This is a genomic window from Halomonas llamarensis, from assembly GCF_023555005.1.
Classification (GTDB): domain Bacteria; phylum Pseudomonadota; class Gammaproteobacteria; order Pseudomonadales; family Halomonadaceae; genus Vreelandella; species Vreelandella llamarensis.
Genome location: NZ_JAMJPJ010000001.1, coordinates 1 through 57,671, shown reverse-complemented (window position 1 = coordinate 57,671; position 57,671 = coordinate 1). Strand labels below are relative to the sequence as shown.

At 56.2% G+C, this 57,671-nt stretch carries 45 protein-coding genes (1 of these 45 running past the window's edge); 16 read left to right on the top strand and 29 right to left on the bottom strand.

Annotated features, from left to right (window positions below; translation table 11 throughout):
* From M8006_RS00225 to M8006_RS00205, 5 genes are all read left to right on the top strand, one after another.
* Positions 1 to 1,973, top strand: partial view of a TRAP transporter permease gene (locus tag M8006_RS00225; RefSeq protein WP_250078869.1) — the 3' portion only. It extends 622 nt beyond the left edge of the window; 1,973 of the gene's 2,595 nt are visible here — the last part of the coding sequence; the start codon falls outside the window, past its left edge; the stop codon is at positions 1,971 to 1,973.
* Positions 1,974 to 1,986: 13 nt separating this feature from the next.
* The gene (locus tag M8006_RS00220) at positions 1,987 to 2,415 is read left to right on the top strand and encodes a universal stress protein (protein ID WP_250078868.1); all 429 of its coding nucleotides are present in this window, start codon (positions 1,987 to 1,989) and stop codon (positions 2,413 to 2,415) included.
* 231 nt (positions 2,416 to 2,646) lie between these two features.
* Complete coding sequence (locus M8006_RS00215; protein ID WP_250078865.1) at positions 2,647 to 3,471, top strand: DUF2189 domain-containing protein; 825 nt, start codon at positions 2,647 to 2,649, stop codon at positions 3,469 to 3,471.
* 168 nt (positions 3,472 to 3,639) lie between these two features.
* Entirely contained in the window at positions 3,640 to 4,128 is a 489-nt protein-coding gene (locus tag M8006_RS00210) for a putative pterin-binding protein (protein ID WP_347709729.1), read from the top strand.
* 52 nt (positions 4,129 to 4,180) lie between these two features.
* Positions 4,181 to 6,355: an ATP-binding protein gene (locus M8006_RS00205; protein WP_347709728.1), complete on the top strand. Its 2,175-nt coding sequence runs from the start codon at positions 4,181 to 4,183 to the stop codon at positions 6,353 to 6,355.
* A 74-nt stretch (positions 6,356 to 6,429) separates the two neighbouring features.
* On the opposite strand, the gene betT is transcribed toward M8006_RS00205, so the two are convergent.
* The 15 genes from betT to M8006_RS00130 form a co-directional block, all read right to left on the bottom strand.
* Positions 6,430 to 8,469, bottom strand: coding sequence for a choline BCCT transporter BetT (gene betT / locus M8006_RS00200; RefSeq protein ID WP_250078861.1), 2,040 nt, complete (start codon positions 8,467 to 8,469; stop codon positions 6,430 to 6,432).
* A gap of 202 nt (positions 8,470 to 8,671) precedes the next feature.
* Positions 8,672 to 9,058: a type 2 periplasmic-binding domain-containing protein gene (locus M8006_RS00195; RefSeq protein WP_250078859.1), complete on the bottom strand. Its 387-nt coding sequence runs from the start codon at positions 9,056 to 9,058 to the stop codon at positions 8,672 to 8,674.
* 209 nt (positions 9,059 to 9,267) lie between these two features.
* Positions 9,268 to 9,963, bottom strand: a complete 696-nt coding sequence (locus M8006_RS00190) for a response regulator (RefSeq protein WP_250079513.1) — start codon at positions 9,961 to 9,963, stop codon at positions 9,268 to 9,270.
* A gap of 30 nt (positions 9,964 to 9,993) precedes the next feature.
* Complete coding sequence (locus M8006_RS00185; protein WP_250078857.1) at positions 9,994 to 11,382, bottom strand: ATP-binding protein; 1,389 nt, start codon at positions 11,380 to 11,382, stop codon at positions 9,994 to 9,996.
* Entirely contained in the window at positions 11,379 to 14,474 is a 3,096-nt protein-coding gene (locus M8006_RS00180) for an efflux RND transporter permease subunit (RefSeq protein ID WP_250078855.1), read from the bottom strand. Before M8006_RS00180 ends, M8006_RS00185 begins: the two co-directional genes overlap by 4 nt.
* Positions 14,471 to 15,676 (bottom strand): efflux RND transporter periplasmic adaptor subunit, encoded by a 1,206-nt coding sequence (locus M8006_RS00175; RefSeq protein WP_250078854.1) that lies wholly within the window; start codon positions 15,674 to 15,676, stop codon positions 14,471 to 14,473. Before M8006_RS00175 ends, M8006_RS00180 begins: the two co-directional genes overlap by 4 nt.
* A gap of 518 nt (positions 15,677 to 16,194) precedes the next feature.
* Positions 16,195 to 17,061 (bottom strand): ATP-binding protein, encoded by an 867-nt coding sequence (locus M8006_RS00170; RefSeq protein ID WP_250078852.1) that lies wholly within the window; start codon positions 17,059 to 17,061, stop codon positions 16,195 to 16,197.
* Positions 17,062 to 17,085: 24 nt separating this feature from the next.
* Positions 17,086 to 17,409 carry an ATP-binding protein gene (locus M8006_RS00165; RefSeq protein ID WP_250078851.1) on the bottom strand — a complete coding sequence of 108 codons (324 nt, stop codon included), beginning with the start codon at positions 17,407 to 17,409 and terminating at the stop codon, positions 17,086 to 17,088.
* A gap of 145 nt (positions 17,410 to 17,554) precedes the next feature.
* Complete coding sequence (locus M8006_RS00160) at positions 17,555 to 18,112, bottom strand: hypothetical protein (RefSeq protein WP_250078849.1); 558 nt, start codon at positions 18,110 to 18,112, stop codon at positions 17,555 to 17,557.
* Positions 18,109 to 19,107, bottom strand: coding sequence for an AAA family ATPase (locus M8006_RS00155; RefSeq protein WP_250078846.1), 999 nt, complete (start codon positions 19,105 to 19,107; stop codon positions 18,109 to 18,111). The genes M8006_RS00160 and M8006_RS00155 overlap by 4 nt, the downstream gene beginning before the upstream one ends.
* Before the next feature lie 23 nt (positions 19,108 to 19,130).
* Entirely contained in the window at positions 19,131 to 21,926 is a 2,796-nt protein-coding gene (locus M8006_RS00150) for a restriction endonuclease (RefSeq protein ID WP_250078844.1), read from the bottom strand.
* A 10-nt stretch (positions 21,927 to 21,936) separates the two neighbouring features.
* A complete protein-coding gene (locus tag M8006_RS00145; RefSeq protein WP_250078842.1) occupies positions 21,937 to 22,143 on the bottom strand; it encodes a hypothetical protein in 207 nt (68 codons plus the stop codon).
* Positions 22,094 to 23,911 carry a site-specific DNA-methyltransferase gene (locus M8006_RS00140; RefSeq protein ID WP_250078841.1) on the bottom strand — a complete coding sequence of 606 codons (1,818 nt, stop codon included), beginning with the start codon at positions 23,909 to 23,911 and terminating at the stop codon, positions 22,094 to 22,096. The genes M8006_RS00145 and M8006_RS00140 overlap by 50 nt, the downstream gene beginning before the upstream one ends.
* 218 nt (positions 23,912 to 24,129) lie before the next feature.
* Positions 24,130 to 25,068, bottom strand: coding sequence for an LAPAL motif-containing putative phage structural protein (locus M8006_RS00135; RefSeq protein ID WP_250078838.1), 939 nt, complete (start codon positions 25,066 to 25,068; stop codon positions 24,130 to 24,132).
* Positions 25,065 to 25,316 carry a hypothetical protein gene (locus M8006_RS00130; protein ID WP_250078837.1) on the bottom strand — a complete coding sequence of 84 codons (252 nt, stop codon included), beginning with the start codon at positions 25,314 to 25,316 and terminating at the stop codon, positions 25,065 to 25,067. Before M8006_RS00130 ends, M8006_RS00135 begins: the two co-directional genes overlap by 4 nt.
* Before the next feature lie 266 nt (positions 25,317 to 25,582).
* Here M8006_RS00130 and M8006_RS00125 point away from each other — a divergent pair, with 266 nt between their 5' ends.
* The gene (locus M8006_RS00125) at positions 25,583 to 27,436 is read left to right on the top strand and encodes a sensor domain-containing diguanylate cyclase (RefSeq protein ID WP_250078835.1); all 1,854 of its coding nucleotides are present in this window, start codon (positions 25,583 to 25,585) and stop codon (positions 27,434 to 27,436) included.
* A gap of 56 nt (positions 27,437 to 27,492) precedes the next feature.
* Here the strand turns inward: M8006_RS00125 and M8006_RS00120 are convergent, their stop codons facing one another.
* The 4 genes from M8006_RS00120 to M8006_RS00105 form a co-directional block, all read right to left on the bottom strand.
* Complete coding sequence (locus M8006_RS00120; RefSeq protein WP_250078832.1) at positions 27,493 to 28,026, bottom strand: winged helix DNA-binding protein; 534 nt, start codon at positions 28,024 to 28,026, stop codon at positions 27,493 to 27,495.
* A 31-nt stretch (positions 28,027 to 28,057) separates the two neighbouring features.
* On the bottom strand, positions 28,058 to 29,353 hold the full coding sequence (locus tag M8006_RS00115) for a TRAP transporter large permease (protein WP_250078830.1): 1,296 nt from the start codon (positions 29,351 to 29,353) through the stop codon (positions 28,058 to 28,060).
* Between the two features lie 16 nt (positions 29,354 to 29,369).
* Positions 29,370 to 29,921: a TRAP transporter small permease gene (locus M8006_RS00110; protein ID WP_250078828.1), complete on the bottom strand. Its 552-nt coding sequence runs from the start codon at positions 29,919 to 29,921 to the stop codon at positions 29,370 to 29,372.
* A 61-nt stretch (positions 29,922 to 29,982) separates the two neighbouring features.
* Positions 29,983 to 30,987 (bottom strand): TRAP transporter substrate-binding protein, encoded by a 1,005-nt coding sequence (locus tag M8006_RS00105; RefSeq protein ID WP_250078826.1) that lies wholly within the window; start codon positions 30,985 to 30,987, stop codon positions 29,983 to 29,985.
* 205 nt (positions 30,988 to 31,192) lie between these two features.
* On the opposite strand from M8006_RS00105, the gene M8006_RS00100 reads away from it, so the two are divergent.
* The 3 genes from M8006_RS00100 to M8006_RS00090 are packed head-to-tail and all read left to right on the top strand — an operon-like array spanning position 31,193 to position 33,686.
* On the top strand, positions 31,193 to 31,972 hold the full coding sequence (locus M8006_RS00100) for a 5-oxoprolinase subunit PxpA (RefSeq protein WP_250078824.1): 780 nt from the start codon (positions 31,193 to 31,195) through the stop codon (positions 31,970 to 31,972).
* Positions 31,973 to 32,695 (top strand): 5-oxoprolinase subunit PxpB, encoded by a 723-nt coding sequence (gene pxpB, locus M8006_RS00095; protein WP_250078822.1) that lies wholly within the window; start codon positions 31,973 to 31,975, stop codon positions 32,693 to 32,695.
* Positions 32,696 to 32,744: 49 nt separating this feature from the next.
* Positions 32,745 to 33,686 carry a 5-oxoprolinase subunit C family protein gene (locus tag M8006_RS00090; RefSeq protein ID WP_250078820.1) on the top strand — a complete coding sequence of 314 codons (942 nt, stop codon included), beginning with the start codon at positions 32,745 to 32,747 and terminating at the stop codon, positions 33,684 to 33,686.
* 70 nt (positions 33,687 to 33,756) lie between these two features.
* Here the strand turns inward: M8006_RS00090 and M8006_RS00085 are convergent, their stop codons facing one another.
* The gene (locus M8006_RS00085; protein ID WP_250078819.1) at positions 33,757 to 35,358 is read right to left on the bottom strand and encodes a GMC family oxidoreductase; all 1,602 of its coding nucleotides are present in this window, start codon (positions 35,356 to 35,358) and stop codon (positions 33,757 to 33,759) included.
* Positions 35,359 to 35,538: 180 nt separating this feature from the next.
* Here M8006_RS00085 and M8006_RS00080 point away from each other — a divergent pair, with 180 nt between their 5' ends.
* Positions 35,539 to 36,561, top strand: a complete 1,023-nt coding sequence (locus tag M8006_RS00080; protein ID WP_250078817.1) for an AraC family transcriptional regulator — start codon at positions 35,539 to 35,541, stop codon at positions 36,559 to 36,561.
* A 19-nt stretch (positions 36,562 to 36,580) separates the two neighbouring features.
* Here M8006_RS00080 and M8006_RS00075 read toward each other — a convergent pair whose 3' ends face one another.
* The 5 genes from M8006_RS00075 to M8006_RS00055 form a co-directional block, all read right to left on the bottom strand.
* Positions 36,581 to 38,233 (bottom strand): fatty acid--CoA ligase, encoded by a 1,653-nt coding sequence (locus tag M8006_RS00075; protein ID WP_250078816.1) that lies wholly within the window; start codon positions 38,231 to 38,233, stop codon positions 36,581 to 36,583.
* A gap of 28 nt (positions 38,234 to 38,261) precedes the next feature.
* Positions 38,262 to 39,449 carry a beta-ketothiolase BktB gene (bktB, locus tag M8006_RS00070; RefSeq protein ID WP_250078814.1) on the bottom strand — a complete coding sequence of 396 codons (1,188 nt, stop codon included), beginning with the start codon at positions 39,447 to 39,449 and terminating at the stop codon, positions 38,262 to 38,264.
* A 48-nt stretch (positions 39,450 to 39,497) separates the two neighbouring features.
* On the bottom strand, positions 39,498 to 40,604 hold the full coding sequence (locus M8006_RS00065; RefSeq protein ID WP_250079511.1) for an acyl-CoA dehydrogenase family protein: 1,107 nt from the start codon (positions 40,602 to 40,604) through the stop codon (positions 39,498 to 39,500).
* Positions 40,605 to 40,648: 44 nt separating this feature from the next.
* Positions 40,649 to 42,187: a fatty acyl-CoA synthetase gene (locus tag M8006_RS00060; protein ID WP_250078811.1), complete on the bottom strand. Its 1,539-nt coding sequence runs from the start codon at positions 42,185 to 42,187 to the stop codon at positions 40,649 to 40,651.
* Positions 42,188 to 42,297: 110 nt separating this feature from the next.
* A complete protein-coding gene (locus M8006_RS00055; RefSeq protein WP_250078809.1) occupies positions 42,298 to 43,518 on the bottom strand; it encodes an ABC transporter substrate-binding protein in 1,221 nt (406 codons plus the stop codon).
* 388 nt (positions 43,519 to 43,906) lie between these two features.
* On the opposite strand from M8006_RS00055, the gene pyp reads away from it, so the two are divergent.
* The 6 genes from pyp to M8006_RS00025 all read left to right on the top strand — a co-directional run bounded on the left by pyp (position 43,907) and on the right by M8006_RS00025 (position 52,205).
* Positions 43,907 to 44,284, top strand: a complete 378-nt coding sequence (gene pyp, locus M8006_RS00050) for a photoactive yellow protein (RefSeq protein ID WP_250078808.1) — start codon at positions 43,907 to 43,909, stop codon at positions 44,282 to 44,284.
* A gap of 43 nt (positions 44,285 to 44,327) precedes the next feature.
* Positions 44,328 to 45,461 (top strand): AMP-binding protein, encoded by a 1,134-nt coding sequence (locus M8006_RS00045; protein ID WP_250078805.1) that lies wholly within the window; start codon positions 44,328 to 44,330, stop codon positions 45,459 to 45,461.
* 46 nt (positions 45,462 to 45,507) lie between these two features.
* Positions 45,508 to 47,070: an HAL/PAL/TAL family ammonia-lyase gene (locus M8006_RS00040; protein ID WP_250078803.1), complete on the top strand. Its 1,563-nt coding sequence runs from the start codon at positions 45,508 to 45,510 to the stop codon at positions 47,068 to 47,070.
* A 169-nt stretch (positions 47,071 to 47,239) separates the two neighbouring features.
* Positions 47,240 to 49,225 (top strand): methyl-accepting chemotaxis protein, encoded by a 1,986-nt coding sequence (locus M8006_RS00035; protein ID WP_250078801.1) that lies wholly within the window; start codon positions 47,240 to 47,242, stop codon positions 49,223 to 49,225.
* 71 nt (positions 49,226 to 49,296) lie between these two features.
* On the top strand, positions 49,297 to 50,034 hold the full coding sequence (locus tag M8006_RS00030; RefSeq protein ID WP_250078799.1) for a substrate-binding periplasmic protein: 738 nt from the start codon (positions 49,297 to 49,299) through the stop codon (positions 50,032 to 50,034).
* A gap of 83 nt (positions 50,035 to 50,117) precedes the next feature.
* A complete protein-coding gene (locus tag M8006_RS00025) occupies positions 50,118 to 52,205 on the top strand; it encodes a bifunctional diguanylate cyclase/phosphodiesterase (RefSeq protein WP_250078798.1) in 2,088 nt (695 codons plus the stop codon).
* A gap of 81 nt (positions 52,206 to 52,286) precedes the next feature.
* Here M8006_RS00025 and M8006_RS00020 read toward each other — a convergent pair whose 3' ends face one another.
* The 4 genes from M8006_RS00020 to M8006_RS00005 form a co-directional block, all read right to left on the bottom strand.
* Complete coding sequence (locus tag M8006_RS00020) at positions 52,287 to 53,423, bottom strand: lipocalin-like domain-containing protein (RefSeq protein WP_250078796.1); 1,137 nt, start codon at positions 53,421 to 53,423, stop codon at positions 52,287 to 52,289.
* A complete protein-coding gene (locus M8006_RS00015) occupies positions 53,420 to 55,909 on the bottom strand; it encodes an FtsX-like permease family protein (RefSeq protein ID WP_250078794.1) in 2,490 nt (829 codons plus the stop codon). Before M8006_RS00015 ends, M8006_RS00020 begins: the two co-directional genes overlap by 4 nt.
* A complete protein-coding gene (locus M8006_RS00010; protein WP_250078793.1) occupies positions 55,906 to 56,571 on the bottom strand; it encodes an ABC transporter ATP-binding protein in 666 nt (221 codons plus the stop codon). Before M8006_RS00010 ends, M8006_RS00015 begins: the two co-directional genes overlap by 4 nt.
* Positions 56,572 to 56,685: 114 nt before the next feature.
* Complete coding sequence (locus M8006_RS00005) at positions 56,686 to 57,393, bottom strand: sensor histidine kinase (RefSeq protein WP_250078792.1); 708 nt, start codon at positions 57,391 to 57,393, stop codon at positions 56,686 to 56,688.
* Positions 57,394 to 57,671: the final 278 nt, after the last annotated feature.

The following is a 57,671-nucleotide window of genomic DNA, read 5'->3' as shown; positions in this document are numbered from 1 at the left end:
TCGTCTTTCTCTTTGTGCTCTTTGGTGCTCTGCTCGACAAGGCCGGGGCCGGCAACTACTTCATCAAAGTCGCCTTCTCGCTGCTGGGCCACTACAAGGGAGGCCCGGCCAAGGCCGCTGTGGTAGCCTCGGGCATGACCGGCCTGATTTCCGGCTCCTCCATTGCTAACGTGGTGACGACCGGTACCTTTACCGTGCCGATGATGAAACGGGTCGGCTTCTCCGCCGAGAAGGCGGGCGCGGTCGAGGTATCGTCTTCGGTCAACGGCCAGATTATGCCGCCGGTCATGGGGGCTGCGGCCTTTTTGATGGTCGAGTACGTAGGCATCTCCTATGTGGAGGTGATCAAGCATGCCTTTTTGCCGGCGCTGATCTCCTATATTGCGCTGATCTATATCGTCCACCTTGAAGCGCTCAAGGCGAACCTGCAGGGGCTTCAGAGCAGCAATCCGCCTAAGCCCCTGGTGCGCAAGGTGATCGGCTTCCTTGGCGGCTTATTACTGATGATGGTGACGGCGCTGGTGGTTTACTACGGCCTGGGCTGGCTAAAACCCGTACTTGGTGATGCCACGCCCTGGGTCATTGCGGTGGCGCTGACGGCGGTCTATGTCGCGCTGCTCAAGCTGGCAGCCGGTTACCCCGAGCTTGAGCTCGACGACCCGGATACCCCTATCTACACGCTTCCCGAGACCCGGCCTACGGTGCTGGTCGGCCTCCAGTATATCCTGCCGGTGATCGTGCTGATTTGGTGCTTGATGGTCGAGCGTCTCTCGCCCGGGCTTTCCGCCTTCTGGGCCACGGTGTTCATGGTCTTCATCATCCTCACCCAGCGCCCCATCACGTCGATCTTCCGTCATCGTAGCGACTTACGCGCGGATCTGCTCGAAGGCGTCATGGACCTGTGGAATGGGCTGGTCACCGGTGCCCGCAACATGATCGGCATTGGTATTGCCACAGCCACCGCCGGTATCATCGTCGGGGCCGTATCGCAGACCGGTGTCGGCCTTGTATTGGCCGAGGTGGTAGAAACCCTCTCCATGGGCAACCTGATGTTGATCTTGTTGCTCACCGCGGTGCTCAGCTTGATTCTCGGCATGGGGCTACCGACCACGGCCAACTATATCGTGGTCTCGGCACTGTTGGCACCGGTCATCGTGCAACTGGGGGCACAAAACGGCTTGCTGGTGCCGTTGATCGCGGTGCATCTGTTCGTGTTCTATTTCGGCATCATGGCGGATGTCACACCGCCGGTGGGGCTGGCGTCCTTCGCGGCAGCAGCGGTCTCGGGTGGTGATCCGATTCGCACTGGTTTTCAGGCCTTCTACTACAGCCTGCGCACCGCGGCATTGCCGTTTTTGTTTATCTTCAACACCGACCTGCTACTAATCGATGTCACCTTGCTGCAGGGTATATTGATCTTCGTGGTGTCGACCATTGCCATGCTGATCTTTGCGGCGGCGACCCAGGGCTTCATGATCACCCGTAACCGCTGGTACGAATCCATCGTGCTGCTGCTGATCGCGTTCACGTTGTTCCGCCCCGGTTTCTGGATGGACATGATCCATGATCCCTACGAGTCCGTGCCGCCGGCACAATTCGTTGAGGCCTTGGGCAATGCCGACGAAGATGCCACGCTGCGCTTGGAGATTGCGGGGGTCGATGCCTATGGCGATCCTATGACCACCTTCATGACCCTGCCGGTGCCAGAGGGTGAAGCCGGTGAGCAGCGGCTGGAGAATCTGGGCCTGGATCTCATCATCGAGGACGAGCGGACCGTGGTCGATATGGTCGCCTACGGTAGCCAGGCGGCGGATCTCGGCTTTGACTTTGATCAGGAAATCATCAAGGTGCTAGCCCCGGTTGATCGCTGGACCAAGGAGCTGATGTGGATTCCGGCTTTCTTGGTGTTCGGTCTGATTGTATTGATGCAACGCCGGCGGCGTGATCGCAGTGCCGCCGTGGCGTCGGCTTAAAGGAGAGCGCGTCATGTACCATAAGATCATGTTGCCGGTGGACCTCAATGAAGAGGCCTCCTGGAAAAAAGCGTTGCCTACGGCCATTACGCTGTGTCAAACGTTTGGCGCCTCGTTGCACGTCGTGACGGTGTTGCCGGACGTTAAGATGCCGATGGTGGGCGCTTACTTTCCCAAAAACTTCTCAAAGAAGGCCCATGAGGCAGTAAAAGAGGCACAGCATGCGTTTATCCAAGAGAACGTGCCGGATGGTATCCAGACCCAAAGCGTGATCGTGGATGGTTCACCGTGGGAGGCGATTATCAAAGCCGGCAAGCAGCTTGATATCGACCTCATCGTGATGGCTTCGCATAACAAGCGTAAGTTTGTCGATTACGTGCTTGGCCCCAATGCCGAGCACGTGGTACATCACGCTAAAATATCGGTGATGATTGTGCGTTAAGCAAAGCGACAGTAAAAAAACAGCGTAATCAACGCACTAAACCCCAGGGGCCTGCCTGGGGTTTTTTATTAGGTAGTGTTAACGCATCAACTTTTTTGTCACAAAAGCCGCCATTCGTGGAATTTTTGTACGTCAGACGATTTTCCGCCTCGTGTGCTGACATAAGTCAACTACAGTAAAAATAAGCTGAGATTAAGGCAGCATTACGACGCTGACAGAAGGAGTCATGCGATGAGCACGGCAACAACAAAAACACATGAGCATGCAGTCGGTGATTTGCCGACGGTAAAAATCAGCATCAACCAAGTGGGAATGGATCGGCCCAAAGCATGGCTAACCGCGGGTATTGAAGACTTTCGGCATGCACCGGTCGTGAGTCTTGCCTATGGGATGTTCTGGGTGGGGTTAAGTATTGCGGTGACCGCAGGCGTTCTCACGCTAGGTTATTGGCACTGGTTATTGCCGCTTATCGCCGGTTTTATGTTTATTGGCCCGCTTGTGGCAGTGGGGTCGTACGGTGTCAGCCAAGCGATTGAGCGGGGGCGCCCGCCCAATTTGGGCGATGCGTTCGGCAGTTGGAAGCCGCACGCAGGGCAGTTGGCCATGATGGGCGTGATGATGATGATCTTCTTTCTCGCTTGGATTCGGCTCGCGACACTTCTTTTTGCGTTATTTTTCGGCTTGGAGGCGCCAAGCGCCGACATGCTCTATGCATCACTGCTGACCACACCCGAAGGGCTCGGTATGCTGGCTGTGGGCACGGCAGCTGGCGCGGTATTGGCCTTTGGTGCTTTTGCGATTAGCGCTGTGGCAATTCCTACGCTGATGGATCAAGGCTTAACCTTTATGGAAGGCATTGAAGCGAGTATTCGCAGTGTGGCTCGCAACTTCCGGCCAATGCTGCTGTGGGCAATGATTCTGACCGGCTGCGTGATTATTGGCGTGTTGACCTTCTACATTGGCCTTGCACTGATCTTGCCGATGCTGGGCTATGCCAGCTGGCATGCTTATGAAGACGTGGTGCGTTGCGAACCGGTTGAAAAGCGTGAGCACTAATTCCACGAGCACAAATTCCAAACGCGTTCGCGTTTGATGTAAACAGATTTTCTCACTGACCTGAATAACGAGATGGCGTACGCTTGACGCCATCTCGTTTTTTTGTCGTCATCTCGTTGATCTGTAAGTGAGGCATTTGTGGTGAAAGCGTTATTGTTAGGAATTATCGTGTTGATATTCAGCACGGCGCAATGGGGGCTGGCGGACGAGGAAAGCGTTTCGCTGGCGTTGCCACAAGGCCCGGTGATTTTGACCATTAGCGGGGCGATCGAGCGTACCAATGTAGACGATGAAGCGCATTTTGACCGCACCATGCTCAACGCGTTGCCGCAGCACGAGGTTCGCACGGACACGCCGTGGACCGAACAGGCCCACGTTTATCGTGGTCCGCTCATGCGCGAGTTATTGGCACATGTCGGTGCACAGGGCGAGCATGTCCTGGTGGCCGCACTGAATGGCTATGATGTGAAAATCCCTTCGGATGATTTTGTCGCCTATGACGTGCTACTGGCGATAGAGAGTGACGGTGAGCCGATGCCTATACGGGAATACGGCCCGCTCTGGGTGCTTTATCCTTTTGATTACCATGAGGTGCTGCTAAGCGAGAAAATGCGTTTTCGTGCAGTATGGCAAGTCATGCGGATCAATGTTCTCTAAGGTGTTATTCCCACGCTCGGCGAAACTATTACGCTATCCACGGCGCATAACCGTGGTGACGATTGTCGCGGTGTTGCTGCTGGCTTCTGCGCTGATGGTTGCTACGTTAGCGGCTTGGCGACAAGATAACTTGACCCAAAGTTTGCGCGAAGATATTTCCTGGGTGATCTATAAGCTCGACCGCGATACCGTGCAGCTGTTGAATCAGCTACTAGCGGCAACGCCCGGCTCTCTGGAACCGGCAACGCAAGATAACCTCAACCTACATTTTGAGCTGCTTTACAGTCGCTTAAAGGTGCTGAACGAAGGTGAAATCAGCAGTTTGCTCAATCAAATGCCTTCTGCTCGCGCATTGTTAGGCCAAATTGAAGCGCAGCTTGACGTGCTCGACCCAATGGTTGAGCCGCATGCAAATATGGCACAACTCCCCGTTGCCGACATTGAAGCGGGGTTGCAGACGCTCGCCCAGCTCACCGAACGTTTGATTATCACCACCAATAAATATTTGGCCGAATCGGCAACCGAAGAGCGTGCCCACCTGAGTCAGCTCTACCCTCTTTTGCTCGCGCTTATCGTCGGGATGAGCTTGGCCGCACTGTTAATCATCCTCTTCTTGGTGCGCGAGATGCGGGAAAGTACCGCGGCCCGACGTGATCAAGAGCAGCTGAGCCGACAACTTGAAATCACTGCAAAGCAAGCGCAAGCAGCCAACGAGGCCAAGTCGGATTTTTTGGCCATGGTCAGCCACGAGATTCGCACGCCGCTCAATGGAGTGCTCGGCCTGAGTGAGATGCTGTGTCGGCCACTGTCGCGCCCGATGTTAGAAGACTACGCGCACACCATTCACGATAGTGCCACCCAGCTTTTGGAGATGATTAATGAAATTCTCGATTTTTCCAAAATTGAAGCGGGTCACTTAGCGCTTCACTCGGCTCCGACCGAACTGACGACGCTGCTTGAACGAGTGGTAGCGTTATTCGAGCCGCGGGCGACAGCCAAGGGCGTCGCGTTAAAAATACACATTGCCGCTGACGTACCGCCTTGGATCCACATTGATGCCACTCGGTTGCGGCAAATTTTGCTCAACTTGATGGCGAATGCGGTGAAGTTTACCGATCAAGGCAGCGTGACGGTCACGATTGACGCCTCTTATCAGCGCCTGCTCATCCGCGTTGCCGATAGCGGCTGTGGTATTAGCCACGCACAGCAGCAGCATTTGTTTGAGCCGTTTCAGCAAGCCGATGCCAGCGTGTCGCGACGCTACGGCGGCACGGGTCTTGGGTTGGCGATTTGTAAGCGGCTTTGCCATGCCATGCAGGGGCAGCTTGGCGTTGAGAGCGAACTAGGCAAAGGCAGTACCTTTTGGTGTGAGCTGCCGCTAGAGCCTGCGGCCCCAGTGGATGCGGCTATGCCGACCGCGCCAAGAAATGACGTTGGCGGGCTGCTGGTACTGCTGGTGGAGGATAACGCGGTTAATCGTAAGGTCGCCGTCGGTATGCTGGAGCACTTAGGCGCGCAAGTTCGCTGTGCCGAAAACGCCAAGCAGGCGTTAGATCAGCTTGAACATGGCAGCGTCGCGGCGATTTTGATGGACGTTCAGCTACCCGATCAAGACGGTTTAGCGCTCACCCAGGCGTTGCGCCAGCGCGGCGGTTGGCTAGCCGAGGTACCGATTGTGGCGATGACCGCAGGCGGCATCGACGGTGATCGCCAGCGCTGCCTAGCAGCAGGCATGGACGACTACCTCGCTAAGCCGCTATTGCTTGATGCGCTAAACCAAATGCTCAAGCGCCAGCTAGGCGTTAACGAAGGCACAAACGCGGTTAAAGGGGCGGGCACCTGCGCAGGCTGCCCGCCGACGAGTGAAAAAAATGCATCAACGGCCGCTGCCCCACTGGTCGATCCCCGTGTCCTGCAACAACTAGAGGCCACGCTAGGCCACGATAGCGTTGAACAACTGATCGCCCTGTTTCGACAGCAGGTTAAGACGTACCTGCAAAAGCTCAACACCTCGCTTGAGGAGCCTGCGCGGGTGGTACATTTAGCCCATCAACTTCGCGGGGAAGCGGCGAGCATTGGGGCGCAAGCCCTGGCCGATGCCGCCCTAAACATGGAGCGCCAAGCTGTGGCGCACGCACCGCTTGCCTCTGCCTGGCAAGCGCTCACCCGGGTTGCCACCCAAACCCTTGACGCACTCAATACCCTAACGCCTACTGATGGCGGTTGATGTTGCCAACAGCACTGTTGCTGGTTTTTAACGCTGGCTTTTTATTTCGTATTTCAGCCAGCGCCTCGCCAGCCTTAAGCCTGCTGAGAGTCCTCGGGCGGCTCGCCGATAGTCCCCGGCATCGCATGCTGATGGCCGGCCAACGTTAAGAAGTGCAGGTGGCGCTCGTATTCACATACCAAGTCGCCAATGACCTGCCCGCGCGTGTAACCGTTAAGGTCTTTGTCTTGTCCGCCTTCGGCAAGGAAGACATCCAGCCGCACATAGAAGTCGTCATCCGCCGGGATGAAGTTCGGCGTGCGCATGCGGTGCGGGCGCACTTGGTAGACAAAGCTGGTGGTATCGCCAAAATCGACTTGTAGCATTAGGTTGGGCAATGACTCGCCTTCTATATGCTCTTCGGTCACGTTGGCGGTTTGTCCACGGCTCTCAAGCTCTTGGGCGAACTGCGTCATCGCCGGGCGAATAGAGTGCTCGATTGTCGCCGCGGCACCGGCGCGATTTGAGGTATCCAACGCGCGATCCAAACGCTCCTTCCAGTCGCCACCGGGAGCACCGCCCGCAATCATACGGCGTGCATCGGCTTTGCTGCCTTCGAGCTTAAGCGCTTTGACCATGCCCACCATGATGGCAAAGATCACCACAGAGAATGGCAGGGCGGTAATCACTACGGCACTTTGTAGCGCGGCAAGCCCGCCAGCCATCAATAGGGCAATAGTGATCAAGCCAATGATGGCCGACCAGAAAATACGCAACTTCACCGGAGCATCGTGGTTCACGTCGCGAATAATCGACGTAAAGTTGGCCAGTACCAGCGCGCCTGAGTCAGCGGAGGTGATAAAGAACACAATGCCCAGGACCGTGACCACGGCGGCGGTAATAGAGACAAACGGGTAGTACTCCAGCAGCGTGTACAGCGTGGTTTGTGGCGTGTTTAGCGCCTGTTCGCCCAGTTCGGCAACGCCTTGATTGGCGACGAGATCGATACCACTGTTACCGAATATCGACATCCACACCATCATAAACGCTAACGGAATGAACAAGGCACCGGTGACAAACTGGCGGATGGTGCGGCCGCGGGAAATACGCGCTAGGAACAGACCGACGAACGGCGTCCAAGCGATCCACCAACCCCAGAAGAAGATCGTCCACCACATCTTCCATTCTTGGGCGCCTTCACCGTCAAAGGAATAGGTGTTGAAGCTGGCAGCCACGAACCCGGACAGATAATCACCGGCGTTATTGACCACTTTATCCAGCAACATCAAGGTGTCACCCGAAAAGAGCACAAACAGCATCAGCGCTAGCGCCAGCAACATGTTGAACTCAGACAGGCGGCGAATGCCTTTTTCAACGCCGGTCACTACGGAAATCGTCGCCAATACCACGACCAGTACAATTAAAATCACCTGCACGGTGAGGCTTTCCGGCACATCGAACATATAGTTCAGGCCGTAATTGAGCTGCATCACGCCGATACCCAGGCTTGTGGCGATGCCGAATACGGTCGATATCACGGCAGTGATGTCCACGGCGTTACCGATAGGGCCGTGGATACGCTTGCCCAGAAGCGGATAAAGCGCGCTGCGAATCGCCAGCGGCAGGCGGTGGCGATAACTAAAGTAGGCCAGCGCCATTCCCATCAACACGTAGAGCCCCCAGCCGGAAAGTCCCCAGTGCAGATACGTTTGAACAACGGCATTGCGCATCGCTGCTTGGCTTTCCGGCGTTAGGTCGGGCGGTGCCAAGTAATGGGCCACCGGCTCGGCGACGCTGAAAAACAGCAGGTCGATGCCGATGCCGGCAGCAAACAGCATGGCTGACCACGATAAGAGGGAAAACTCTGGTCGTGAATGGTCAGGCCCCAGCCGAACGCTGCCGTAGCGCGACATGCCGATCAACACCACAAATACCAAGTAAGCCACAATCGCCAGCATGTAATACCAGCCGAAGGTTTTACTCACCCAGGCGAGGCCGGCGTCAAAAAAGGCACCGGCTTGCTCGGTAAACAGCATCGTAAGTACCAGAAAAACCAAAATCCCCGCGACACTGCCGTGGAAAACCACGGGGTTTAATCGGTCGCGTGAAAGGGACGTTGACGTGTCGTTCGCCATAAAGGCGGCCTCCTATAGCCGTACGAGTGCATGTATCTATTTTAAATGAACGTTCAAGTAAAATACGCGGTTTACGCTTAAGCTTCAAGGGAGATACAAAGACAAACGATCAATGGAAAACGAAAAAATAATGGGAATAAACGCAAAAACGCCCGGAAAACCGGGCGTTGGGTGAAAACTATCAAGCGTGACGCAAGCGGTATTATTCGGCGGCTTCAGGCGCCATGCCGCGATCACCACGCTTATTGCGGTAGTCCTTTTGCATGTCGCGCATCGCCGCTTTCAGCGCGGCGCGCTCTTCTTCGGTGAGAATTTCCTGCATACGGCCGTAATGTTCTTCGCGCAGTTCGCGCATGGCGTTGTAGTGAGATTCCCGGGCCTCGTTGAGCTGGGTTTGTTTCTCCTCACTGATACCCGCCTTCTGATAAACCGCCTGAAGGCGCTGCTCCATTCGCTCTTGCATGTGTTCCGGCATATTGTCGCGCTCGCTGGTTTTACCGCCGTGATGGTCGGCGTTTGCCGTGGCGGCGAAAGGGATGAGGACGACGGCAAGCAGCATGGGGGCGAAAAATGAACGTGTAAGCTTCATGGTGAACTCCTTATATATTGACGCTGAACGTTATGTTGACATTGACAGTATTGCTGGCTGGCGTGCAAACCGTTTGCAGAGAGTGTGCAAAAAAACGTGACGTTATGCTCTTGCGCGGTCGTGGGCGCTTTGCCAGCTTTTTACTTTACGGCGAAGCGATTGAGGCCGGTATTGCCTTTCTTAATCGGCAAATCGGGCATTACTGATGATTAGCCTTCGGGCTGGTACTTATAACCCACGCCGTACACCGAACGAATAATGTCTTGCTCGGGCAGTACGTCAGCGATTTTCTTGCGTAGTTTCTTAACGTGGCTGTCGACGGTGCGCTCGGAGACGATACGGTTATCGCGGTACATGTGATCCATCAGCTGTTCGCGGCTAAAGATACGCCCCGGTGCGTGCATCATTACCCGCAGCAGTTGAAATTCCACTGCGGTCAGGCCGATATCCTGGCCGTTAGCGAGCGCTTGCCAACCGTCGTCGTTCAAGGTGACTGGTGACGGCGGTGGGCCTTGCGTGGCGGCATCCGTTGCCTGGCTGCGGCGCAGCACCGCCTTGACGCGGGCGACCACTTCCCGTGGGCTGAAAGGCTTGCAAATGTAGTCATCGGCGCCGAGTTCGAGCCCGAGCAGGCGGTCGACTTCTTCCACCTTGGCGGTCACCATGATGATGGCAATATGTGGGCAGTGCTGACGAATCTCGCGGCACAGCGTCAAGCCATCGACGCCGGGCAGCATCAAATCAAGCAGAATCAACGCGGGCGCGTGCTGTTCAAGCCACGGCATCACCGCTTTGCCGTCTTCCAGCGTGGTGACGGCAAAGCCGTTGGTTTGCAGATAATCCGCCATCAAGCGGGCAATCTTGGGCTCGTCTTCCACAATCAATAAAGAAGTGTCGTTGGGCATACGGGGTTTGTCTCTCACGGTGTTGGTCTTTTACATCGATAAAAGCGGGAAGCGCAGCGTCCAACGTAGCCCGCCAAGCGTTGAGTCGCTGGCTTCAAGCGTGCCGCCATGGGCGTGAATCAGGGCGCTGGCAATCGATAGCCCGAGGCCACTGCCACCGCTGGCGCGGTTGCGCGAACCTTCCACCCGGTAGAGACGCTCGGTGAGTCGGGTAAGTTCGCTTTTCGGCACGCCAGGGGCGCTATCTTCCCAGGTCAGCACCGCTTGTTGCCCGTGGCGTTTAAGCGTGACGCGAAGGCTGCCGGGGCTATCGGTATAGGCGCCGCTATTATCCAGCAGGTTGCTCCAAAGCTGGCGCAGGCGCTGGGCATCGCCGTGAATCATTACGCCGTCATCAATCTCAATGTTTAAGGTAAGTCCGCTGCTATTAAGCCAGTGCTCGGCATCGGCGAGGCGGTTTTGTAGGCTGACGCTCACGTCAAGCGGGGCCAGGTGAATATCTAGCGCCCCGGCGTCGCTTTGCGAGAGCAGGCGCAAGTCGGCCACCAGCCGTTCTAGCTGTTCGACTTCTTGCGCCAGCGAGGTCAAATTTTCCTGATTGAGCGGGCGAATGCCATCTTGCATGGCTTCGATCTCGCCGCGCAGCACGGCAAGCGGCGTGCGCAGCTCGTGAGCAGTATCCGATACCCAGCGTGCGCGTGCGTCGCGGCTGGCTTCCAGCGTCGCGGCGAGGACGTTGAAATCGCGCGCCAGGCGCGACAGTTCATCACGGCCGCGTTCGGGCAAACGAGTACGGTAATCGCCACGGGTTAAGCGCAGCGTGGCGCCAGCCAACGCCCGTGCGCGCCGCCCCAGCCACCAGGAAAGCCCGCCGGCGAGCAGCAGCGAGGCAATGCCCAGCGAAACGACGATGATCAGTAGGTTGCGCTGCTGGCGCTCCAAAAAGCGGCTTTCCATGCGCTCCATCATCTGCTGTGGCGGGCGAAACCCCAACGTGCCGATCACGTGCTCGTCGGCTTTTAGTGCCAGCCAGTGCCAATCGCCAGCGCGCTGTTTGTGCTGGGGGATGACAAAGCGGTCGTCGCGGGCGCGCAAGGCAAAATCCCGCGCTTCCCCCAGTGGTGACGGGCGCTCGCGGTGGGATCGGCCCAACGCGTGGCGCACCACGGCGGGCCAGCGCTCGGGCTCGCGCGCTAACCACTCCCAGCTTTGATGGTATTGCCAACGGTTGACCAAGCCGTCTGCCAGCACAAGGGCGCGTCGCTCCTGGGCTTGGTTGAGGTAATCAAAAAAGCCACGGTCGATGCTATAAGAAACGGCCATGAACACGCCGGCTGAAATGGCCACGTTGACGCTTAAAATGATCGCAAAAAGCTTAAGCCCAAGCCGCGACGGCCTCCACGTGAATGTCTTGCTCATGGGGTGACCTTGGGCGCTTGGTGGGCGGGCTGGAAGCGCTCACGCAGGTTTTCAAGGCCGAGGTAGAGGCACGGCACCAACACCAGCAGAATCAACGTCGCGAACAGCATGCCAAAGCCGAGCGAGATCGCCATTGGGATCATAAAACGCGCTTGGCGGGAGGTTTCCAACATCATCGGCGCAAGCCCCAGAAAGGTCGTTAAGGTTGTCATCATAATCGGCCGCAGGCGGCGGGTCGCCGCGGTCACGATGGCCTCGCGGGCGGCCATGCCCTCGCGGCGTTTGCGGTTAGCGTAGTCGATCAGCACCAGGGCATCGTTAATCACCACGCCCGAGAGTGCCAGCATCCCTAAAAGGCTGATGATTGAGAGCCCAAAGCCCAAGATCACATGGCCGCCAATGGCACCGACAATGCCGAACGGAATCGCGGCGAGCACCAAAAGTGGCTGGGTGTAGCTGCGAAACGGAATCGCCAGCAGGGCGTAGAGCGCACCGAGCAATAACCACATGGCCGTGCGCAATGCGGCGAGGTTATCGGCGGTGTCCTGCTGGCGCCCGCCCAGGCTGACCTCCAGCCCGGAAAATTCGGCTTGCAAACGTGGGAAAACGTCTTCCTCTAAGGTGGCGAGCACTTGGTTAATCGCGATGTCGCCCTGGGTATCGGCGGTGACGGTGATAATCCGCCGCCCATCAATGCGTTGTAAGCTGCTTGAGGCCTGGCTTAGCTGGATATCCGCCACCCGCGAGAGCGGCACGCTCAACCCATCGGGGGTGCGCACCGGCAGGCGGTAGAGTTCATTGAGGCTATCGCGCGCGTCCATCGGCAGGCGAACTTCCACGCTGATTTCATTTCGACCGACGAACTGCTCGACGGCAGTGGCGCCTTGCAGCGGCCCGCGCAGGGCGGACGCCAAGTCGCCGCCGGTGAGGCCCAGCGCGCGCCCTTCGGTGGAAAGGCGCATTTCCAGCTGTGGCTTGCCATCACCCAGGCCGCTGTCGATATCGATTAAGCCGTAGTCGCCAAGCTTAACGGCCAGGCGCTCGGCGGCGCTTTCCAGTACCGGGGTGCTCGGGTGCGAGAGACGCAGGCTGAGTGCTGCACCGCTACCGGGGCCACCAGCGTCAGACGCAAAGCGCACCGACTCTGCGCCGACCAGATCACCGCTCAACTCGCGCCACGGGCGGGCGATTTTTGAAGGGGGCCAGTCATTCAAGCTGTCACGGGCGATGTCCAGGCGCACGTGTAGGCTTTCGCCGTCGAGCTGGGTGCGCGTGCTGGTGAAGGCAAGCCCGGCTTCGCGCTCGGCTAGCGTCTTGGCGGCGTCAAGGAGCTGCTGGCTCAATTCGCGGCTTAGGCTGATGTGGCTGCCGATGGGCACCGTAATGCTGGCCTGCACCCGGTCCGATTCTACCCGCGGCATGAGCGAAAACCCCAGCCGACCGCTCATCGCCCAGGCCAGCGTGACCACCAGCACGGCAATGCCCACCGCCACGGTGAGTAGGCGCTGGTTGAGCGCGCGCTGCAAAAATGGCTCAAACTGGTGGTAAGTGGCATGGTGTAGCCCCGCTTGCATGCGTTGGCGCACGGCTTCAAGCGGGCGCTGCCAAGCGGGTGTTTGGCGTGGTTTATGGGCGTGGGCTAAGTGGGCGGGGAGGATAAACAGCGCTTCAAGCCAAGAGAGCAAAAACACCGTGACCACCACCACCGGCACGGTGGCAAAAATCAGCCCCAAAAAACCGGGGAGAAACAGCAGCGGCAAAAACGCGACGATATTGGAAAGAATCGCAAACGTCAGTGGCGTGGCGATTTCCCGCGCGCCGCGTACCGCCGCATCACGGAGTGAATAGCCCTGCTCGCGGTAGCTGTAGATGTTTTCCCCCACCATGATGGCGTCATCCACCACGATGCCGAGCGCAATAATAAAGGCAAACATCGATATCATGTTGATCGATACGCCAAGCCAGGGCAGAAACAGCATGGCGCCCAAGAAAGCGGTGGGGATCCCAAGCGTTACCCAAAACGCTAGGCGCGCTTCTAAAAACAGCGCCATCAACACCAAAACAAGCGCCAAGCCCATCCACGCGTTTTTTAACAGCAGATCCACCCGGCCTTGATATACCTCGGAGGTGTCGCGGGAAATATCCAGGCTTACGCCCTCGGGTAACCCCGCGCGCAGGCGTTCAAGCTCGCCTTGAACGGCCTCGGAGATCCCGGTGGGCGTTTGGTTGCCGATTTGATACACACCCACCGAAAGCGCGGGCTCGCCGTTATAGAAAATTTCGCGGTCGGTTTCAGCAAACCCCGCGCTGACTTTCGCGATATCGCCAAGGCGTACCGGTGCGCCCTGGACGCTGGTGATGATGGGCAAGTCAGCAAAGGCCTCGACACTTTCGCGGCGGCCCTGGTAGCGAATCAGCCACTCGCCTTCCGGGGTTGTCAGTTGGCCACTGGCCAAATCCAGCGCCTCGGCGCCGATGCGCTCAGCCAGTGCTTGATGATCCAACCCGAAGCGTTCGATGGCTTCGTTGTCTAAGTGCACTTGAATCTCGCGGGCGCGATTGCCGGAGAGCTCGGCGCGGGCAATGCCGCTAGTTGCCTGTAATTCGGCGCGTACGTTTTCGGCCGCGTCGTGGAGGGTCTCTAGCCCTACTTCGCCGTATACTTGCAGGTTTAGCACGCTGCGCGAACGGCCCGAGAGGGTAAAGCGCGGCGGGTCGGCGGCGCTGGGCAAGAGGGTGATGGCGTTTACCGCCTGCTGAATATCCTGATAAACACGCATTACGTCGACACCATCGGTGAGCTCGGCGCGCACTTGGCCGCGGCTCTCGTTGGCGGTGGCGGTGAACTCATCGATGCCTTCTACATCGGCAAGCGCGGCCTCCACGGGGAGCAGCACACTCTGCTCGATATCCTCCGGTGTGGCGCCGGGGTAGCTGATACTGACGGTGACGATTTCCATCTCAAAATCGGGGAAAAGCTCTTTTTTGATCGCAAGCGACGTCATTAGGCCGCCAGCAATCAGCAGTATCATCAGTAAGTTGGGTGCGACACCGTGGTCGACCATCCACGCCAGCGGGACACGGCGAATCATTGCGCGGCCTCCCGCACGCGTACGCGCTGGCCTTCACGCGGCTGAGCCAGGCCCGCGACCACCACGCGCGCCTCCGCGTCAATGCCAGCGCGCACCAGCGCCTGATCTTCACCGCGGTAGGCAAGGGTGACCGTGGCTTGGCGCAGTTGGTCGTTGTCATCGACCGTCCATACCCCATCACCCGGCTTAAGCGCCGACGACGGCAGGGCGATCAGCGCTTCTCGCGGTTTGGGGTGAAGCGTCGTGCGGACGATATCGCCTAAACGCAGCGCTGGGCCGCTGCTTTCAAGTGCTATGTTTTCAACTGCTATGTTTTCAAGTGCTAGCGGGTCCTCCACGGCGATTAAAACCTGCGTCTGCAGGCCGTTTTCTTCCAGGTTAGGCAGAATCGATATCAGCTCGCCCTGGCGCTGCTCACCTGCTGGCCAGCCACGGCTGGTTAAAGTGGCGCGATCCCCCACCGAAAGCCACGTTAACCATTCCCCAGGCAGGGAAGCGCGCACCCAAAACTGCTCAACGCCAACCAAGCGAACCACGTCGGTGCCCTGGCTTAACAAGCTGCCAGCGCCGACCAGGCGCTCTTGCACCATGGCGCGCCAAGGCGCGGTGAGTGTGGCACGCTCAAGGTTCAGCGCGGCTTGATCGCGGGCGACGCGGGCTTGGGTAACGCCAGCCTGGGCTTGGCGTAGCTGCGGCTCGCGCAGCACCAGCGCCCGGCGTTCAGGCGAGAGCTCGCGGCCAAACGACTGATATTCGCTGCGCGCGCGCTGTTGCTCGCCCTGCTCAAGCGCCAGTTGTGCTTGGGCATTGGCAAGCTCAGCGTCGGCATCGGCTAGCGCCAAGCGTAAATCAGCCTGGTCGATGGTGGCCAGTGTCGCGCCTTGTTCCACCACGCCGCCAGGTACCACGCCCTGGCCGAAACGGGTTAGCTCGCCAGCGACGCGGCTGGCAATATTGGCTTGCTGCTCTGGCTCGACGCGGCCAAAAGCCTCTAGCGTTGGCGCTTGCTTGACGCGTTGGGTATGAATCACATCCACCAGCGGCGGGGTGGGCTCCGGCGGTGGGCGAGGCTCGATACGCGGCGGCTGATTCAATAGCCACGATGCTATCGCGAGCCCGCCGACAAGTACCAACAGCGCCATCAACACGCCGAGGTGAAAGCGGCCCGTTTGGCGAGAAAAGCGAAAGCGAGAGTCAAGCATTTGCGTGGCAGCGTCCCTGTGACTTAAAAAATAACGCAAGAGAATAACGTTACTCTGTACATCAAATATGGATCATATGAAATCGGCGGTAACATCAAAGGCCGGCGAGGTGTGAATGCGTCGTAAATCGTAGCATCGCAGGTGCAAGTGAAGCGATTAGGCACACAATGTGGAAAGTCTGTGCAACCGTCTGTGCAACAAGCGGTGCATCCTGACGCGGAAGGCGTCGGCGGGCGTTTAGCGCCCGCCGCGATAGGTGAGTGAAACGCTTAGAATTTACCGGCGGTGAAGCCGTCACCACCCAACAGGTGAGCCCCACCGGCCACGGTGATGCTTTTTTCGTGTAGTCACATATCGGGCTGCTCCCTGCGTTTGACGTTTTGGGAATAATGAAAAAAGGATAGCGTCGAGTGTGTTCTTTATCCACATGGCCTAGGAAATGTTGATCAGATGTCAGACGAATGGCACAACTGCCGCTGACTGTTTTCAGCGAGTAGTGTCATTTCAGCCCTCATTTATCAGTTTCCGTCAGGTGCATAAATCACAAGGCGTAATTCACTGCCATCGACAAGACTGTATTCTGGCGCGCGGCCGGAAAGTTGCTCACTGTTGTGAAGAATAATGGACACCCCTTCGCCGCGCTTATCCATCATGGTGGAGCGCCCAACGCCAAGCCCTTCTGTATCTGGAACCCGGCATTTCGCCAACAGGCTGGTAATGGCTTCATTGCGGGCCGCTTGCCGGTACGGCAGGCTATCCACCGTCATGGTATTGGGAATCGCTCCTGGTGAATAAAGCTCCAGGCGATCAGCGAAGATGCGTAAGCGAATCTTGGCATCCTGCATGGCATAGTCGCGATGGGCGACGGCATTGACGATGGCCTCAAACACAGCCGTCATATCAAACTGGAGAGTGTCTTCTCGCCCCATCTTCTTGGAAGCCGCCACCCGCATGTTTTTGCTGACAAAATGGCAGGCGTAAAGCACTTGCTGATCCAGCGGCCCGGTAATATCTGCCGCATCTAGCTGGTAAGCCTGCTCACCCGCTGGCCGAATATCCGTGCCCCGGTAGGCGACCGCCTGAATAAACGCATTGGGCAGCCATTGGCGTGGGTCGTCTGAAGCTAGCAGCACGCCTGCCACCGATGGGCGCAGCACCTCTTCATTCAGGTTGGCCATGCCAAGTTTTCGCAGTAAGCCATCGCGGCTGTCACGCGTGCGCTGGGTCGCAAAGCGCAGCCAAAGGGCTTCATTTAAGTCACCTAACACCGCATTGGGCACAGGCTGCTCATCAAATCGAATAATGCGAGCCTGGCGGCGCTGCTGGAACAGGCGAGCCAGAAAATCAGGGCTCATTTCGCGCTTTTCGTCGCCTACCCGGTGCATATAGCCACCAGGGCTGCGGTGCACTCAAAGGCTGCGGCTGACCTCCACTTTCACAACGGCCACTTCCTCGCCGGTACTGGTGGGCAGCAACAGCCGCTCAATAATAGGCGTTAGCGCAGGGGTAACTAAATCCAGGCAGGCCTGACGGACAAAATCGGTCACCAGATCCAGCTTATCGCGGGGAATGCCCAGGATATCTCGGGTTTCATCATCGACACCCAGCACCAAAACACCGCCTTTGGCATTGGCAAAGGCGGCAAGCTCATTGGCGAGTGATTCAAGGCTCGGCGCCTTCACCCGCCCTTTCGCTATCCGGACATCTTTTAAAACACAATGCTGAAGATTCATAGATAGCGCTTTTCCACTGTGCCGCTCGCAGGGCCTATATTTGTCTTACATTCAATTCAGTTCGAAACGCAATTCACTCCGATTTGAGAGCGTCAGATAAAATGTACGCATATTACTCAGTTTCGGCAATTTCAAGGCCTGGCATTTATTTAACCTCAGGCTGGCTGATCCGCTGGATAGGGCAATGCGTCAGCAGGCGATTCCACTGGCCTATATTCAGCGCCAGCACATCAAAAGACTTCTCCCAGCTTCGGCCACGCGGGCCAGCCACCCACTCTGTGCGCCATAATTTATCTCGCAGCCCTGCAAGTTGAGCCGGGTCTAATTCACTCAACCCAATCAGGGTGATATAACGCATCGGTTTGTCTACGATGCCTTTCTCCAGCCCAAGAAAGATCAGGCTGTCACGAAGCTTAGGGAAAAGGTGCTCTTCAATAAGACCATCGCTTTGCATTTCCTCCAGGAAACGTCGCCGCTGCCTCTCACGATGCTGTTGCGGGATTGCGCCGTTTTCTGGATCTTTGACCTCCAATAGCCATAGCTGGGTTTCCCATTCCACCACAAAGTCCACGCCACCTTTTAACAAGTGGGTTAGCCCTGCTTCTGCGACATGGTCATCCAGCTTGATGACCTGGCGAGCCTGGGAAAAATCAAAGTATAAATCTGCTTCACACCACTGTGGCTGCACTTCCCAAGGCGTCATGAGAACCCACCTAACGAGTGGCGAATTTCCAGGTCGTAAAGCCGCTGGAATTCATCGGCAATCTTATTTGGCCGTATATCGCGGTAGTGGTTGAAGCTATGCTCAATAACGCCGTCTTCCTGGGTCAACTCAAGCGAAAAATACCGGGTTGGCGTTTCGCCCCGTGCATAATCCAGCTCACGCAGAAAGGCGTAGTCGTGGGTCGCCACAAATACCTGCACCCCACGCTCGGCCAGCATGAGTAGCACCTTGGCAACTTCTGGCATAAGCGAAGGGTTAAGGTTCGCCTCTGGCTCATCCCAGAACAGTGTATTGTTGGCGAACAACGACCCGTTGTGAATCAACTGCCAAATTAGCGCCAGCTTTCGGTGCCCTTCTGCTACCAGCGACATTTCCAGTTTCTTGCTGCCCGCACTAAGGTGAAACTCATCGCCTTCCAGTGACACCTTGCCACCCACCGTCTTGCGGATAAGCTCTAAAAGCGGCTTTTCATCCTTCAAGGGCATTCCCTTACGGGCCGGTAGGTACGCCTGCTTAATAATGTCGTAATAGATTTCCTCAAACGCCAGCTCATACTTGTCATACAGTGAGATAAACCCAGGCGCGAAAGACAGCACTTCCTTCACCGGAATAAACACCGGCGAGCGTTCAACCTTCCAGGCGCCCTGCAAATCAAAGGTATGGTGTTTGGTCGTATCAAACGTCAATGCCAGTGCCTGGCCATCCTGAGTCGTCAGTTTGACGTGTGCGGTATTACTACCCTTCTTACGGTTCACCAAACGTGAAACTTTATCGCCACTGGGTCGGAACACTGCCGCCAACTTCTTTTTCAGTTCAGCTGCATCATGGCCCTGCATCTGCAAGGCGTACATCAGTTTCATGATATGCGTTTTACCGGTGCCATTAGCGCCGATCATGACATTCACGCCCGGCGACCACTCAAAGGTAGTGGCCTTAAAGGCGGTAAAATTTTCCAACGTCAAGCTTTTGAACATGTCACGCGTCCTTCCACTATTCGTTACTGAGCCAATAAGCCCTGCAAACTGCTGACTTCCTTAAACGTCACATCATCGGCCAGTGCAAAGTGCTTATGGCCGCAGGCAATCTTAAGGTTTTCGTTGCGGCGTCGATTGGCTTTGACCGTACTGGCTTTGGTTTCAGCGACAAAGTACACGCGTTCTTCATTTTCAAACACCACTGCCCAATCCGGGTTGTAGGTGCCTAACGGGGTGGCAATTTTGAACTTGCCCGGCAGCTTGAAGAAGAACCTGACACGCGGGTCGAGTGCGCATTCGTGAGCAAATCTGTTTTCTGGCTCGCTGTCGCTCATCACACAGGTGAATGCTGCCCCATCAGGATTTTTATCACCATCCAGCGGCTGGGCTTCCAGCAGGGTTTTGTCTACCGGGGTTGTCATGTTGTCGCTGGTTTGCGGGTAGATGCTGCTCCGGTAGGTTTCTAGCGGTTCATCGAACAGCGTCATCTCGTAGCGTTGGCCATTGATTTCATGGTACTCAATGCCCTGCACCAACAGTTCTTGCAGCACGGTTTTAATCGCGGCAATAGCAGTATCCAAAAACGCCTGAGGGTTGATCAGCAGTTCATCCAGTCGATTGGATTGGTCCAGAATGGTAAACAGGGTGGCGCGCGTCAGGTGTACGCGGTTTTGAATATAGGCGTAAACATCCGGCACCGGCACGTTCTGGTAGCTGGCGTTGCTTTCATCAATGGCGGTTTCCACGCCCTGAATACCCTCTTGATCCATGTGCAGCCTGGCTTTACGGGAGCGCACCTTGGGGGCTTGCACCCTGGGGTACTGGTGAGTATCCGTTAAGGCTTTTACACATTTTTCAATCAGCTCAGGCGTATCCAGCGTGACGCTGTAGCGAGTCTGGTAATTGATGCGCTGCCAGATCGCCTTGAACAGCGCTTCGTCTGCATCGCTCAGCGCCTTGCGCTGCACCCGCGCTTTGTCGCGAGCGTTTTTTACCCGGCCTTTAAAGCTGACATCGGTTTCGTCTTCAATTTCCTGTTGCAGGGTGCGGGCAAATACATCGTAGCTTTCGTTGGGGATCACCGTGAGCACGTTGATGCTTTTATCGTGTATCCGCTCACCTTGCTGATTCACCGGCAGGCGCAGGCCACGGCCAATTTCCTGGCGCTTTTTCATCTGGCTCTGGGTTTCATTCAGGGTGCAGATCTGGAACACATTGGGGTTGTCCCAGCCTTCACGCAGGGCCGAATGGCTAAAGATAAACTGCAGCGGCTCTGCCATATCCAGCAGCCGCTCTTTATCCTGCATGATCAGGGTGTAGGTGTCGTCATCCTTTTTGGAACCGCGTTCGGTACTGTCTACCCATATTTTTTTAGCGGCGGCCCCTTTGCCTTTTTTATCCCCGGAGAAGTAGCCGTTATGCACCTCATTGGCGGTATGAGGAATCAAGCCCTGGTAGTGCGCCTTGGCGGCATACTTTTCAAAGGCTTCTTCAAACCACTGGGCAAACTTGCCGGGTACGTCGTTGCCCCCATCATCGTAGGCACGGTAATTGGCCACCTTGTCAATAAAGAACAGGCTGAGCACTTTAATGCCGCTTTCCTTGACCTTTTTCAGCTTGGCAAAGTGCGCGGCCACGGTGCGTTCAATCTGAAAACGCATGACATCGTCACTTAGGCCGCCCCGCTGTTCGTTGAGCTTGAGCACGCGCCCACCAGAAAACTCGATTTCCCCTTCATCCGCGCGTATCTCATTAAGAATAAACCCATCAGCATATATCTCTCGCTGTTTGGACTTGGCATATAAATCATCTCCAAGCTTTAGCGTGAGTGATTTACGCCCAACGTCATTTGTTTCGTTAACGTCAATTGTCACCTTGACAGTAACACCTTTAGGCTTGGCATCAATACGGTCAAGCTGCACAAAGGCGTGGTTATAGCAGACATCTGCTTCTACCCCATCGACTTCAATCTGCTTGACCAGCCCCAGGTCATAGGCCTGCACCGGGTCGAGTTTATACAGCAGGTTATAGGGGGTTTTATGGGTAGCGGAATAGCGCAGAGTACATAACGGGTTGAGGTCGCGCAGGGCTTTGCGGCGGATATCGGTTTCAAAGTTCTGCGGCTCATCGACAATCACAATCGGCTTGACCGTTTTGATATATTCAATCGGCGCGAAGGCTCTTTCACCCGGTTGGTTGATCTTGTTGTTGTCCTTGGTGAAGCTGTCGATATTGATGACCAGCACGCTCAGCGCGTCGCTTTGGGCAAAGTGGCGCAGGTCGTTCAAGCGACCGCTGTCGTAGAGCATCGGCAGGCAGGGCACATTGGCGTAATCAGCGGCAAAGTGGCTGCGGGTGACTTCCAGATTTTTCATGGTGCCTTCACGGATCGCCACGCTGGGCACTACCACCACAAACTTTTTGAAGCCGTATACCTTGTTCAGTTCGAACATGGTGCGGATAAAGGTATAGGTCTTGCCCGTGCCGGTTTCCATCTCGATGGTCAGGTGCGGGCAGAAGGTATCCACCACGTCGCCGCTTTGGGTTTCAGACGCCCAACGGTCGGCCTGCAGCGTGGCAACGGCGTCAATGCCGTTGCTGGCCTGCACCTTGTGAATATTTTCCAGCACCTGCTGTTCGGTCAGTACCAGCGAATTGCCAATGCTGCCATCACCGGCGTAGTTCACGCTGGCAGCAGAGCTGACCAGTTCAAATTCCCCCGTGGCCAGCGGCTGGCCGTCAAATACCTGCACCACCGACTGCACCGCGCGTTCCTGATACGCCTGATGGGTAAACTGCAGCGTCATTGCCTGTTGCATAGCGAGCTCCTTAAATTACCAGCAGGTTGATATCCTGCGCGGCCAGTTCAAGCTGCAGGTTACTCAGCTGTTCATCGCCTTGGGTTCCGGCAAAGCAGGAATTAAGCATAATCACCTGGGCGGGGTTGGCGTTAAGAATCTCATCGCGCAGGGCCGCCACATAGGGTTCAAAGCACAGCCACAGGTAGCGGTCGTCTTCGCGTAGCACGCGGTGCACGGTCACGCCGCTGGCGCAGTTTGCGCGGCTTACTGACCGCATGAACGCCCAACGCCCCCAGGCCATTTTTGAGCAGTAGCTCGGTGAGCATGGCGGTCTGTTCATCCGCGTGTTTTTCGGTATTTTGCAGGGCATCCAGCTGTTGGCGAATCGCGCCGGGGTCGTTGAGTTCGCTGTTCCATACCTTGAAGTTGCTGGGGGCCAGGGTGAAATTCGCGCAGGCCAGCTCGGCGGTTTTCTCCGGGTGATCGGCTTTAAGTTTGGCGATGACCTTTTCGATACGGGCACGGGTAATATCGGCAATGGTGCGGTAACCGGCTTTATAGGCTTCGCTATTGTCTTCGAGCTTTTCCGGCAGCTGGACGCTAATCGACTGGCGGCTACCGCCGTCTTCGGCATTAAGCTCCATCACGGCATGAGCGGTTGTTCCTGAGCCAGCGAAGAAATCCATAACAATTTCATCAGCGCTCGTACACGTTTTCATTAAGTCAAAAATCAAAGAAGGTGATTTTGGAGATTGAAAAACTTCTTTTCCTTTTGCCTTCAGCAAAAGATTAAAATATTTTTGACCTTTTTCTGTGAAGTATTTTTTATCAGAAAGAATTGTCTTCAGCATTCTTTCCGCACCATTAGCATAGCTTTTCCTGAAAATTTTCCAGTTACCTGAAACAATTTTACCGACTAGCTTTTCAATTTCATCGTTTGCTTTATCAGGCCCCCATGTCCAGCAACCTTCAAATCCATCGTCCCATATTGGCAGAACCTCAGTAACGCTCCCCTTTGAGTCGAGTGAGACTTTCCCATGCTTATCAACATATATCGGAAAGTACATATTTTTCCTATTATGCTTACCAAACTCTCTATGAGTATTGCGTAACTCAAGTAGTCGATACTTACCGCCTTCATCTTCTTCTGGATACTCTGCTTCTATCTGATCCTTTTCTTTTTTTACAGACATGCTACCTTTAGGCAAAGGTGACTTTGAATAAACAAAAGAATACTCGTGGTTTGTTGCAAAATGTTTATCTTGTGATCTACCTTTCGGATTGCAAAGTATAGACAATTGCGCAACAAAGTTCTCTTCTCCAAACACCTCATCACAAAGCAGCTTTAAATTCGCCGCTTCGTTATCATCAATACTGATAAAGATCACGCCATCTTCACGCAGCAGGTTACGTGCTAGATAAAGGCGGGGGTACATCATGGAGAGCCAGGCGCTGTGGTACTGGCCACTTTCCTTGCTGTTTTTCTTCCACAGGCTCTGCTTGTTTAAAAAGCCCGCTTCATTCTTTTCGCCGGTGCGCTTCTGGTACTCGTCGAGGGTTTCCGAGTAGTCATCCGGGTAGACAAAGCTGTCGTTGCCGGTGTTGTAGGGCGGGTCGATATAGATCATCTTGACCTTGCCGTAATAGCTTTTCTGCAACACACGTAGCACTTCGAGGTTTTCCCCTTCGATCAGCATGTGATGAGCGCTTTCCGGGTTGTCGGCATCCGGCTTTAGGGTGTGGCTGGTCTTCTTCTGAATTTCACGCCGGGCGTCTTTTTTGCCGGCCCAGCTCAGTTCGTAGTGTTCGGCCGGGGCCAGACGTTCCTCCCCCAAGAGTGCTTTTAAACGCTCCACGTCAATCTGGTTATCGCTGAGCACTTCCGGCGCGGTTTGGCGCAGCAGGTCCAGCAGTTGCTGTTGGCGCTGCTCGCGGGCATCCGGGCTGTGGCCAAGGGCTTGAACATCAGCGCTTTTATGGGTGGCGTCGTTGTTGGGGGTCATTCTGGTATTTCTCCGGTTCGGTTCCGTGTTGAATCGTGTTGTGGGGTGGTGATTACTACACCACCTGCCAGCGCAGGGTGAATAGCGTTTCGGTGTCGGTGGTTTGCTCACAGAGAACGAAAACAGCGACTCTGGGTTAGTTGTACAAGATGTTTGTCGTCACCCCCGTAAACGAGGGCTTCAAGGCAGGGCGCGAATTTTAAGCGCTTTAGACGTTCTTAATCTTTAAATTGCATGCCGATCTGTACCTGCGAAGAGGCGCTTCTATGCTCCAATACTTCAATGATCTCGTAATCAGACCTTAATCCTTGCTGGGTAATACGCTGGATTCGACGGACTTTGGCGCGAATAATATCTTCTTTAGCAAATTGCTCCTGGTTGAGCTGCACTCTTTTCAAAAACGCTTGGTCCAGTACATTGGCAAAATAAGCGTTGCCGCCGCCACCTTCAGAAAAACGCCACTTATTTCCATCCTGAAAAGCAACAGTCACCACTTGCAGGTTGGCTTCATAGGTATCTTCACCGAGTAGTTCGTCTTCAGGAGGGGGAGCCACAAAGTAACTGGCTTCATTTCGCTCAATGTGCAGCGCAGGCTTACTACCCTTGCGCGGCAATACGCTGACTGAATCAATGCCCTCTTGATCGAGAGGGTCTTTGATCATGCCTTCTAATGCTTTGCGAATTTTATAATCCTTGACGAGCTGAATGACGCGTTCTTCTGTGTCGATATAGTCATCACTTATGTACAGGCGAACATTGCCATCACCCAAGGGTTCAATTTTGGTAATTGCACGTCCTTTCATCCAGCGTACAACAGCAACCACGCTTTTCGCTGCATCCTTGGCGCTTAAACCCAACAACGTAACAATGGTGGCAATCGTCTGCACCGGATTGTCGCTCACGATATCCTGCATTCGTTGCCAAAGCGTTTGGGCTGTATCCAGGTCTATACCGAAAGACCCTGTTTTAAAGGAAGCCTGCACGTTCACCGATACTTTGGCCTGATCGCCATTCAGTATCTCGTTTGCCCTTTCTACCAAATCACCTACTGACATCAGCGCAGGCGCAAGCGCCCGCACGTCCATGCGGTGCTCTTCAAGCGCAGGCCCGTCGTAAACCAAGTGAAAGCGCATCATGTTATCTGCAACCTCTGTCATCCCCGGCATCCCTGTTCGTTAGTATCATTTTTATCTATATGGTCACTATAACCATCTAATCCTCTACCGTTAAGCTTGCAATAAGAAAATCTAACGCGCCTTGCGGTCATCGCGTTTGTGTTGTTTAAGCTGGACTTTGGGTTTTTCAAGGCTTCTTCGGCGGCCAGAAGTTTGTCGTCGACCCATTTTCCCAGCTTGCCACGCTTTTCTGTAAGCAGCCGCTGGTTGTCTTCCAGCAGCTTCGCCACCGTGTCCTCAAAGAGCTTGTCGACTTAGGCGGTCTCGGTGACATCGCACGCCTTGAACAAGCAGTGTTTGACACTTGCTAAGCCAATACCGCTGGTACCACCGGCCACGGTGATGCTTTTTTCGTGTAGTCGCATATCGAGTTCTCCTCAATGCTGTTTTATATTTCAACGGCGTGGCAAAAACTTGCGATAGACCCTGAAATACCGTCCAAACACCGTTACCATGGTTTATATTCTTATATCGCGTTTGACGCCCTTTGCCTCTCATGCACCTATTGCTACAGAAACGTCGTATTATCACGACCGCCATTACCGCTGTTGTTGCCACCGGTATTACGATAGCGGCGTTAGTTGCAATACCGCTGATTAATCAGTTGCATACGCAAGCCGAGCAGATGGCCAGCCGTGTTGTCGATACCAAAACGGCGAATATTCAGGCGATTTTTGACCAGCATCAAAAACTGGCCGCCCAAACCGCTAGCCGTACCGAGATTGCCCGCCAGCTGGCTGCGTACGTCAATGGCGAACAATCTTTGAGTGTGCTTCAGCCTTATTTAAAGCCACGCTTAGAGGATGCCGTCCTCAGCATAGACAATCTTGCCGTCCTTGTGCGTTACGACATTTCTGGCAATGAAGTGGTGCGGGTGGGGCCAATGGCAAACGAGCTTCCCAGCGCGATACCGTTGTTAAAAACCGTCGATATTAAAACGTACACACAGACAGCTGGCGAGGAGAGTCGCCCGTTACTGCATGCCTTTAGCCCGGTCTATGTGGAGGGCGAACGCGTGGGTTACGACCTGCTGCTGTTTTCGTTGGCGCCTTTGCAGCGGGTGTTTCAAAGTGTCGAGGGCGCTTCCATTTGCTTGTTAAACAGTGACGGAACGCAGCGAGTCGCGTTGAATGCCGAGACCAATGCGTTAGAGATCATGCCGCCCAACCGCTGTTTGGCCTCGCAGGAAAGCCGCGAACGGTTAGCGCAAGAGGGTTTTTTTCGCGCGGTGGATAAAGAGGGCTATCGCGTTTTGGCCTTCTTGCGCTCGCTGGATGGGTATGGATGGGACGTGCGTGTGCGCTCAAAAATTACCCAAGTGTTTGGCAACGTGATACAAGAAATTATTGTCACGATCCTGGTGATTATTCTTTTATCGGCGTTGGCAGGGGTTGTGGTATGGCGCGCGTTGAAGCCCATCGTGCATGCCATGGTCGAACAAGCGGAACAGATTGCCCGCTCCACGGAAGAGCTACGGCTGGTGTATCAGGTGTTTGAGCACACTCACGAGGCCATCGTGATCACCGACGCGACATTTCGTATTATTCGAGCCAATCCCGCGTTTATCGACATAACGGGGGCTGACGAGGGTGTGCTTGACCAGCAACGTATCAAGGCCTTTTTTGCTACCCCCGATGAGGATGACCCGCTCCCCGAAAGCCTGCATCAGCGGCTGCTCGCTGAAAATGCCTGGCAAGGAGAGGTATGGCTCAAAGGTGCTGACGGGAGTGCATCCCCCAACTTGCTCACCATTTCCCCTGTATTAAACCGGCGACGTCAGGTCTTGCAGTTCATCATGACCTTTAATGACATTACCGAACGAGTAGAGGTTGAAAAACAGATGCGCCGCTTAGCCCACTTTGATGAGTTAACCGGGCTACCCAATCGCACGGCGTTGGAAAACCATTTGCAGCAATCCATTCAAAAAGCTCGTGAAGAAGGCGGTTTTTTTGCGCTGATGTTTCTTGATTTGGATAAATTCAAACCGGTTAACGACACGTACGGCCATCATGTGGGCGATGAGCTGTTGCGCCATGTGGCCAAACAGCTCAAACACTGCCTTCGCAGTAACGATGTAGTGGGCCGTATTGGTGGCGATGAATTTGTCGTCATTACCGCGCCGCTTCAAAACGAAGACGATGCCAAACCGGTAGCGGAAAAAATCGTCGAGGTGCTCAACGACGCCTTTCAGATTGAAGGCCATTACATCGACATTGGCGTGTCTGTGGGTATTGCGCTCTACCCAACAAGCGGACAAACGGCGGAAGTATTGTTAGAACAAGCGGATAGCGCGATGTACTCGGTCAAAACCAGCGGGCGCAATAACGTGGCAGTGGCGTCGCCTACGTAGACCGGCACACGCTTGGTGCTGTCGAAGCCAAGGCCTGACGGTCACGCTCAATGTCTTTATAAAGATGCCGCGGCGCGGGCGGCTTGGTCGTAAAGCCCCGACATGGCGCGCAGTAGCCCCGCCAACCGTCGTATTTCATCACGTTCCACGCCCATCGACGCGAGCGAATCCACCAAACAGGTTTCGCGAATTTCCGCGTACTGGCGACACGCATCGCGCCCGGTGTCGGTGGTGCGAAAGAACGTCTCTTTGCCCTGTTTTTCCCCGCTGACTAGCCCTAGCCGCGCCAGTTTTTTGAGGGCGTATGTGACCGTGTGGGTGTCCTCCACGTTGAGCACCAAACAAATATCGGCTTGGCGCTTGGCGCGTTCGCGGTGGTTTACGCTGTGCAGCACCAAAACATCTAGCGCGCCGAGTTCGGGATAGCCGGTGGCGGTCATGCAGCGCACCATCCAGCGGTCGAAAGCGTGGCCAGCGATAATGAGCCCGAATTCAAGTTCCGAAAGCTCCAGGCTGCTGCGCGATAAATGCTCCGACGATACGATAGGCTCATAAGTCGGGCGTGTGGGCGCGGTCGGTTCATGTTCCATAGTGTTGCGCTCTCCTTGAGTGGTAGCCGTATCAATTGCTCATCGCCTGAGGTAACCAAGTGACAATACCGGGAAATAGGCTGATCAGCACCACGCCCAGCATCATCAAAAAGAAGAACGGCATGGCCGCCCAGGCGATGGAGAGAATGTTGCGCCCCGTCATGCCTTGCAGCACGAACAAGTTGAAGCCTACCGGCGGTGTGATCTGAGACATCTCCACCACAATCACGAGATAAATCCCGAACCATATTAAGTCAATATTGGCCGCTTCCACCATGGGCAACATGATAGAGGTGGTGAGTACGACGACCGAAATACCATCCAAGAAACAGCCCAGCAAAATGAATAACACCGTGAGGGCCGCCAACAACATCCAGGGCGATAGGTTCATTGTGCCAATCCAGGCCGCTAGGTCGCTAGGTAAGCCGGTGAAACCCATGGCCACCGTGAGAAACGACGCGCCGGCGAGGATAAAGGCAATCATGGTGGACGTGCGTACGGCCCCCATCAACGCATCGCGGAACATACTAACGCCCATGTTGCCCTGAACCCGCGCCAGTACGAGCGATAGCACGACACCCACCGCGGCAGCTTCGGTGGGAGAGGCCAAGCCCGTGTAGATGGAGCCAATCACGCCGACAATGAGGGCCAGCATGGGTATCAAACGGCGTGTATGGTGTAACTTTTCTCTCAACGGCATGCCGCTTTCAGCCGGTGGTACACGGTCAGGATGACGCCAGGACCATATCATCAAGTACAGCGCAAACAGGGAAATCAGCATGAGGCCGGGGAAGATACCCGCCATGAAGAGCCGGGCAATCGATTGGTCCGTGGCCACGCCGAAGACAATCAAAATAATAGAAGGTGGAATCAAAAGGCCGAGCGTGGCGGAACCGGCCAGGGTGCCGATCACCAAGCTCTCGTCATAACCGCGCCGTGTCAATTCGGGGAGGGTCATTTTGCCCATGGTAGCGCAGGTGGCAGCAGAAGAGCCGGACACGGCGGCAAACAGCCCGCAGCCAACGACGTTGGTGTGCAAAAGCCGGCCCGGAATGCGCTGCATCCAGGGAGAAAGCCCTGTGAACATGTCATCGGCAAGGCGTGAGCGGAACAGAATTTCTCCCATCCAGATAAACATCGGCAACGCGGTCAGCTCCCAACTGTAACTTGAGCCCCAGATATTCGAGCCCATAACGCTGCCCACCGGCACCGAGGTGAATTGCGAAAGCCCAAGCCAGCCCAGCCCCAGCAGTGAAAAGGCGACCCAGACGCCACCGCCGAGCAGCACTAAAAGAACGCCAAAGAGCACGATCATCATTAATAGCATAGGTAATCTCCGAGGCTTACTCGTGCCCACCGTCGTCAATGGTAAATTTATGCGGGTTTTTGATCGCGGCCATCAGGGTCTGAAATGCGCTCTCAAATAGTGCCAGGCAGAAAAGCGCGACCCCTAATAGCATGGCGGATTGCGGAATCCATAGCGGAATGCGTAAAAGCCCGTAAGAGGTTTCATTAAATGCAATGCTGTCGTCGAGTAGCCAAAAGAGATTCCAAGCTAGGTAAACGCAAAGTACCAAAGCGACGGTGAGGCAGAATACTTCGACCCAAACGCGCGCTGCGGCGGGAAGGCGGCCAATCACTAGAGTGACACGGATATGGCCGCCGTGGATAAAAGTATACGCCAGCCCCAGAAAGCTCGCTCCAACGAGTAAAAAACCGGAAATCTCCGACAGCCCTGGTATAGACAAACCAATACGGTCGCCACCGATAGCCGTGGCCACGCGATCAATGATGCGGCCGAGAATTTGGGTCGTAATCAGTAAACAAATGAAGCTCAGGCAAGCGGCGGCCATATAACCGCCGAGATTGTAAAGTGGGCGAAGTCGATACGTCATGATGGGATCCGCATAGGGTCTTGAAGCACCCCAGCCTCAAAGGCCGGGGTGGCTTGAAAGGTTACTCACGGGTAGTTTCGTAAGCGTCTAGAATGGCTTCACCCTGCTCGCCAGCGCGCTCTACCCATTCACTTGTCATCGTTTTACCGACTTTACGAAGTGTCTCGGACAGCGCTGCACTGGGTTCGCTGACCTCGATGCCGTTTTCTTTGAGTACCGCAATGGCGTCCTCGGTTTCCTGGCGGCTCATTTCCCAGCCGCGCTGTTCGGCTTCTTCGGCGGCCTCGAGCACGGCCTCTTGGGTGGCTTCATCGAGGCGGGAGAAGGCTTTCTCGCTCACAATCACCATGTTTTTCGGCAGCCACAGCTGGGCATGGTTGAAGTGGCTAAGGTAATCCCACGCTTTAGTATCGGCGCCAGTGGCGGGCGATGTGATCATGGCGTCAACGCGGCCGGTGCTAAAGGCGGTGGGGATGTCGGGAACTTCCACCTGGGTAGGAACAGCCCCCGTCAATTGCGCAATACGTTCGCTTGAGGTGTTGTAAGCCCGCATGCTTAAGTTTTTCAGGTCGCCACCCGACGCTAGCGCTTCGTTGGTGTAAATCCCCTGCGGTGGCCAAGGCACTGAGAAAAGCAAGCGCAACCCCTGGCCTTGTAACTCTTCGGCGATGATGTCGCGCGAGGCTTCCCAAAGCGACCGTGCATCATCATACCCTGTCGCCAAATAAGGTACGGAATCCACTTCGTAAATGGGGTTTTCGTTGGCCAAGCGCGACATGATCAGCTCGCCCATTGGGACGATCCCCCGGCGTACCGAGTTCTTGATTTCCGCGTGACCGATAAGCGAGCCGTTAGAGTGGACGGTGATATCCAGCTCGCCATCGGTGGCCTCGCGGATATCGTCGGTAAACTCGCGAATATTGACCGTATGGAACGTGCGGTCGCCGTAAGGCGTTGGCATATCCCATTCAGTGGCCGCTTGAGCGCTGATGCTCACGGCGGTGAGTCCCAAAACGAGGCTTGCTGCCGTAGCGAAATAGGGAAGGCGGTATGGGTGAAACGTCATAAGTCGATCCTCATACAAATAAATTGTTATTAGCCTGGCAACGTCATCAATGTCACCGGCTAGGCCTAAGTGAGTGTAGACAGTCATTGTGAGCGAGGTTAGGCGGTGTTTAATCGGTTAGTCAACGATATATAGACTAATGGATGATGTTTTGACGATAAAACGTTGATAAATTGTTGGTATAAATGATGCTAAGGAGGTTTATATGCCGTCACGCTCGTTACGGCTCAATGCCGATATGGGGGAGAGTTTCGGCCCTTGGGTGATGGGGATGGATCACGAAGTGATGCCACATATCGACCTGGCTAACGTGGCTTGCGGGTTTCACGCCTCCGACCCCGATGTGATGCGTATGACGGTGCGCCTGGCGCGCAAGCACGGCGTCACGGTGGGAGCGCACCCGGCTTACCCGGATATGGTCGGGTTTGGCCGCCGTTCGCTTTCGTGCTCGGCGGAGGAAATCGAAAACCTGGTGCTTTATCAATTGGGAGCGCTTGCCGGCGTGTGCCGCGCGGAGGGGGTAACGGTAGGCTACGTCAAACCTCACGGCGCGCTCTACAACGACATGGCCCGCGACCCGAGCATCATGACCGCCGTCATACGGGCGATTCTGGCTTTTGATGCGTCGCTTCCTTTAATGACCATGGCGACCCGCGACACACAATCCGTTCGCGCGCTTGCCGCCGAACACGGCGTCACGCTGTGGTTCGAGGCATTTGCCGATCGCGCTTACGACGAAGAGGGGCGCTTGGTATCGCGCAGCGAAAGGGGCGCGGTGCATCACGACCCGGACGTCATTGTCGATCAGGCGGTACGCATTGCTCGTGGGCAGCCGCTAACCGCTCGCGATGGCAGCGAGCTGATACTCAAAGCGGATACGCTGTGTGTGCATGGTGATAACCCAGAGTCTATCGCGGCCGTAAAGGCCATTCGCCAAGCGCTCAACGACCCTGCTCGCCAGGAGGCAGAGATAGGAGGCAGATAAGTGAGTGCAAACGGTCAACGCTTACCCCGACTTGAGGCAGCTGGCTTGGATGGCTGGCTGGTGAGGCTCTTCGAGCGTATTGATGAAGATAACCTCGCCTGGATCAGCGCGCTGGCGCGCGAGTGCGAGGAGGCTTTCGGTGCTGCCCTGATTGATCTGGTGCCTTCCTACACCACGCTGCTCGTGGTGTTCGACCCCATGCAGCTAACCCCGGCAGCTGCGCGGCGGTACTTATCGCAACGGCTAGGTCAGCTGCAATCCGATAAAGCGGCGCTGGCGGGCAAGGTGCACGAGCTACCGACCTGGTACGACCCAAGCGTCGGCCCCGATCTAGAACGTGTTGCTAAGCACGCGGGCTTAAGCGTTGAGCAAGTCATTGATTGCCACGCCAGTGCAACGTATCGCGTGTTTGCGCTGGGCTTTGCGCCGGGGTTTGCGTTTATGGGGCTGTTGGATGAAAGGCTGGAGGTGCCACGGCTCGACACCCCGCGTCAGCGCGTGCCGGTAAACAGCGTGGCGATTACCGGGCGCCAGACGGCGGCGTACCCGACGGCCACACCGGGCGGTTGGAATATCCTCGGGCGCACAGCGGCAAAGCTCTTCGACCGCGAGCGGGAGGGTTTCAGCCTGTTAAACGTCGGTGATTGCGTGCGCTTTGTGCCGGTGGGTCGAGATACCTTCGTCAGCAAGGGCGGCGATACCACCCCCGTCGACGAGACCTAACGACCCGAGAAGTCGATGAGTGAGGCAAGTCAATGAGTGAGAGAGGCCTATGACAGAGACAAACCACGTGGGGTTTCGTGTCGAGCGTGCCGGGCCACTGGCGCTTTTGCAGGATGCCGGGCGTTTCGGGGTGCGCCGCTTGGGTGTGACGCAAGGCGGCCCGGCAGATTTACATGGCTGGGCGTGGGCCAATCGCCTCGCGGGAAACCCCTGGGCTGCGGCCGCGCTTGAAGTTACCTTCGGTGGGCTAACGCTTGCGGCTGAGTGTGATGTGACCATCGCGGTGGCCGGGGCTGATCTGGGGGCGACACTCGATAACAAGCCACTGCCGCTTTGGCAGCGGGTCAACGTGGGTGAAGGGCAAATACTACGTTTCGGGTCACCGGTGAATGGCCTTCGTGCTTACTTAGCAGTCGCCGGGGGCTTTTACGCCGAGCCGGTATTGGGAAGTGTGAGCTGCGTTTCACGCGAGGGGCTCGGCGGCTTTGACGGCCACGGCAGCAAGCTCGCCGAGGGCGACCGTTTAACGGTGAGCGAAAAGGCCGGTCAACCGGTCGCGTATACCCAGCTGCCTGAAAAGGAGCGCATCGACTACCGCGAACCGGCGACGCTTGCGCTGTTGCCCGGCGCCCAGGTGAGTGATTTTACCGGGGCGAGCCTTTATGCCGCCTTCAACCAGGCGTGGCGGGTAGATGACCGCGCCGACCGCATGGGCGTGCGTCTCACCGGCCCACCCCTTGCGTGCCGCGTGACGTCGATGATTTCCGAAGGCATTGGCCTCGGCGCCGTTCAAGTGCCGCCGGATGGCCAGCCGATTGCGCTACTTAACGACCGCCAAACCATCGGTGGCTACCCACGCCTAGGTGCGCTAACACCGCTTTCCGCCGCACGCTTGGCGCAATGCTTGCCCGGTCAGGCGGTTCACCTCCGTGCGACTTCAACGGAAAGCGCGCTGATGGCGTACCGGCGTTTTAGGCATACGTTTTTTTAACGACGCGCTGAATCAAGCCTTGGCCGATGATTGCCGCGGGCATCGCGGTCGTAGCGTTATTTTGGCAGCGCTAAAAGCCCTTTTGGAGAATCAAATCGGCGGCGCGGCTGGCGATGGCGGTGACCGGCATGGTGGTGTTGCCGCTAATCAGCGTCGGCATAATCGACGCATCCACCACGCGCACATTGTCCAAGCCGTGGAGCCGCAGCTCAGGGTCCACCACCGCCATCGCGTCGCTGCCCATGCGGCACGTGCCCACAGGGTGATAGATACTTTCGGCGCGTTGACGAATGTCGCGCTTCATGGCGCTTTTGTCCGTGACGCCAGGGCCGGGTTGCCATTCCTTTTTGCCCAGCTTGCAAAGCGAGGGCTGGTGCATGATCTCCCGCGCGGCCTCCAGCGCCCGCAGCATCCCCGCCATGTCTTGAGGCTCGCTCAGGTAGCGTGGGTCAATCCGTGGGCGATCACTGGGTTTAGCCGAGTGCAAGCCAATATGGCCGCGGCTAGCCGGGCGTAGCAGGCAAGCGCGCAGGGTGTAGCCGAAATAGCGCATCGTGGGGCCAAGCTTGCGGCCGTGTTTGACCTCCACGGCGGGAAGAAAATGCAGCTGAACGTCGGGGCGAGCACTGCTAGAGTCGGTGGCGACAAAGCCACCGGCCTCGGCCAGGTTGGAGGTAAGCTCACCTTGGTGCTGATTCAAATATTCTTTCAAGGCGCTATAGCCTCTGGGCCAGTAGCGCGGGTGCAGCGAAATACCGTGGTGGCGCTGCTCGTGCCAGATGACGCTGATATCGAGATGGTCCTGCAAGTTGGCGCCCACGCCGGGCAGGGCAAGTTTTACGGGAATGCTGTGCTGTGTGAGCTCCTGTTCGGGGCCAATCCCCGAGAGCATGAGAAGCTGCGGGGTATGAATCGCCCCGGCGCAGAGTAGGGCCTCCACCGCCACCGGCACGCGGTGATGTTTGCCACGGCTTATATAGTGCACGGCGGTGCAGCGCTGGTTTTTCATTTCCAGGCGCTGCACTTGAGCGCTGGTCAGCACGTGGAGGTTGGGGCGCTCAAGCGCCGGGTGCAGAAACGCACGGGCATTACTGCAGCGCTGCCCGTCGCGCTGCATCACATGGTAAAACCCCGCGCCTGCCTGTTGTGCGCCGTTGAAATCGCTATTGGCCGGCAAGCCCGCTTCTTGCGCCGCCTCAACAAACGCATGGCTGAGAGGGTTGGTGCTACGCAGCTTGCTGATGGTGATCGGGCCGCTTTCACCGTGCAGGGGTGAAGGGCCTAGCGGATGATCTTCAATCGCCCGAAAATGGGGCAAAAGTGATGGAAAGTCCCAGCCGGAAAGCGATTTGTCTTCGGCCGCCCAGCCGTCATAGTCTTGCGGTTGGCCTCGCGTGCAGCACATGGCGTTGATGGCGCTGCTGCCGCCCAGGGTCTTGCCTCTGGGCCAAAAAAGACGCCGCTCATTGAGCTCCGTTTGCGGTGTGGTATGCAGCGCCCAGTTCAAGCGGCGGCTGTGCATGAGCGGCAGAACGCCCGCCGGGGCGTGAATGAGCGGGTTGGTATCCGCCGGGCCGGCTTCGAGAAGGCAAACTTGGCAATCAGGGTGGCGACTAAGACGCTCGGCGAGTACGCACGCGCCAGCGCCTCCCCCGATAATGACATAATCCATTGTTTTGATTCCCTTGTTGTTTTTCTGTATGCGACGAGTTGGTTATTGCGCTTCGTTGACCATAGCTGGTATTAAAACGCGAGCCAAACAGCGTTTATGAAAAAGACCGTTTGGTTAATGGCAAATCGTTAATGGCAAAACGGGAAGACTAGGGGGCGCATTCTGACAGCGACTATTTCGATGCACTTTGTCAGGTCACTGTTTGATGGCTTGCCGCAGGAGGCCACGTGGCAAAAGCGCTGGCTCAAACGTGCGGGTATCTCGCCTTTTCTGCTGGGTTCATCGCACGGCCGAGTGACGGTTGAGCAATTTGCCACGCTGTATCGGCTGTTGGTCAACGAGTATGACGACGAAACGCCGGGTTTTTTTGCCCGCCCGCTGCGCGGTGGCACGCTCAAGTTGCTGTGTTTGAGCGTGCTGGAAGCGCCGACGCTCAAAGTGGCGCTATATCGCTATACGCTGTTTTTCCATATTTTGCTCGACGACTTTGCCTACGACTACCGTGTGGAAGGGGATTTGGCGCGTATCGCCCTGATCGAAAAGCAACCGCTAAACGGTAACCGTGTGCTGATTCATGAGCTGATGCTCAAGCTTTTTCACGGCATTGCCTCGTGGCTGATTGCGCGCAAAATCCCCCCGGCGATGATGGAGTGCGCCTACACGCAGCCACCGCATAGCGCGGATTATTTGTACTTCTATCCGGGGAAAGTCGCGTTCGATTGCCCGCAGACGGTGTTCTATTTCGACCGCGCGCTGCTCGAAGAGCCCATCCGCCAAACCAAACGCCACCTAGGAGAGTTTTTAAAGCGGGCGCCGGCCGATTGGTTTTACGTCTCTTTTGAAGACCGTTTGTTCTCGCACCGGGTGCGCGAGTACTTAGCTAAAGAGTATCTGATGAAAGAATATTTGGTGCCCCAGCCGAGCGCAACGGCAAACGTGAAAGAGGTGTCGGAGGCGCTGAATATGTCGGTGCGTACCCTCTCGCGACGCTTGACCGTCGAAGGCACGCACTTTCAGGCGGTCAAGGACGAGCTGCGCCGGGATATGGCCGTTGAGGCACTAACCCGCAGCAACGAGCCATTGGTGAGCATCGCCGAAGGGCTGGGCTTTGAAGACCAGGCTTGTTTTAGCCGCGCGTTTCGCGCCTGGACCGGCAACTCGCCCGCCGCGTATCGGCGGGCCACTGTGATGCCGACTTCCTGATAATCACGCGATCTAACCGTCACACGTCCTGGCGGATACGTTTTTTGTCGAGCTTGCCGACACTGGTTTTCGGTATCTCATCGACGATGCGAATAAAGGAAGGCAGCGCCCAGCGGTTGATCTTGCCTTGCTCGATAAACTGCGTGAGAAACGCCTGGATCTCATTGCTTTCGGGCGGTGCATTGAGATCGCTGGGCACCACAAGCGCGGCGGGCCGCTCGCCCCATTTATCGTCAGCGACACCGATCACCGCGACCTCGGCCACGCCAGGGCACTGAGCAATCAGATTTTCAAGCTCAAGCGACGAGACCCATTCACCGCCGGTTTTGATCACGTCTTTGATACGGTCGCGGATCTGCAGAAAGCCGCGCGTATCTAGCGTTGCCACATCGCCGGTGTGCAGCCAACCGCCTTGCCATAGCGCTTCGCTGCGCTCGGTCTCTTTGTAGTAGGCCTGGGTCAGCCAGGGTGCGCGCACGCGGACCTCGCCGACGCTTTCGCCATCGTGGGGCAGCGGTTCGCCCGCTTCGTTAACCACCTGCATATGCACCAGCGGAATGGGCACGCCCGCCTTGCAGCGCCACGGCAGCTGGGTGTCGAAATCAGCGTCGTTGATATCCTGGGGCAGAATATCGGCGGTGAGAAGTGGGCAGGTTTCCGACATGCCGTAAGCGCTGCGGGTATCGATACCCAGCTCCCACGCGCGGCGCGACAATGCCTGCGTGAGCGGGCTGCCGCCGACCAGGACTTTCCAGCCGCTAAGATCCACCTTGCCTGAGTCGATGGCCTCGGCGCCGACCACCATGCCGAGCAGCGTCGGCACACAGTGCGAGAAATCGACCTTTTCCGTGACCAGTAGCGTGATCAGCATGTCAGGCTCGTAGCGCCCAGGGTAGACCTGAGTGGCACCGAGCAATGTCGCGGTATAGGGCACGCCCCACGCATGAACGTGAAACATCGGCGTGATCGGCATGTAGACCTTGTCGCGGTTAAGTAGCTCAACCCCCGGCGCTTGCAGTGTGCTGGCCTCCGTCAGGGTGTGCAGCACCAACTGGCGGTGGGTGAAGTAAACACCCTTGGGGTTGCCGGTGGTGCCGGTAGTGTAAAAAAGCGTGGCCACCGCGTTTTCATCGAAGGTGGGGAAGTCGTAGTGGCTGGGTTGCTCGGCCAGTCGCGCTTCGTATTCACCCACGAGGGGCAGCGTCGTGTTGAGCTCGCCCGGCTCATCTTGGCAGAGCAGGTAGCCGCGAACCAGCGGGAGGCGCTTGTGAAGGGGCTCTAACAGCGGCACGAAATCCGGATGGATGAGCACGAAAGCGTCTTCGGCGTGCTCCATGGTGTAGTGGAGCTGCTCGGGCGAGAGGCGCACGTTCACCGTATGCAGCACCGCGCCGATCATCGGTACGGCAAAAAAGGCTTCCAGGTAGCGGTGGCTATCCCAATCGAGCACCGCGACCACATCGCCCGCTTTCACACCTTGTGCGGTCAACAGGTGGGCCAGTTGGTGAACTCGCTCTTGAAAACGGGCGTAGCTGTGGCGGCTTAGATCGCGGTAGACGATCTGGTTATCTCCCGCCATGCGCACGCCGCTTTCTAATAGCTCACTGATTAAAAGCGGCGGGTTTGTTGCTGAAGCTGTGGGCGGCAAAATTTTGGGCGTGACGGTCGTCATTGTTGTGTGTCCTCGTTTTGCGTATGAATTAGCTGCGCTCGATCAGCAGGGCAATGCCTTGGCCGCCGCCGATGCATAGGGTAATTAACCCGTAGCGCCCGCCGGTGCGCTCAAGCTCGGCCAGCGCCTTGAGCGTCAGGATAGCACCGGTCGCACCTACCGGATGCCCAAGCCCTACAGCGCCGCCGTTGGGGTTGAGTCGCTCGGCGGGGAAATTGAGCTCGTCAGCCACCGCGATGGCTTGGGCGGCAAAGGCCTCATTGGATTCAATGACGTCGATATCGTCGATAGAAAGCCCGGCCTGCGAGAGACAGCGGGTGACCGCAGGAATCGGCCCCAGCCCCATCAAATGCGGCTCGACCCCGGCGGAAGTGCCGACCAAAAGCCGCGCCCGGAGTGTTAAACCGCGCCGGTTGGCCTCGTCGGCATCGGCGAGCACCAAACTTGCGGCGCCATCGTTTAAGCCCGAGGCGTTACCGGCGGTGACGATGCCGTCTTTCTGGAAGGCCGGTTTGAGCCGCGCCAGGTCGTCTAGTGAAACGCCATCGCGCACGTGCTCGTCCTGATCAAACACGCGCTCCTTTTTGCCCTCGCGCACCGTGACCGGCACGATCTGCTCGGCAAAGCGCCCCTCGGCAATGGCGCGCGCCGCTTTGTGGTGGCTCTCCATGGCAAAACGATCCACCGCCTCGCGGCTTATGCCGTAGCGGCTGGCGATATTCTCGGCGGTGCAGCCCATGTGGCCGCTACCAAAAGGGTCGCTTAAGATGCCAAGGGTTAAATCGGTGACGGTTGCGTGGCCCATGCGCAGCCCGGCGCGCGCCTGCGGCGGCAACAAATAGGCGCCGCGGCTCATGGATTCCGCGCCGCCCGCCAGGGCAAAGCGGCTATCGCCCAGGGTGATTTGTTGGGCCGCGGAGAGCAGCGCCTGCACCCCGGAACCGCACAGGCGGTTGACGTTTAGCGCACCCGCGCCGTCGGGCACGCCTGCCTCACGAGCGATATGGCGGGCGAGGTAGGCATCCTGCGGGCCGGTGGTGATGATATGGCCGTAGACCGCGTGGTCGATGGCGTCGGCCTCAACGCCTGAGCGGCTTAGGGCTTCTTGGGCGGTAAGGGTGCCAAGCTCAAACGGCGCAAGCCCCGAGAGGCTGCCGCCGAAGCTGCCAATGGCCGTGCGGGCGCCGCCCAGGATGACAACGGAATCAAGACGCATGCGAGTAATCCTTCTGTAGCGAAATAGGGGCTAAATTTGAGTCAGAGATTAGGCTTTGCCCAGTAGCGAGCGGGCCACCACTTCTTTCATGATTTCCGAGGTGCCGGCGTAGATCGTCTGTACGCGAGCATCGAGATAGAAGCGTGAAATGGGGTACTCGCGGGTATAGCCGTAGCCGCCAAATAGCTGCAAACAAGTATTGGCCGTCGCGCACTGCATCTCGGTTAAGCGCAGCTTGAGCACCGCCGCCTCGGTGGGGCCCATGTTGCCGTGACGATACTGCGCCATGCACTTTTCTAAATAGGCGCGGCCCATCTCGATATCCGCCTGCACGTCGGCCAGAGTGAAGCGGGTGTTTTGAAAATCGCCTATCCGCTGGCCGAAAGCGCGACGTTCTTTGACATATTCCAAGGTCAGCGCGAGCGAGCCCTCCATGGCGCCGAGGGCCTGCGCCCCGACACCCAGGCGCTCGCGGGGCAGTTCCTGCATCAGGTAGGCAAAGCCTGCCCCTTCTTCGCCAAGCAGCGCTTCGTCGGGTAGCTCGATGCCATCGAAGAAAAGCTCGGCGGTATCGCTGGCGTGCTGGCCGATTTTCTTGATCGGCTGGCCGCGGGAAAAGCCCGGTAAGGATGTATCCACCAAAAACAGCGAGACGCCTTTAGCCCCGGCGCTGGGGTCGGTTTTGGCGCAGACGATCACCATATCCGCCACTTGGCCGTTGGTAATGAAAATCTTGCTGCCGTCTAGCTGCCAGCCGCGCTCGGTGCGCTGAGCGCGGGTTTTCATGGCGGCCATGTCACTACCGGCGCCGGGCTCGGTCATGGCGATGGCGCCGATCACGTCACCTTTGGCCATGGCCGGTAGCCAGCGCGCTTGCTGCGCGGGCGTGGCGATATGCAGCAGGTAGGGCATGACGATATTGGCGTGGATGTTGTAGGCGCTGGCCAGCCCGCCAAAGCCGCGCCGCGAGATTTCTTCGATGGCAAGCTGAGTGATAGTGAAATCAGCCCCGGCGCCGCCCAGGGTATCCGGCATATCGATACCCAATAGCCCCGCTTCGCCCATGCGTTGCCACAGCGTGCGCGGCATCTCGCCGGCTTCTTCCCAGGTGTCGTAATGGGGCGCGACTTCCTGCTCCAGAAAGCGGCAGATCATGTCGTGAAACAGCGGGGTCAGTTCATCTTCGGGCGTATTGAGGTTCACGCGTCAAGCTCCTTGCGCAGGTGGCGTTTGAGAATTTTGCCGGCGGTACTCTTGGGTAAGGCGTCGGCAAAGTGCACCTGCTTGGGCACCTTGTAGTGCGCCATGATGTTTTTGGCGTGCTCGGTAAGCGCGGCTTCGCTCACTTCTTCCCCTTCTTTGAGCACCACCACGGCGGTGATCGCCTCGATCCATTTGTCATCGGGCAAGCCGATCACGGCGACCTCGGCGACGGCGGGATGCTGAAACAGCGCTTCTTCCACTTCGCGGCTAGCCACCACGATGCCGCCGGTATTGATCACGTCCTTGATGCGGTCAACCACGTAGAGATACCCCGCTTCGTCGACGTAGCCGACATCGCCGGAGTGAAACCAGCCGCCGATAAACGCCTCTGCGGTCATCTCGGGCTTGTCCCAGTAGCCGGTGAGCAGCTGCGGCGAGCGGTGGACGATCTCGCCGTGCTCGCCTGCGGGGACGTCGTTCATCTCGGCGTCGACGATGCGCGTCTCGACGGTAAGAATCGGACGGCCCGCCGAGGCTGGGCGGTCGTCGTGCTCCTCGGGTCTTAACACCGTGGCAAGCGGGGCAATCTCGCTTTGGCCATAACAGTTGTAGAGCCCCACGCCGGGGATGCGCTGGCGTAGCTCTTCGAGCACCGGCACCGGCATGATTGAGGCGCCGTAGTAGGCCTTTTTCAAGCGGCTTAAATCGTGGCGGTCAAAATCCGGGTGGCGCAGCAGGCTGATCCACACCGTGGGCGGGGCGAAAAACGAAACAATGCCGTGGCGCTCGATCTGCGCCAAACAGTCATCCGGCGTGGGCGCTTCGCGCAGGTGTACCGGCGCCCCGAGCAGCAGCGCCGGCATTAAAAAGACATGCATCTGCGCCGAGTGGTAGAGCGGCAGGGCGGCGAGCATGGGTTCGTCGTTTTTGATATCGAGCGCCACCATGCACGCCATGTACTCGGCGAGCAGCGCCTGGTGGGTCATCATCGCCGCCTTAGGGGCAGCGGTGGTGCCGGAGGTATACAGTAGTTGCGCCAGGTCCTGGCCTTCGAGTGCTATCGCGGGCTCATCGTCGTCGCCTTCCGCCAGGGCTATCTTAAGCACATCGAAGTCTTCGCTCTCTTGGGCGTGCAGCGTGCCGGAAAGGGTGAGGTTCACCGAGCGGCAGGCGGCATCAACGTTATCGGCCAAGCTGTTATCACTTAACAACCCGCTGGCGCCGGATTGCTCAAGAATATAGCTGAGTTCTTCGCTGCTCAGGGCGAAGTTGATCGGTACATGAACCAAACCGGCGCGAGTAGCGGCCAGCCAGGCGATCACGTAGGCATCGGAGTTTTTGCCGTAGACCGCCAGGCGGTCTCCCGGTTTGAGGCCTTGGGCCAAAAGGCGGTTGGCGACTCGGTTGACGGCACGGTTCAGCTCGGCGTACTGCCACTGGCGGTCATTGAACGCCAGCGCCAACCGGCTGGCGTTTTTGCTGGCGCTGCGGGCAAGGGCGGCGCCGATGGTGTTTTGCTGGATACGGCTCTGCATGGTGATGCAATCTCCTGTAATAGTTTCTTGTAATAGTGTCCTGTCATAGTGTTGTGGTCATAACGCTAGAGCGTTAGAACGCTGGAACGTGAGAACATTAGGGAGACGGGTTAGCTGTTATTCACCAGATGGCAGTCGCTTTCGCTGAGTGGGCGGAAGGCCTCTTCGGCGGGAATGGTGCGCACCAAACGGAACAGGTCGTCTTCGTCACTCGACTCGTCAGGCGATTTCACTTCGACCAGGTGCATGTCGTGAACCATGCGGCCGTCTTCACGGATATAACCACCGGTGGCGAAAATATCGTCAATCGGCGTGGCTGCCATTTGCTCGCGCACCGCCTGAGCCTCATCGGTGCCGATGTCCTCAACCGCTTGCAAGTAATGCAGGGTGCTGGAGTAAAGACCCGCGTGAACCTGGGTGGGCATGCTGCCGGTACGCGCTTTGAAGCGCTCGGCCCAGGCGCGCGCTTCGTCGTTCAGGCCGTAATACCAAGCGGTGGTGAACTGTAGCCCTTGAGCGGCTTCAAGCCCCAAGCTGCGTACGTCGGTGCTAAACAGCACCATGCCCGCCAAAATTTGGCCCGCCTGGGTGATGCCGAACTCGCCCGCGGTGCGAATCGCGTTAGTGGTATCAGAACCGGCGTTGTTAAGCGCAATCACATCCGCGCCGGAGGCTTGCGCCTGCAGCATAAACGAGGAGAAATCATTGCTGGGAAAGGGATGACGGATGCTGCCAACGATATTGCCGCCGTTTTCTTCCACCACGCGGGTGACATCGCGCTCAAGCGCATGACCAAAGGAGTAATCGGCACTGAGCAGGAACCAGTCAGTATTGCCTTCTTGGGTAATAGCACTAGCGGTACCGTTAGACATTGCCCAGGTATCGTAGACCCAGTGGATATGGTTGGGGGAGCAGCTTTCATTCGTCACCCCGGAGGAGACGGCACCATTGACCAACCCCAGGCGGTTTTCTTTTTCTAATAGCCTAACAGCAGCCAGGGTGACCGATGAGGCGACAAGCCCTGTCACCATGTCCACGTTTTGTTCGTCAATCCAGCCGCGTACCACGCTGGAGCCAACGTCGGGGCTGTTGCGGTCATCGGCGCTGAATAGCGCTATTTCAGCCCCGGCGACGCTACCGCCCATGTCCTCAATGGCCATCTCGATGGCGTCTTGGCCCAGCGGGCCGATGGGGTCGCGGTAGGCACCGCTCATATCGGCTAAATAGCCGATGCGGATTTCGTTGTCGGTCATCTCGTTGGCGCCAGCTTGGCTAGCCAGCATGACGGACGCAGCGAGGGTGCTGAGCGCGAGACATTGCGTTAGTTTCATTGTGAAGCCTTTACTGTTGTTATTGTAGAAAGCCGATAGGGTCTTCAGCTGTGGTATCAAGCCGCTGTCGTTGACGGGCCTTCTCACCATGCTAGAAACAAACGCGCCCGTTGAGTTAACCGATCCGGTCAATTTTTTTGCAATTCATGCCAATTGATGGCGGTTAGCGGCCCACATCAACAAGGTTATTGCGCAGAAAACCGCATTTCAGGACATCGTGCTCAACACCACGGCAAAGCCGCCCGGGAGCCCTTATCCGTAAAGCGCGTTTTGTTACGCAATAGTTGTACGGTAATTGTATTGTGCATTCATGAAGACACTGCTATGGTTATTCCCACAACGAAAACTGCAACGTTGTCATTAATTGGAATTAAGTAAGGAGTCAGTCATGGAAATGGTAAAATTCGGTAGCTCAGATATCGAAAATAGCTTAGCGAGCATGGATGATAAAAAGCTGGATGAGTTAGCCTTCGGTGCTATCCAACTTGATAAAGACGGTAAGATTATGCAGTACAACGCCGCAGAAGGCGGTATTACCGGTCGTGATCCGAAAAGTGTGATCGGAAAGAACTTCTTCAAGGATGTTGCGCCTTGTACTCAAGGTAAAGAGTTTGAGGGTCGTTTTAAAGACGGCGTGAAAAGCGGTAATCTCAATACCATGTTTGAGTATGTGTTTGACTACCAAATGCAGCCGACTAAAGTGAAAATTCACATGAAAAAAGCCATTTCTGGCGATACGTATTGGATTTTTGTTAAACGGGTATAAGCAGTTAGTCGAGTGATACAATAGTTATAAAGGAACGTAACCTGTGCCAACATGGATGACCCCGAAGCGAATCCTTCCGTTATTGCGCTCGCTATTACAGATTGAACTCAGTGCTTACCGGGGCATACCGCCTTCTTCTTTGCCCGACGCTCCGGCGATTGATTCGTTGGAGCGTCTTTATTTGGCATCCAGTGTGGCGGAGTTTTTCTGCCTGCACGAAACCGGGGCTGAAGACCGCTTACTGATGAAAGAGGGCGTGGAGGCGTGGTCAGAGCTGGTTGCACAAGCGGTGGCCTATACTTCTGGCTTGGCGTTTCGCACTTCAGGAACTACTGGCGATCCCAAAGTTTGCCACCACCGCTGGGCGGATATTGAGGCCGAAGCGCAAGCGCTGCATCAGCGTATTGGTGAGCGCATCACGCCTAAGCGCGTTGTGGCGTGGCTCCCCCTGCATCATCTTTACGGTTTTATGCTGGGCGTCGCTTATCCTGCCTTCAATGATTTGGAGGTGGTGGTGGCTGGCAAGACGCTACCCACGCTGTTTGAAGGCGATGTGGTGGTCACGGTACCGCCACGTTGGGCATATCTTGCCAAAGCGCGTTCCGACTGGCCTCCCAGCGTGCTGGGGGTGAGTTCAACCGCGCCGCTACCAAGCGATGTCGGCAAATCCCTCGCGCGCCAGAAGATGGCGGCGGTGATGGAAATTTACGGCAGTTCAGAAACCGGCGGCGTGGCCACGCGGTTTTGCCATGACGCGCCTTTTGCGCTGCTTCCTCACTGGCAAAAAGCGACGGCCGATACGCTATCAGCAGCTGATGAACGCCATCATGTGGTGAGTTTGCCTGATCGCGTCACGTGGAAAGACGCGCGTCACTTTACTTTGATGGGGCGACACGATGATGTGGTGTCGATTGGCGGCGTTAATGTCAGCCCCGCTGCGGTTGCCCGTGAGCTGGAAGCTCTGCCTGACGTTCGCCAGTGCGCGGTCAGGCCGACCCAGGCCGGTAACGGTCAGGTTCGTCTCAAAGCCTTCGTGGTGCCCACCGACCCTGCACGCGATATAGCCGAGGATATTGACGCCGCGCTCAACGAGTGGCCTTCCGCCAAGCGTCCGATCTCTATTACCTACGGTGATGCGCTCCCCAGCAACGCCATGGGCAAGTTAACCGATTGGTAGCTCTACTCGCGCTGCGCCCGTAAAAGCACGACAACCAGGACATTGCATGCTGACCTCCCTCACGCTTGAGCAGCTTGAAGCCGTGGCGCTAGCGCGCGACACCGTCATCCTCTCGCCCGCAGAGCGCCAGCAGGTGGAAAAAGCCCATGCGTTTCTGCTCGAACGCATTTCGTCTCGCCAACGGATTTATGGCGTTACCACCGGTTACGGCCCGTTGGCCAGTACCTATGTGGCTCCTGAGCAATCAACATTGTTGCAACAGAATCTGGTGTACCACCTCTGCAGTGGCGTGGGTGAAGCATTAGCGCCCGATCAAACGCGCGCATTGATGACGGCCCGCTTGATCAGTCTTTGCCAGGGCCATTCGGGCGTGAGCCCGGCGCTGGTCGAACGCGTGCTGTTGTGGTTGGAGCAGGGCGTCACGCCGGAAATCCCCGCGCGTGGCACCGTCGGCGCCAGCGGCGACTTAACGCCGCTGGCCCACCTTGCCAGAGCGCTTAGCGGGGAGGGGCGTGTTAGCGTGAACGGCGGCCCTTGGGTGGCGAGTGCAGAGGCGCACGAGCAGTTGGGTATTGCACCGCTGATACTCGCGAACAAAGATGCTATTGCCTTGGTTAATGGCACGTCCGTGACGGCTGGCATTGCTGCCCTCAATGCGGTGAGGTCTCAGCGGGCGGTTAAGCTCAGTACGCTATTCGTATTGCTCTACGCTGAATTGTTAGAAGGACACCGCGAGGCGTTTCATCCGCAGATTGGGGCCGTACGCCCGCATCCTGGCCAGCAACAGCTCCATCACTGGCTGTGGGAGCTATCGGCCGAAAGTCGGGCGCTTAAACCGCTGGACGTGGCAACGCTACCCGGCTCACTAGAAAGTGTCTCGCGCGATCAGGCGCTACCGCAAGATGCTTACACGCTGCGTTGTGCCCCACAAGCGCTGGGCGCGGTATGGGATGTCTGCACACAGCACGCCAAAACGGTCGAAACCGAGCTTGCCTCGGTCAGCGATAACCCACTGCTGTTCCCCGATGGCGGTGAGATTTTGCATGGCGGTAACTTTTTTGGGCAGCATCTCGCCTTTGCCAGCGATCACTTGAATAACGCCGTGGTGCAAATGGCGCTCTACAGTGAAAGACGCATCGCCCGTATCACCGACCCGGCGCGCAATAACGGCTTGCCTGCCTTTATGCAGCCACGCGATACCGGGCTACATAGCGGCTTTATGGGCGCCCAAGTTAGCGCGACGTCGCTGGTGGCGGAGCTTCGCAGCCACGCTATGCCCGCGTCCATTCAATCGATACCCACCAACGCGGATAACCAAGACATCGTGCCGCTCGGCACCATCGCCGCAAGGCGCGTTAGCACCAGCATCACGCAGCTCTATCAGGTATTGGCGATTGAAGCATTAGTGTTGGCACAAGGCGTGGATATCACCGGCCGTGAATCGTTAAGCCCCGCCACAAACGCGCTGTATCACTGGGTACGCCAACACGCTACCACACTGGATGGCGACCGGCCCCTGGCTGAAGATATTGACACCGTAACCCGAGCGCTACTTGACCCTGACCAGGTCGCGTCACTGCTAACACCGCTGGAAAGCACGCGACTGTGATGGAGAATCGCTTGAATCAATAGCCTATAAACGTGGCATGGTAACCTAGGTGAAATAGTTTCTTGGTATCGTTTGCCAAGCGTTTAAAGAATTTTTATTGAATGGTTGTTTGATAAAAAATAACATGTACGCTTAATAACACAACCAACGTGACTATAAAAGTGCTGACATGCTGAAATCTCTTAAACACCGTATCACCGCCATATCCGTCGGTATTACCATGATAGCGCTGGCCGCCAGTGGTATATCCAGCTATTGGCTCATTAAATCGAGTGATCAAGCCGACAACCTGCGACAGCTAGCCGCTACCGCTACCGCGAATGCTGACAGTATTAACGAGTGGCTTGGTGCTCGCCTTAGTATGAGCGTTTCCGCCTCAGAGGCCATTGCTGAAGGGGCTGATGATATGAACGCCCTACAGCAATGGGCACAAGCCGGTGGTTTTAAAACCACGTATGTAGCAAGCGGTAGACGCGCCGTATTCTCTGATGGCTGGGAACCGCCGAGTGACTATGACCCACGTGAAAGGCCTTGGTACCTGAAAGCCGAAGCAGCGCAAGGGTCAGCCGTTACCCTGCCGTATGTTGACGCGCAAACAGGCGAGCTTGTTATCACCCTCGCACACGCAGAGTATCAAGGCTCGCGCTTGCAGCATGTGGTGGGTGGGGATATCACCATCAACGATATTATTCGCATCACACGTAGCATATCGCCAACAGAAAACAGCTTTGCGTTCTTGGCCACATCGGATGGCACGATTATCGCGCATCCAGATGAAACGCTTACACTAGAATCCGTAGGTGAACTAAGCGACACCTTTACCCCAGCGCTTTTGTCCTCATTGAATGCTGAGCGCGAACGCGCCGCAACGGACAGTGAAGCGCTATCCGTCGCAATAGACGGCGAGGAATACTGGCTTGACGGCGCAGCCATTCAAAATACGGACTGGAAGCTGGTTGTCGCGTTAAATGAAAAAGATGCGATGCAAGCCGTTATTGCGGTACGTAACAACACCATCATTTTCTTGGTGGTTGTCGGCATTATCTCAACGCTGCTGATGGGCTACATTCTACGTATTGCCTTCCGCAAGCTGGAGACGATTCGCGTGGCAATGGACGATATCGCAACGGGTGATGCGGACCTGACGCAACGGTTACCGAGCGATGGGGAAGACGAGGTTTCCCATATTGCGAAATCATTTAATGCGTTTATTGAGCGTATTGAAGGCGTCATGATCACAATCCGGCGCAGTAGCGAAGCCGTGAATCATGCCTCTACCGAAATTGCCAGCGGGGGCATTGATCTTTCCCGGCGTACTGAAAACGCGGCGTCAAGCATCCAGCAAACGTCAGCTTCTATGGAAGAAATCACCAGCACGGTTGAGCATTCTACTGAGTCAGCCCAAAAAGCGGATCAGCTATCTAAGCATGCCGCTGATAAGGCGCGTGAAGGCGGACAAGCCGTGGAAGACGTTGCCAGCACAATGGGTGAGATTAGTGAAGCAACCAACCGGATTACCGATATCGTGAAAATGATGGACGGCATTGCTTTCCAGACCAATATCCTCGCGCTAAACGCATCGGTTGAAGCGGCAAGAGCCGGCGAGCATGGCAGAGGGTTTGCGGTGGTCGCACAAGAAGTCCGCAAACTGGCCAACCATAGCGCAGATGCGTCTCGTGACATTCGCACCTTGATCGACAATGCCAGCGAAAAAGTCCGGGGCGGTAGCTCTCACGCCAATAATGCGGGCGGCCTGATGAAAGAGGTGGTCGAAGCGGTAGAAAATGTTGCCACCATGCTTAGTGAAGTCGCTGATGCAGCGTCAGAGCAAAAAGATGGCATCGGCCAAGTGAACATAGCGGTCAGTGAAATGGATCGTATGACACAGGAAAATTCCTCACTGGTGGAAGAGTCCACTACCGCGGCAGAGCAGCTTAAAATGCAAGCTGAATACCTGACTGATGCCATTGCGGCGTTTAAAGTCTCGGGTCAAGAGGCCGCCCCGGCGAGTGCTTCACTTTCGCATCACGCAGGGCACAACCAGAAAAACACAGGACGTAATCAGAAAAGCCTTGGGGCAGAAACGCACCAATCGCAGCGCCCAGCGCCACCAAAGTCAAACACTCACGATGCCGATGACTGGGAAGAGTTTTAAGCCATAATGGCACTGAATAACCCGCCGCATCGCGGCGGGTTATTGCGATCCGTTGATAAGGTTACATCGGCATGCGATACCTACTTTTGGCACTCGTGGTACTTTTCCAATCCCCTTTCGCCATGTCTCAAGAAAGAGAGACAATTTTTATTTGTACCGACACTAGCAGTTGGCCACCCTACTTTTATCCGATGGGTAACACATGGCAAGGGCTTGACCTAAAGCTAATTGATAATATTTTTGTTTCGGCGAATGTAACTTATCAAATGAACCCTCTTCCATGGAAACGATGCCTTGAGAGTGTTAAAAAGGGTGAGGATTACCAAGTAGCATTGAGTGCTACCTATAATAGTCTTAGGGATAAACACTATCATATCAGTAATAAATACTATTCGTTAACGCCCGCTTATGTTAAAAAAAGCGCAATGTTCGCCAAAGAAGAGGTGGAAAATATTGCCTCTTTATTTGAGAAAGACAGGAAAGTATGTGGTATAGCAGGGTTTAATTATTCACATTTTTTTTCGGAGAGTGATCAGCGCTTGTTTAAAGAGCTGGCACAAAATGCTAAAACTTTTCAGCAGTTATTAAATCAAGTCAATTATGGTCGCTGCGATATTGGGTTGACGCGTCATGAGACGATGCTAAGCCTAAAGTCACTAGAGCTTGTTGACTGGGACTCAGAGTTGGAGCTGGAACGATTGCCAGGCGGAGAGCCTGAAAATTATTTTATGTTGATATCTAAAAATATTGCAGACTCTCGGTGGTTGTTAGAAGTCGTTAATAAAGGCATCGAAGACTTTGTTAAATAATTTTGCCTATCGATGAAGTTTTATACCCGCACTACTGGTTATCTCGGTAATATTCACTCACTCGTAAATGAATTTATGACGCTATGAAAGACAAGAAGGGTATATGCAAGTACGGCTTGAGGCCGGGTTTAAGAAAAAAAACATTAACGGCAAAGCTGACACTATATGTGACAACCTCTACCCTAGTCGTAGGGCTTTTGTTAGGTATTTTTTTAGGTCAAAAAAACTTTAACAATACAATAAATAATGCCTATGCGCTCGCAAATGAGCGCATAGAAATGATAAAGGAGCCCGCTTCGCTTGCGCTTTATCATCTTGACCAAGCAACAGTTGAAGCGTTGGTTAAATCACTTTCTAGCGACCCTAGTTATAATAGTATTAGAATATTTTCGGATGGTGACCGACTTTTCGCTAGCGTGACGAATGCAGAAAGCACTGATGATTTAAGTGATAAAATAATAAGATACTTTTTTAGTGATGTTAAAAAAAGAAAAATATACCCTCTGTATCGTGATGTTCCACATCCGGATAAAAATGAAATATACGTGGGGCGAATTGATTATAATATAGATGTTAATCACTTGGTGAGTCAATCGCTCGCTAATTTTGTTGATATATTTTTGATTACGATTTATCAATCTTTGATTTTGAGCTTTATCATAGCGTCAATTATGTATTGGTTGGTAGGTAGGCCGCTGTCCGAATTCGCAAAATACATAAAAAGACGTGCCAAAGGGAGAGGTGGGGACGAAGAGTTCAGGATAAAAACGCATGGGTCTGAGTTAAAAGCACTGGTCGAAAACTATAAGTTTTATACACAAGAAAATGAAGAATATCTTTTTGAATTAACTGAGAAAAATCGCTACTTAGATCAGCTCTCTCGCCGAGATACACTGACAGGAGGCTATAACCGTCGCGAGCTTATTAGCCAGCTTGAAAAATATTTAAATAAAGAAAATAAATGGTGTGGAAACGTTTTAGTTGTTAGCTGGGATATCGACCAGTTTTCTCGTATCAATAGTCAATACGGACAAGATGTAGGTGACCAAGTCTTAGTGGCTGTATATCGACATCTAAAAGAATACTTTAATGATGGTGAAAGTATGTTTCGCCTTCAACCTGATGTCTTTGCGCTGTATTTTTTTGAAAAAGATAATAACGATATTATACAGCGCATTGAGAAAAAATTGAGTTTTGATGTAGAGGTTGATGGTGCATCGTTAAGCACTTGTATCCGCATTAATTTGACAGCAGGTGTGGCCCAGGCACCCGATGATGCCTTGGAGCCAGAGGCACTGTTATATGCGACTAGTATCGGGCTTTTTAATGCCAAGCAGGCAGGGCATAATTGTGTTCGCCGTTATTCTCCTGAAACGGAAGAATCGAGAAAATCAAACTTTTCTGCATTAAACGCGCTTAGAGAACAGTTAGAAGCGCCATCTTTTTTCCTGATGTATCAACCAAAAGTGTATTTTAGTAATGGAGAGGTGGCTGGATGTGAAGCGCTTTTTCGTACGGATAGAAAAAGAAATTGTGCACCTTTCGAACTATTAAACTGCGCAGAAGACACCGGGCTAATCGTGTCTCTTGGTATGTCGATAATTGCGTTGGCGATTAAAGATTTTTCCCCTTTGTTGGTCAATTTTCAAGATCGCTTCAGGCTGAGTGTGAATGTTTCTCCTCAACAGCTAATAGAACCTGATTTCAGCTCTCAATTAAAGAAATTGTTAAACGATTTTTCTTTTCCAGGGTGTAACTTAGATCTTGAAGTGACTGAAGCGACACAATTAATATCAAATTCAAATTTCCATAAAAACCAAAAAGAATTAAGTGATTTTGGTGTGAGTTTTTCTTTGGATGATTTTGGCACTGGCTATGCATCTATTGAATATCTCTTGTTTATAGGGTTTGACTTTTTGAAAGTGGATCGCCAGTTTGTTAAAAATATACCTGATGACTATAATAGTTTGCGTATATGTAAGCTTATATTAAAATTGGCGAAAGAAGTAGGTTCACAGGCAGTGGTAGAGGGTATTGAAAACGAAGTGCATGCGCTTTTAATGCAGCAAGAAGGGGCCGAGTTTGGCCAGGGCTACCATTATTCAAAACCCTTGGAGTTAGAAGATTTTATTCGTTATTGTAAAGAAAACGGCAGTTACCTTGATGCATAGGGACTGGCTATCGGCACCGGTGTTAACGTTTCGTGCGACATAACGTGTCTTCTGCTAAGTCAACATAAGATCACTAAACGCTCAATACCCGGTCATTTCCAGATAACCGACGCCGATGTTTTCCTGCGTTGCCGCCTGGCGAACCACGACATCGCCTTCCCAGTAAGGCACCGAGGTGGGCATCCAGCGGTTAGGGTGGCGCGCCTCAACGGTAAGCTGCAAATTCACGTCGGGCAGCGTAAGCGACCAGCGTGTGGGAATATCTCTGCCTGCCACGCTGTGTGTCGCCAATGGCGTCAAGGTGACGCTACCAGGCCCAATAAGCTCGGTCTGGCCGTCGGCGGCGAGCAAATGCGCGAATAGGTAGTCGCCTCCTGCCGGGCCGCCACCTCTTAACCGGTAGGCCATCAGCTTGCGCCCATCCTCCAGATGCAGCGAAAACCAGTCCCAGCCGGTTTGTTGCTGGGAGAGCAGTTGGCTGCTCCATTCGCGATCTAGCCAGCCTTTGCCGCTAACCTCGCGAGTTTCGCCGTTCAGCGTGACGCGGCCGGTGATGCTTAAAAACGGCTGGCTATAGTAGCGCGATCCCTGGCCTTCGACGGTTTTCGCATTAAAGCCGTTCTCTCCGTGCCAGACCAGTGGGCCTTGAGCGCTGAGGGTAAGCGTGTAACCGAACCGGTCTGCGCCCTCACCGCTGTAGGCCTGTAGGGTAAAATCCTCGAAGTTGGCCTCTGACGGGCTTTCGAGCGACCAGTCATCAATCCAGGCCTGAAACGGGGCTGCCTTGACGCCTGCTTGCCCATTGGCGTGTTCACTGTGGCTACGCGCAAAGCGCTCGGCGGCAGCATGCGTCTCGCCCTGGGAAATCCCCAGGTGCGCCATCCAGACCTGGTCGGCCGCCCATGGCGATGGCGCCGGGCGCTCGTCAGGAGGAGTCAGCGCCTGGCGAAACAGCGTCCATTGCAGGCCGAGCGGCTCGCCCTGGTCGTCTTCAAGGTTGGCGGTCAGGTACCACCATTCGATGCGGTAATCGGGGTGCGGGCCGTGATCCTCCGGGAAGCGAAGCGGCGTGGAGGCATCCGCCTGAGCAAATGCCGCCGCGTCTTCACCCAGCCCCGCAAAGCCCTGGGGCACCGCATCGGATGAGGGCTCCTGGCAGCCGATGAGCATGAGACAAGCCATCGCCACGAGCGCAGCCGATAACCGGGAATGATTCATGTAGCCCCCTGGTTGAGCATCGCCTGGGGCGAAGTGCGCCACAGCTGAAGTGATGGCAGGGCAGCGGCGGCCAGCGCCACGCCCAGCGCGGTGGCCAGCGTGATGAGCATGTCCCACGGGAAAAGGTAGAGCGGTAGCCGCCAGCCAAATGCCGCAACGTTGATGATCGCCACGAGCGTCCAGGTGATGGCAATGCCCAGCGGAATCGCCACCACCCCGGTAAACAGGGCCAGCCCGCCGAGTTGAAAAAGCGGCAGTAAAGTCAGCGTCTTGCGCGGCACGCCGAGTGCCCATAGCGAAGCCAGCTGGCGCTGTCGTTCGCGCGCCTGGGCCAGCAACGTGGCGAGCAGCGCTAATGCCGCGACGCCCAGGGTGAGGCCGTTCAATGCGCGGGTGATGGTAAAGGTGCGCTCGAAAATTTGCGTCGCCAGCTGTTTGATTTCCTGTTGATCGACCATCGCCTCCGGGGCGACATCGAAGCGATCCGCCAGGGCCTGACGCAATGCCTGGCGGTCGGCGTTTTCATCAACTACCAGCCCTATTGAGGCAATCTCGCCGCCGAAGCGCTGAATAAGCACCTTAGTAGGTACCAGGATCTGCTGGCGCGGATTGCCGTAGTCGGGGTAAACCGCTGTAATCTCGAAAGGTCTCGTCCCTTGCGGGGTATCCAGCGTGACCTCGTCACCCGGTGCGAGCTGTTTTGCCACGGCCATCTGCTCGTTGATAAACACGCTGTTCGCCGATAGCGATGCCCAGGCAGCGGGGCGTCCCGCCGCTGTCTCAAGTAGCGGCCAGCCGTTGGTGATCGTGGGATTAGGGGTGATCCCGAACAGCGCAATGCGCTCGCGGGCACCCTGTTGTTGTGCATCATCCATCGCCAGTAGGTCGACGCTGCCGCGGGCAGTCGGCAGTGTTTCGGCAACATCGGGCCGCGCATCGAGCCAATCCAGCATGGGGGCCAACGTCGACGGCGACGCATTGATATATAACGGGGCGGCCAACCGCTGATCCAGCCAGTCCAGAAAGGTAAGGCGAAAACCGCCGACCATGCTGCTGACACCCAGGTTGGTGGCAAGCGCAATCAGCAACGCCATCATGGCCAGTGATAAGCGCGGTAGCTGTAGCTGGATATCCGCCACGGCCCAGTGGGCAAGTGGGTGACGGCGAAGCCACCGCTGCAGCAGGTGTAGCACGCCGTTAATCAGCGGCGGCAGGCATAGCGCGCTGGCTAACAGTAGCGCGGCGACAAACCCAAAGCTAGCCAGAACCCCTTGACCGGGCGGCAGGCGACCAAGCCACAGCGCTAACCCCATGGCGAGAACGGCCACCGCGGCGGCGCCAAGTGTCATACGTTTTAGCTGGCGCTGGTAGGCTAGCCGCCACGCCTGGGACTGGCCGAGTGCCAACACGTTCAGGCGGGCGGCCCGCCATAGCACGCCGCTACCCGCGAGCAGCAAGCCGCCGAAGGTAATCGCTAGGCTGCCCACCCAGTAGTGCCAAGGCAGCACCAGGCTCTGATTGACGTCGGCTTGATAAAGTGACGACAGCGTTGTGGCCACATCGGGCAGTAGCTGGCCCGCCAGCCAAATGCCGCTGGCCAGCCCAAGCGCTGAACCCAGCACGCCGAATACCAGCAGCTCAAGCAGTATGGCCGTGACGAGCGTGACGGCGGGTACGCCCAAGGCGCGCAGCGTTCTGAGTGTGGTGAGGCGCTGTTCCATGGCAAGCCCCAGCGCGGCCTGGACGATAAACAGGCCGACGACCAACGACAGCAGTGCCAGGGCGGTGAGGTTAAGGTGAAAGCTTTCGGTAAGTTGCTCAGGCGATGCCAACGTGGCGGCTCGGCTGAGCCGGTACCCGTCGGGGGGCTGAGACAGCGCGCCAGGGGCGGTGACCAGTTGGCTTAGCGTGTTATCGCGATCTAGCAACGCGGCCGCAGCGGCGATATCCATCACCAAGGTGTCCGGCGGCAGCGCCGGGCGTAGCGCTAATGGCGGCAGCCGCTGGTTCTTGTTGACGGCGGGCGTCGCCCCTGGTGCTTGTTGGCGTGAAAGGCCCCATACATCAAGGGTTTCCGGGGCGAGCTGGGTTTGCCAAGGCGGGGTTAAAAACGCCGTCAACGCGTCGCCGCTCCCGCCTAGGGTGTTGTCGCTTGGCAAGGTTAGCGGGTCAATACCGACGATAGTCAGGCGTTCCCCATCGATTTGCAGGGTGCCTTCCAGCATCGGCGAAATCGGTAAGCCCGCCCGGCGCAGCGTCAGGTAGTCCTCGCGGGTGAGGGGCTGGCCATCGCGCCGTGTCAGCTCATCAACGTTGGCACTGAACAGCGCATTGGCACGGGCATAGCTGTCTTTTGCCGTGGCGTTCACGGCTTGCACGCTGCTCCACAAGGCGCTGGCGACCCAAAGCCCCAGTAACAACATGGCTAACTGCCCCGGATGGCGGCGGTAGTGGGCGAGTAATGTCGCCAGCACGCGCAGGATCATGACGCGTTATCTCCCAGGCGCCCCAGGTGGAGGTGTACCAGGCGGTCAAGTGGAGCCGCCACACGGGCGCTGTGCGTCACCATCAATAACGCACAGCGCGTCTCTTTTACCAGGTCGAGCAAAAGCGCGAGGACGGTATCGGCGCTGTGCTCGTCAAGGTTGCCGGTGGGTTCGTCCGCTAGCAGTAGGCGGGGGCGGACGGCCAGCGCTCGGCCAATGGCCAGGCGCTGTTGTTGGCCACCGGAAAGCTGCTCGGGGAAATAGGCCTCGCGGCCGGAAAGCCCCAGGCGCGCCATCAGGTGGGCAGTCCACTCCGCGTCCTCGCAGTCTGCCAGGCGTGCTTGGAGTCGCAGGTTATCAATGACGTTCAGGCTGGGTACCAGATGAAACTGCTGAAACACCAGCCCAAGATGTTGGCGACGTAGCCTGGCGCGGGCGGGTTCATCCAAGGTAGAGAGAGCACGCCCGTCAATGCTGATTTCACCTTCGCTTGGCAGGTCGAGGCCGGCCGCTAAATGCAGCAGCGTGGATTTGCCACTGCCCGACTCGCCCATCAAGGCAAGGCTTTTCCCTTGTTGGAGCGTTAGGTCGATACCGTTGAGAACCGGCAGCTCTCCCTGCGGCGTGCTAAAGGTTTTATGGACGTGCTGCAGGGCTAGCATGGGGGCGCCTCTTGGACGATGAAGGAAAGTGAAACTGCCTTGGTGGTGATCGGCCGACAGAGAGAAAGCGGCTTCGGCCTGTTAATACCCAGCGCACAATGGATGCCTGCCGCACTACGCTTGCGTTAGCGGCAGGGTAAAGGTGAAGCAGCTGCCGTCACCTTCGCCGGTGGAGGAGACGCTAATGGCGCCATCGTGGTGTTCAACGATACGTTTGCAGATAGCGAGCCCGATGCCGGTGCCTTCAAAGCGGCTGCGCGGCTGCAAGCGCGTAAACACACCAAAGAGCCGATCGTGTTGTTCCGGTGCGATCCCGATGCCGTTGTCTTTTACGTCTACCTGCCATTCGGACGTTTGCTGGTGACCGGTGATGGTGACGTCTGGGGTTGTGCCTTTTTCTACGTACTTCAGCGCGTTATCCAGCAGGTTCTGCAGTAGCCGCGTGAGCTCGTCGCGGCTGGCGTACACCTTTGGCCAATCGCCTTCGATGTGAACGTGGCCGCCGCTTTCTGTCAGCATGGGTTTAAGAAAACCCATCACGTCGTCTAGCACGGCACGGCTGTCGACCCATTCCATTGGGGACGTTTTACGCCCCACGCGTGAGTAGTCGAGAGTCCCCAGAATCATGTTGTCCATTCGCTCGGCGCCGTCACGCGCGAAGTGGATCATTTCTTGAGCGTCGTCGCTTAAGTCATTGCCAAGCTCGCGGGTTAAAAGCTGCAGATAGCTGTTGACCATTCGTAGCGGCTGACGCAAATCATGCGAGACCGCATAGGCGAACTGTTCAAGCTCTTGATTGGAACGGGTTAGCTCTTGTTGCACATCTTTGAGCGACTGAATATCCAGATGGGTACCGATCAGGCGCAGTGGCGCCCCGGCGTTATCGCGTTCGAATACTTGGCCGCGCCCCTGTATCCAGAGGTAGCCACTGGCCGTTTGGTAGCGAAACTCAATGATGAATTCGTTCCCTTCACAATGGTTCGGACAGTTTTAAAGAAAGCCTGATGCTCAGATAATGGGGTCTCTGACAACATCACCACCCGAGCACAGGCTTTCATGGAAATAGTCAATACGGTCTTGCAGCAGATGTCCAGCCTCAA

Coding starts and splice junctions, on each gene's coding strand:
- M8006_RS00220 (WP_250078868.1), top strand. CDS start 1,987: ATGTACCATAAGATCATGTTGCCGGTGGACCTCAATGAAGAGGCCTCC.
- M8006_RS00215 (WP_250078865.1), top strand. CDS start 2,647: ATGAGCACGGCAACAACAAAAACACATGAGCATGCAGTCGGTGATTTG.
- betT (WP_250078861.1), bottom strand. CDS start 8,469: ATGGCGAACGACACGTCAACGTCCCTTTCACGCGACCGATTAAACCCC.
- M8006_RS00195 (WP_250078859.1), bottom strand. CDS start 9,058: ATGAAGCTTACACGTTCATTTTTCGCCCCCATGCTGCTTGCCGTCGTC.
- M8006_RS00190 (WP_250079513.1), bottom strand. CDS start 9,963: ATGCCCAACGACACTTCTTTATTGATTGTGGAAGACGAGCCCAAGATT.
- M8006_RS00185 (WP_250078857.1), bottom strand. CDS start 11,382: ATGAGCAAGACATTCACGTGGAGGCCGTCGCGGCTTGGGCTTAAGCTT.
- M8006_RS00180 (WP_250078855.1), bottom strand. CDS start 14,474: ATGATTCGCCGTGTCCCGCTGGCGTGGATGGTCGACCACGGTGTCGCA.
- M8006_RS00175 (WP_250078854.1), bottom strand. CDS start 15,676: ATGCTTGACTCTCGCTTTCGCTTTTCTCGCCAAACGGGCCGCTTTCAC.
- M8006_RS00170 (WP_250078852.1), bottom strand. CDS start 17,061: ATGCACCGGGTAGGCGACGAAAAGCGCGAAATGAGCCCTGATTTTCTG.
- M8006_RS00165 (WP_250078851.1), bottom strand. CDS start 17,409: ATGAATCTTCAGCATTGTGTTTTAAAAGATGTCCGGATAGCGAAAGGG.
- M8006_RS00160 (WP_250078849.1), bottom strand. CDS start 18,112: ATGACGCCTTGGGAAGTGCAGCCACAGTGGTGTGAAGCAGATTTATAC.
- M8006_RS00155 (WP_250078846.1), bottom strand. CDS start 19,107: ATGTTCAAAAGCTTGACGTTGGAAAATTTTACCGCCTTTAAGGCCACT.
- M8006_RS00150 (WP_250078844.1), bottom strand. CDS start 21,926: ATGCAACAGGCAATGACGCTGCAGTTTACCCATCAGGCGTATCAGGAA.
- M8006_RS00140 (WP_250078841.1), bottom strand. CDS start 23,911: ATGACCCCCAACAACGACGCCACCCATAAAAGCGCTGATGTTCAAGCC.
- M8006_RS00135 (WP_250078838.1), bottom strand. CDS start 25,068: ATGACAGAGGTTGCAGATAACATGATGCGCTTTCACTTGGTTTACGAC.
- M8006_RS00125 (WP_250078835.1), top strand. CDS start 25,583: ATGCACCTATTGCTACAGAAACGTCGTATTATCACGACCGCCATTACC.
- M8006_RS00120 (WP_250078832.1), bottom strand. CDS start 28,026: ATGGAACATGAACCGACCGCGCCCACACGCCCGACTTATGAGCCTATC.
- M8006_RS00115 (WP_250078830.1), bottom strand. CDS start 29,353: ATGCTATTAATGATGATCGTGCTCTTTGGCGTTCTTTTAGTGCTGCTC.
- M8006_RS00110 (WP_250078828.1), bottom strand. CDS start 29,921: ATGACGTATCGACTTCGCCCACTTTACAATCTCGGCGGTTATATGGCC.
- M8006_RS00105 (WP_250078826.1), bottom strand. CDS start 30,987: ATGACGTTTCACCCATACCGCCTTCCCTATTTCGCTACGGCAGCAAGC.
- M8006_RS00100 (WP_250078824.1), top strand. CDS start 31,193: ATGCCGTCACGCTCGTTACGGCTCAATGCCGATATGGGGGAGAGTTTC.
- M8006_RS00090 (WP_250078820.1), top strand. CDS start 32,745: ATGACAGAGACAAACCACGTGGGGTTTCGTGTCGAGCGTGCCGGGCCA.
- M8006_RS00085 (WP_250078819.1), bottom strand. CDS start 35,358: ATGGATTATGTCATTATCGGGGGAGGCGCTGGCGCGTGCGTACTCGCC.
- M8006_RS00080 (WP_250078817.1), top strand. CDS start 35,539: ATGCACTTTGTCAGGTCACTGTTTGATGGCTTGCCGCAGGAGGCCACG.
- M8006_RS00075 (WP_250078816.1), bottom strand. CDS start 38,233: ATGACGACCGTCACGCCCAAAATTTTGCCGCCCACAGCTTCAGCAACA.
- bktB (WP_250078814.1), bottom strand. CDS start 39,449: ATGCGTCTTGATTCCGTTGTCATCCTGGGCGGCGCCCGCACGGCCATT.
- M8006_RS00065 (WP_250079511.1), bottom strand. CDS start 40,604: ATGATCTGCCGCTTTCTGGAGCAGGAAGTCGCGCCCCATTACGACACC.
- M8006_RS00060 (WP_250078811.1), bottom strand. CDS start 42,187: ATGCAGAGCCGTATCCAGCAAAACACCATCGGCGCCGCCCTTGCCCGC.
- M8006_RS00055 (WP_250078809.1), bottom strand. CDS start 43,518: ATGAAACTAACGCAATGTCTCGCGCTCAGCACCCTCGCTGCGTCCGTC.
- pyp (WP_250078808.1), top strand. CDS start 43,907: ATGGAAATGGTAAAATTCGGTAGCTCAGATATCGAAAATAGCTTAGCG.
- M8006_RS00040 (WP_250078803.1), top strand. CDS start 45,508: ATGCTGACCTCCCTCACGCTTGAGCAGCTTGAAGCCGTGGCGCTAGCG.
- M8006_RS00035 (WP_250078801.1), top strand. CDS start 47,240: ATGCTGAAATCTCTTAAACACCGTATCACCGCCATATCCGTCGGTATT.
- M8006_RS00030 (WP_250078799.1), top strand. CDS start 49,297: ATGCGATACCTACTTTTGGCACTCGTGGTACTTTTCCAATCCCCTTTC.
- M8006_RS00025 (WP_250078798.1), top strand. CDS start 50,118: ATGAAAGACAAGAAGGGTATATGCAAGTACGGCTTGAGGCCGGGTTTA.
- M8006_RS00020 (WP_250078796.1), bottom strand. CDS start 53,423: ATGAATCATTCCCGGTTATCGGCTGCGCTCGTGGCGATGGCTTGTCTC.
- M8006_RS00015 (WP_250078794.1), bottom strand. CDS start 55,909: ATGATCCTGCGCGTGCTGGCGACATTACTCGCCCACTACCGCCGCCAT.
- M8006_RS00010 (WP_250078793.1), bottom strand. CDS start 56,571: ATGCTAGCCCTGCAGCACGTCCATAAAACCTTTAGCACGCCGCAGGGA.